This window comes from Salinisphaera sp. T31B1 (assembly GCF_040361275.1).
GTDB lineage: Bacteria > Pseudomonadota > Gammaproteobacteria > Nevskiales > Salinisphaeraceae > Salinisphaera.
In genome coordinates, this window is sequence record NZ_APNH01000002.1 from 918,540 (window position 1) to 976,210 (window position 57,671).

The 57,671-nt window shown below is 64.6% G+C and carries 47 protein-coding genes and 1 tRNA gene (2 of these 48 cut by a window edge); 23 read left to right on the forward strand and 25 right to left on the reverse strand.

Annotated elements, in window-relative coordinates; translation table 11 throughout:
* From T31B1_RS11060 to T31B1_RS11085, 6 genes are all read right to left on the reverse strand, one after another.
* Positions 1-1,696, reverse strand: partial view of an acetoacetate--CoA ligase gene (locus T31B1_RS11060; RefSeq protein WP_353249527.1) — the 5' portion only. Its footprint begins 278 nt before the window's first position; the window shows 1,696 of its 1,974 coding nt (coding positions 1-1,696); it begins with the start codon at positions 1,694-1,696; its stop codon lies off the left edge, out of view.
* Between the two features lie 37 nt (positions 1,697-1,733).
* Positions 1,734-2,936 carry an acyl-CoA dehydrogenase family protein gene (locus T31B1_RS11065; RefSeq protein ID WP_353249528.1) on the reverse strand — a complete coding sequence of 401 codons (1,203 nt, stop codon included), beginning with the start codon at positions 2,934-2,936 and terminating at the stop codon, positions 1,734-1,736.
* Positions 2,937-2,946: 10 nt separating this feature from the next.
* Complete coding sequence (locus T31B1_RS11070; protein ID WP_353249529.1) at positions 2,947-4,236, reverse strand: TRAP transporter large permease; 1,290 nt, start codon at positions 4,234-4,236, stop codon at positions 2,947-2,949.
* A complete protein-coding gene (locus tag T31B1_RS11075; RefSeq protein WP_353249530.1) occupies positions 4,233-4,784 on the reverse strand; it encodes a TRAP transporter small permease in 552 nt (183 codons plus the stop codon). The genes T31B1_RS11070 and T31B1_RS11075 overlap by 4 nt, the downstream gene beginning before the upstream one ends.
* A gap of 38 nt (positions 4,785-4,822) precedes the next feature.
* Entirely contained in the window at positions 4,823-5,860 is a 1,038-nt protein-coding gene (locus T31B1_RS11080) for a TRAP transporter substrate-binding protein (protein ID WP_353249531.1), read from the reverse strand.
* Positions 5,861-5,942: 82 nt separating this feature from the next.
* Positions 5,943-6,680, reverse strand: a complete 738-nt coding sequence (locus tag T31B1_RS11085) for an IclR family transcriptional regulator domain-containing protein (protein WP_353249532.1) — start codon at positions 6,678-6,680, stop codon at positions 5,943-5,945.
* Positions 6,681-6,846: 166 nt separating this feature from the next.
* On the opposite strand from T31B1_RS11085, the gene T31B1_RS11090 reads away from it, so the two are divergent.
* Genes T31B1_RS11090 through T31B1_RS11100 form a run of 3 tightly spaced genes read left to right on the forward strand, consistent with a single transcriptional unit; the run spans position 6,847 to position 9,433 of the window.
* A complete protein-coding gene (locus T31B1_RS11090) occupies positions 6,847-8,073 on the forward strand; it encodes a CaiB/BaiF CoA transferase family protein (protein WP_353249533.1) in 1,227 nt (408 codons plus the stop codon).
* 8 nt (positions 8,074-8,081) lie between these two features.
* Positions 8,082-8,543, forward strand: coding sequence for a MaoC family dehydratase (locus T31B1_RS11095; protein WP_353249534.1), 462 nt, complete (start codon positions 8,082-8,084; stop codon positions 8,541-8,543).
* Positions 8,540-9,433 (forward strand): HpcH/HpaI aldolase/citrate lyase family protein, encoded by an 894-nt coding sequence (locus T31B1_RS11100; protein ID WP_353249535.1) that lies wholly within the window; start codon positions 8,540-8,542, stop codon positions 9,431-9,433. Before T31B1_RS11095 ends, T31B1_RS11100 begins: the two co-directional genes overlap by 4 nt.
* 214 nt (positions 9,434-9,647) lie before the next feature.
* On the opposite strand, the gene T31B1_RS11105 is transcribed toward T31B1_RS11100, so the two are convergent.
* From T31B1_RS11105 to T31B1_RS11125, 5 genes are all read right to left on the reverse strand, one after another.
* Positions 9,648-10,124 (reverse strand): GNAT family acetyltransferase, encoded by a 477-nt coding sequence (locus T31B1_RS11105; RefSeq protein ID WP_353249536.1) that lies wholly within the window; start codon positions 10,122-10,124, stop codon positions 9,648-9,650.
* Positions 10,125-10,141: 17 nt separating this feature from the next.
* Positions 10,142-14,053, reverse strand: coding sequence for a phosphoribosylformylglycinamidine synthase (gene purL / locus T31B1_RS11110; RefSeq protein WP_353249537.1), 3,912 nt, complete (start codon positions 14,051-14,053; stop codon positions 10,142-10,144).
* A complete protein-coding gene (locus tag T31B1_RS11115; RefSeq protein ID WP_353249538.1) occupies positions 14,029-14,817 on the reverse strand; it encodes an MBL fold metallo-hydrolase in 789 nt (262 codons plus the stop codon). Before T31B1_RS11115 ends, purL begins: the two co-directional genes overlap by 25 nt.
* 22 nt (positions 14,818-14,839) lie before the next feature.
* Positions 14,840-15,202, reverse strand: coding sequence for a DUF1820 family protein (locus T31B1_RS11120; RefSeq protein ID WP_353249539.1), 363 nt, complete (start codon positions 15,200-15,202; stop codon positions 14,840-14,842).
* 30 nt (positions 15,203-15,232) lie between these two features.
* Positions 15,233-15,323, reverse strand: a tRNA-Ser gene (locus T31B1_RS11125).
* Between the two features lie 209 nt (positions 15,324-15,532).
* On the opposite strand from T31B1_RS11125, the gene mltF reads away from it, so the two are divergent.
* Positions 15,533-16,993 carry a membrane-bound lytic murein transglycosylase MltF gene (gene mltF, locus T31B1_RS11130; RefSeq protein WP_353249620.1) on the forward strand — a complete coding sequence of 487 codons (1,461 nt, stop codon included), beginning with the start codon at positions 15,533-15,535 and terminating at the stop codon, positions 16,991-16,993.
* Between the two features lie 98 nt (positions 16,994-17,091).
* Here the strand turns inward: mltF and T31B1_RS11135 are convergent, their stop codons facing one another.
* Complete coding sequence (locus tag T31B1_RS11135; RefSeq protein ID WP_502950958.1) at positions 17,092-19,158, reverse strand: TonB-dependent receptor; 2,067 nt, start codon at positions 19,156-19,158, stop codon at positions 17,092-17,094.
* Between the two features lie 450 nt (positions 19,159-19,608).
* Here T31B1_RS11135 and T31B1_RS11140 point away from each other — a divergent pair, with 450 nt between their 5' ends.
* Genes T31B1_RS11140 through T31B1_RS11160 form a run of 5 tightly spaced genes read left to right on the forward strand, consistent with a single transcriptional unit; the run spans position 19,609 to position 24,085 of the window.
* On the forward strand, positions 19,609-20,481 hold the full coding sequence (locus T31B1_RS11140; RefSeq protein ID WP_502950966.1) for an ABC transporter substrate-binding protein: 873 nt from the start codon (positions 19,609-19,611) through the stop codon (positions 20,479-20,481).
* The gene (locus tag T31B1_RS11145; RefSeq protein ID WP_353249542.1) at positions 20,478-21,467 is read left to right on the forward strand and encodes a FecCD family ABC transporter permease; all 990 of its coding nucleotides are present in this window, start codon (positions 20,478-20,480) and stop codon (positions 21,465-21,467) included. The genes T31B1_RS11140 and T31B1_RS11145 overlap by 4 nt, the downstream gene beginning before the upstream one ends.
* On the forward strand, positions 21,460-22,494 hold the full coding sequence (locus T31B1_RS11150; protein ID WP_353249543.1) for a FecCD family ABC transporter permease: 1,035 nt from the start codon (positions 21,460-21,462) through the stop codon (positions 22,492-22,494). The genes T31B1_RS11145 and T31B1_RS11150 overlap by 8 nt, the downstream gene beginning before the upstream one ends.
* On the forward strand, positions 22,491-23,282 hold the full coding sequence (locus tag T31B1_RS11155; protein WP_353249544.1) for an ABC transporter ATP-binding protein: 792 nt from the start codon (positions 22,491-22,493) through the stop codon (positions 23,280-23,282). The genes T31B1_RS11150 and T31B1_RS11155 overlap by 4 nt, the downstream gene beginning before the upstream one ends.
* Positions 23,279-24,085 (forward strand): IucA/IucC family C-terminal-domain containing protein, encoded by an 807-nt coding sequence (locus T31B1_RS11160; protein ID WP_353249545.1) that lies wholly within the window; start codon positions 23,279-23,281, stop codon positions 24,083-24,085. Before T31B1_RS11155 ends, T31B1_RS11160 begins: the two co-directional genes overlap by 4 nt.
* Before the next feature lie 111 nt (positions 24,086-24,196).
* Here the strand turns inward: T31B1_RS11160 and T31B1_RS11165 are convergent, their stop codons facing one another.
* The gene (locus tag T31B1_RS11165; RefSeq protein ID WP_353249546.1) at positions 24,197-24,826 is read right to left on the reverse strand and encodes a phosphoadenosine phosphosulfate reductase domain-containing protein; all 630 of its coding nucleotides are present in this window, start codon (positions 24,824-24,826) and stop codon (positions 24,197-24,199) included.
* 247 nt (positions 24,827-25,073) lie between these two features.
* On the opposite strand from T31B1_RS11165, the gene ettA reads away from it, so the two are divergent.
* From ettA to T31B1_RS11200, 7 genes are all read left to right on the forward strand, one after another.
* Positions 25,074-26,735: an energy-dependent translational throttle protein EttA gene (gene ettA / locus T31B1_RS11170; protein ID WP_353249547.1), complete on the forward strand. Its 1,662-nt coding sequence runs from the start codon at positions 25,074-25,076 to the stop codon at positions 26,733-26,735.
* A gap of 620 nt (positions 26,736-27,355) precedes the next feature.
* Entirely contained in the window at positions 27,356-28,708 is a 1,353-nt protein-coding gene (locus T31B1_RS11175) for a flavin-containing monooxygenase (protein ID WP_353249548.1), read from the forward strand.
* The gene (locus T31B1_RS11180) at positions 28,708-29,133 is read left to right on the forward strand and encodes a RidA family protein (RefSeq protein ID WP_353249549.1); all 426 of its coding nucleotides are present in this window, start codon (positions 28,708-28,710) and stop codon (positions 29,131-29,133) included. The genes T31B1_RS11175 and T31B1_RS11180 overlap by 1 nt, the downstream gene beginning before the upstream one ends.
* The gene (locus T31B1_RS11185) at positions 29,130-29,804 is read left to right on the forward strand and encodes a DUF1028 domain-containing protein (RefSeq protein ID WP_353249550.1); all 675 of its coding nucleotides are present in this window, start codon (positions 29,130-29,132) and stop codon (positions 29,802-29,804) included. The genes T31B1_RS11180 and T31B1_RS11185 overlap by 4 nt, the downstream gene beginning before the upstream one ends.
* Positions 29,805-29,867: 63 nt before the next feature.
* Entirely contained in the window at positions 29,868-31,079 is a 1,212-nt protein-coding gene (gene argE, locus T31B1_RS11190) for an acetylornithine deacetylase (protein ID WP_353249551.1), read from the forward strand.
* A gap of 165 nt (positions 31,080-31,244) precedes the next feature.
* Complete coding sequence (locus T31B1_RS11195; protein WP_353249552.1) at positions 31,245-32,186, forward strand: LysR family transcriptional regulator; 942 nt, start codon at positions 31,245-31,247, stop codon at positions 32,184-32,186.
* 543 nt (positions 32,187-32,729) lie between these two features.
* A complete protein-coding gene (locus tag T31B1_RS11200) occupies positions 32,730-34,163 on the forward strand; it encodes a sodium:solute symporter family protein (RefSeq protein ID WP_353249553.1) in 1,434 nt (477 codons plus the stop codon).
* 153 nt (positions 34,164-34,316) lie between these two features.
* Here T31B1_RS11200 and T31B1_RS11205 read toward each other — a convergent pair whose 3' ends face one another.
* From T31B1_RS11205 to T31B1_RS11220, 4 genes are all read right to left on the reverse strand, one after another.
* Entirely contained in the window at positions 34,317-35,681 is a 1,365-nt protein-coding gene (locus tag T31B1_RS11205) for an amidase (protein WP_353249554.1), read from the reverse strand.
* Positions 35,682-35,909 carry a hypothetical protein gene (locus T31B1_RS11210; RefSeq protein ID WP_353249555.1) on the reverse strand — a complete coding sequence of 76 codons (228 nt, stop codon included), beginning with the start codon at positions 35,907-35,909 and terminating at the stop codon, positions 35,682-35,684.
* Positions 35,906-36,910 carry a TRAP transporter substrate-binding protein DctP gene (gene dctP, locus T31B1_RS11215; protein ID WP_353249556.1) on the reverse strand — a complete coding sequence of 335 codons (1,005 nt, stop codon included), beginning with the start codon at positions 36,908-36,910 and terminating at the stop codon, positions 35,906-35,908. The genes T31B1_RS11210 and dctP overlap by 4 nt, the downstream gene beginning before the upstream one ends.
* A 395-nt stretch (positions 36,911-37,305) precedes the next feature.
* The gene (locus T31B1_RS11220) at positions 37,306-38,901 is read right to left on the reverse strand and encodes an MBL fold metallo-hydrolase (protein WP_353249557.1); all 1,596 of its coding nucleotides are present in this window, start codon (positions 38,899-38,901) and stop codon (positions 37,306-37,308) included.
* Positions 38,902-39,179: 278 nt separating this feature from the next.
* Between T31B1_RS11220 and T31B1_RS11225 the strand changes: the two genes are divergently transcribed.
* On the forward strand, positions 39,180-41,333 hold the full coding sequence (locus T31B1_RS11225) for a 5'-nucleotidase C-terminal domain-containing protein (RefSeq protein WP_353249558.1): 2,154 nt from the start codon (positions 39,180-39,182) through the stop codon (positions 41,331-41,333).
* 227 nt (positions 41,334-41,560) lie between these two features.
* Here T31B1_RS11225 and T31B1_RS11230 read toward each other — a convergent pair whose 3' ends face one another.
* A complete protein-coding gene (locus tag T31B1_RS11230) occupies positions 41,561-41,938 on the reverse strand; it encodes a hypothetical protein (RefSeq protein ID WP_353249559.1) in 378 nt (125 codons plus the stop codon).
* Positions 41,939-42,288: 350 nt separating this feature from the next.
* Here T31B1_RS11230 and T31B1_RS11235 point away from each other — a divergent pair, with 350 nt between their 5' ends.
* Both T31B1_RS11235 and T31B1_RS11240 read left to right on the forward strand, forming a co-directional pair.
* The gene (locus T31B1_RS11235) at positions 42,289-44,637 is read left to right on the forward strand and encodes an ExeM/NucH family extracellular endonuclease (RefSeq protein ID WP_353249560.1); all 2,349 of its coding nucleotides are present in this window, start codon (positions 42,289-42,291) and stop codon (positions 44,635-44,637) included.
* A gap of 56 nt (positions 44,638-44,693) precedes the next feature.
* Positions 44,694-45,263, forward strand: a complete 570-nt coding sequence (locus T31B1_RS11240; protein WP_353249561.1) for a hypothetical protein — start codon at positions 44,694-44,696, stop codon at positions 45,261-45,263.
* Positions 45,264-45,360: 97 nt separating this feature from the next.
* Here the strand turns inward: T31B1_RS11240 and T31B1_RS11245 are convergent, their stop codons facing one another.
* On the reverse strand, positions 45,361-45,570 hold the full coding sequence (locus T31B1_RS11245; RefSeq protein ID WP_353249562.1) for a hypothetical protein: 210 nt from the start codon (positions 45,568-45,570) through the stop codon (positions 45,361-45,363).
* Between the two features lie 187 nt (positions 45,571-45,757).
* Between T31B1_RS11245 and T31B1_RS11250 the strand changes: the two genes are divergently transcribed.
* The 3 genes from T31B1_RS11250 to T31B1_RS11260 all read left to right on the forward strand — a co-directional run bounded on the left by T31B1_RS11250 (position 45,758) and on the right by T31B1_RS11260 (position 49,491).
* The gene (locus tag T31B1_RS11250; protein WP_353249563.1) at positions 45,758-46,519 is read left to right on the forward strand and encodes an SRPBCC family protein; all 762 of its coding nucleotides are present in this window, start codon (positions 45,758-45,760) and stop codon (positions 46,517-46,519) included.
* Positions 46,516-47,697: a zinc-dependent alcohol dehydrogenase gene (locus T31B1_RS11255; protein WP_353249564.1), complete on the forward strand. Its 1,182-nt coding sequence runs from the start codon at positions 46,516-46,518 to the stop codon at positions 47,695-47,697. Before T31B1_RS11250 ends, T31B1_RS11255 begins: the two co-directional genes overlap by 4 nt.
* A gap of 399 nt (positions 47,698-48,096) precedes the next feature.
* Positions 48,097-49,491, forward strand: a complete 1,395-nt coding sequence (locus T31B1_RS11260; RefSeq protein ID WP_353249621.1) for a TrkH family potassium uptake protein — start codon at positions 48,097-48,099, stop codon at positions 49,489-49,491.
* 11 nt (positions 49,492-49,502) lie between these two features.
* Here T31B1_RS11260 and T31B1_RS11265 read toward each other — a convergent pair whose 3' ends face one another.
* Genes T31B1_RS11265 through T31B1_RS11290 form a run of 6 tightly spaced genes read right to left on the reverse strand, consistent with a single transcriptional unit; the run spans position 49,503 to position 57,304 of the window.
* Positions 49,503-50,186, reverse strand: a complete 684-nt coding sequence (locus T31B1_RS11265) for a response regulator transcription factor (RefSeq protein WP_353249565.1) — start codon at positions 50,184-50,186, stop codon at positions 49,503-49,505.
* The gene (locus T31B1_RS11270; RefSeq protein ID WP_353249566.1) at positions 50,183-52,855 is read right to left on the reverse strand and encodes an ATP-binding protein; all 2,673 of its coding nucleotides are present in this window, start codon (positions 52,853-52,855) and stop codon (positions 50,183-50,185) included. Before T31B1_RS11270 ends, T31B1_RS11265 begins: the two co-directional genes overlap by 4 nt.
* A 9-nt stretch (positions 52,856-52,864) precedes the next feature.
* Complete coding sequence (gene kdpC, locus T31B1_RS11275) at positions 52,865-53,419, reverse strand: potassium-transporting ATPase subunit KdpC (protein ID WP_353249567.1); 555 nt, start codon at positions 53,417-53,419, stop codon at positions 52,865-52,867.
* Between the two features lie 10 nt (positions 53,420-53,429).
* Complete coding sequence (kdpB, locus tag T31B1_RS11280) at positions 53,430-55,523, reverse strand: potassium-transporting ATPase subunit KdpB (RefSeq protein WP_353249568.1); 2,094 nt, start codon at positions 55,521-55,523, stop codon at positions 53,430-53,432.
* Between the two features lie 2 nt (positions 55,524-55,525).
* On the reverse strand, positions 55,526-57,199 hold the full coding sequence (kdpA, locus tag T31B1_RS11285; RefSeq protein WP_353249569.1) for a potassium-transporting ATPase subunit KdpA: 1,674 nt from the start codon (positions 57,197-57,199) through the stop codon (positions 55,526-55,528).
* Between the two features lie 12 nt (positions 57,200-57,211).
* Positions 57,212-57,304: a potassium-transporting ATPase subunit F gene (locus T31B1_RS11290; RefSeq protein ID WP_353249570.1), complete on the reverse strand. Its 93-nt coding sequence runs from the start codon at positions 57,302-57,304 to the stop codon at positions 57,212-57,214.
* Positions 57,305-57,666: 362 nt separating this feature from the next.
* Between T31B1_RS11290 and T31B1_RS11295 the strand changes: the two genes are divergently transcribed.
* On the forward strand, positions 57,667-57,671 hold the 5' portion of the coding sequence (locus tag T31B1_RS11295; protein WP_353249571.1) for an ATP-binding protein. Its footprint extends 886 nt past the window's final position; 5 of the gene's 891 nt are visible here — the first part of the coding sequence; the start codon lies at positions 57,667-57,669; its stop codon lies beyond the right edge, outside the window.

The window sequence follows — 57,671 nt, forward strand, 5'->3', positions numbered from 1 at the left end:
TCCGGTTGTCTTCGCCGTATGGCTGTGCCACGACCAGGGTATCGGCGATCGCGTCCATGGTCTCGACCTGACGATAGATCTCTGCCGTACCGATCCGGATTCCCCCGACATTGAGCGTGGCATCGCTGCGCCCGTAGATGATCGCCCCGCCCTGCGGTGTGAACAGCACGTAATCACCGTGCGACCAGACGCCCTCGAACGTTTCGAAATAGGCCGCCCGATAACGGCTGCCATCGCTGTCGTTCCAGAATTTAACCGGCATGGACGGCAGCGGCTGGGTACAGACCAGTTCTCCGCATTCGTCGATGACGGACCGGCCGGATTCGTCGAACGCCTCGGCGGCCACACCCAGCATGCGGCACTGAATCTCGCCGCGGCGCACCGCCAGCATCGGGTTGCCACCGATGAAACAGGACACGATATCCGTGCCACCGGCGATCGAGGCCAGCAACACGTCCGTCTTCACACGTTCGTAGACCCAGTCGAAATCGGCGTCCAGCAGCGGAGAGCCAGTCGAGAAGATCACCCGAAGCGTGCCGAGATCGTGGTTCTCCGATGGCGTTATATCGGCGTTGCGGCAACCGGCGATCCATTTGGCGCTGGTGCCGAAATGGGTGATCCGCTCGCGCTCGACCACGCCCCAGAGCATGTCCATATCCGGGTAGCCGGGATTGCCGTCGTAGAGCACGAGCGTGGCGCCGGTCAGCAATCCCGACACATGCCAGTTCCACATCATCCAGCCGCAGGTAGTGAAATAGAAGAACACGTCCTCGCGATGGATATCGCCATGCAGGATCAATTCCTTGGCATGCTGGAGCAGCGCACCGCCCGCGCCGTGGACAATACACTTGGGCACGCCCGTAGTGCCCGAGGAAAACAGGATATAAACCGGGTGATCGAATGTCTGCGGCGAGAACGACGGCGCGGCGCCGGCATGCTCGGCCAGGGCATCGGCCCAGGCGGTCACGCGGCTATCGGTCGAGACCGTACGGCCCTGGTTGGGCGTGACCAGCACGTGGCGGATCGACGGAATGGCCTCGCACAAATCTGCGATGCGCCCGGTTCGATCGAAATCCTTGCCCCCATAGCGATAGCCATCGACAGTGATCAGCACAGTCGGCTCGATCTGGGCGAACCGATCGACCAGCCCTGCGACCCCGAAATCCGGCGACGCCGAAGACCAGATTGCACCGAGACTGGCACAGGCCAGCAGCGCCACGATGGGCTCGTGGGTATGCGCCACCACACCGGCTACACGGTCGCCGGCGCGCACTCCCCGGGCGACGAGCCAAGCTTCCAGCGCACCAACCTCGGCCATCAGTTCGCCGTAGGTCAGCCGAACATCGTCACGCGATTCCGACAGGCCCACGATCGCCGTCTTGTCGGCATCGCCATGAATCGCTTCCCTCAGCAGATTCTCCGCGAAGTTCAGGCGTGCCCCGGTAAACCAGCGCGCACCGGGCATTTGTCTCGAATCCAGCACGGTGTCGCCGCGGTTGGCCGCGATCACACCGGTGTAGTCCCAGATACTGGCCCAGAACGCCTCGAGCGCGTCGATCGACCAGGCGTGCAAAGCGTCGTAGTCCGCAAGTTCGACGATATCCCGCTCGGCCAGCCACCGCATGTAGTCGTACAGCCGACTCGCCTGCACGCGCTCGGCGCTGGGCTGGTAAACGATGGGGTTGGCTTGGCTCATGCGGATCGGTCCTTGTGTCATGGCATGGGTCAGGCGTTCAGGTTACACCGACAAAGCGATTGCGCATGGTGTGCCGGGTCGCGTCCTTGATGCCCAGTGCGTCTTCGCCGATCAGTACGCGCTGAACGTTCTCCGAGCCCTCGCCGACGGTGAGCATGTCGATATACGCCTGCAGGCGCTGGACCGGGTATTCCGCGGTCAGTGCGTTGCCGCCGAACACCTCACGTGCCACGTCCACCGCCAGGCGTGCGGCCTGGGTGGCGAAATACTTTCCGCGTGAGGCGATACGCGTGGATGTGCGAGCCTGGTCCATGGTCCAGCCGATCCGGCGTGCCATCAGACGCGCGGCCTCGACGTGCACGGTGGCATCGGCGATACGCTGCTGTACGAGCTGGTGGCGTGCAATCGGCCCGCCGCCGACCACGCGCTCGTTGGCATAGGCGATACTGGCATCCAAGGCGGCCTGGGCTAGCCCGGTCAGCCGCGCCGACACCGTCAGACGCCCGAATTCCAGCGCGTTCATGGCGATACCGAACCCCTTGCCCTCTTCGCCGAGCCGGTTGGCCACCGGCACCTTGAAGTCGTCCAGGAACACCGTGCAGGAGCGCAGACTTTTGGACAGCCCCGGCATGTCGATCGGCTGCGCGCTATAGCCTTCGAACTTCTTCGGCTCGACAATGAAGGCGGTGATGCCGCGGTGCGCGGGTTCGGCCCTGGGATCGGTCTTGGCGAACAACACGCCCACGTCGGCAGCGTGCGAGAAGGTAATCCACATCTTGGAGCCGTTGAGCAGATAATAATCGCCCTCTCGTCGTGCGGTGGTACGCATCGCACCCGCCGGATCCGAGCCGCCGCCGGCCTCGGACAACGCGAACATGCCGATCGAGCGCCCGGCGATCAAATCGGGCACGAAGCGCTCGATCTGCTCTTGGCTGCCCCAGTTGTAGATTGTGTACGGACAGGTCGCACACTGCATGTTCATCGCATAACCGTAGGCCGGGGCGATACGCGAGATCTCCTCGGCGATGATTGACACGGCAAGAAAGCCGGCCTCGCTGCCACCGAGCGATTCGGGAAACGGCGCGCCGAAAAAGCCCGCTTCACCCATCTCGCGGATCAGGTCATAGGCGAATTCGCCGTTTCGTTCATAGACCTCGGCGTCCTCGGTCAGGCGACGCTGGGCGAAATCCGCCACGGCATCGCCGAGCGCGACCAGTTCTTCAGGCAGGTCGAAATCCATATCGGTCTCCTCAGTGACTCATCAGATTGGGAAGCAGCAGCGAAATCTGCGGAAACGCCAGTAACAGGGCCAGCACGGCAGCCTCGACCAGCAGAAACGGCGCGACGCCGCGGAAACAATCGGCCAGCGGTACGCGGGTCACCCCGGAGGTAACGAACACGTTCAGACCCAGTGGGGGCGTGACCAGGCCGATCTCCACGGTCTTGGTGATGATGATTCCGTACCAGATGCCGTCGAAACCGAGCTGGGTGATCAGCGCATGCGTGACCGGTACGGTCAGTACGAGGATCGCGATCTGATCCATGAACATGCCGAGCACGAGATAGACGAGCACCAGCAGACCCATCACCATCCAAGGCGACAGTCCGGCATGCTGGATCGCATCGAACAGCGACTGGGTAGCCTGGGTCAGGGTCAGGAAATAGCCGAACATCATCGCGCCGATGACGATGGTCACGATCATGACCGTGGTGCCGAGCGTGTCCTCGAGTGCGGCCACGAAGCGGGCGCGATCCATGCGCCGCATGATCAGCGTGATGACCAGTGCGGCCGCCGCGCCGACCGCGCCGATCTCGGTCGGTGTGGCCGCGCCGCCGTACAGCCCGCCGACGATGAGCAGCATCAGCAGCATTACGGGCCAGACCGGCCCGAGCGCACGGGTGGCCGCGCCCAGATCGAACGACGGCTGTGCGGGCATCTTGTCCGGATGCCGCCAGCCGATCCACATGATGGTTGCGATATAGCCGGCGGCCGTGAGTACGCCCGGCAACAGACCGGCAATCAGCAGCTTGCCCACCGACAGCTCGGTGAGAATGCCGTAAATGATGAGCACGATGCTCGGCGGAATCATGATCGCGAGCGTGCCGGAGATGGCGATGATGCCCACCGACAGCCGCCGGTCGTAGCCGACCTCGCGCATGGACGGATAGGCAGCTGCCGACATCGTCGCCGAGCTGGCCGTGCTCGAACCGATAATCGCTGCCATGAAGGCACTGGCCATCACGCAGGCCACACCCAAGCCGCCGCGCAGTCGTCCAAGCCACAGATCACTGGCACGGATGATGTCGCGCGCCATGCCCGACTGGGCCATGAACTGCGCCAGCAATACATACATCGGAATGGTCAGAAACACGTAGGAAGCCGATACGCTGTGGTAGACGTCGGCCAGATAACTGGCCACGAACGACTCTCCGCCAACCAGGTACAACCCGACGGTCGCCGCGATCATCATCGCGAACGCGATCGGCATCTCCATGAGCAGCAGGACGACGAGCACGCCCACGCCGGCCGCCACGATCACGATCGGCCTCCGTGTTCGGCGATATCGCGTGCGTCCTCGACCCGTTCGTCGTGCCCGTCGACTCTACGATCGAGGTTGAGCAGTCGCCGCAGCGCATCGACCACAAGGCGCAGCGAAAGCATGCCGCAACCGACCGGCACCCAGATCGTCGACAGCCACACGGGCCAGTCGATGACGCCGAACATGGCGTCTCCGCCCAGATACTTGTCCAGGGTTCGCACGCCCGAGAACCACGCGATCGCAGCGAGCACGAGTGCGGCCGCGATCGCGTTGAATGCATGCAGCAGGTTATGTCCACGCACGCCCAGCCAGCGGCCGATGACCGACAGCCGAATGAAAGAGCCCCGGCGCTCGCACCAGGGCAAGGCCAGCGTTGCCACCATCACCATCAGATAGTTGGTGGTCAATTCGAACTGAAACGTCAACGGGGCGTTGAACAGATAACGGGCGACGACGTCGACGCTGACCAGCACCATCATCGCAACCAGCGCGACGCCCGCCAGCCAGAACAGCGCCACATCGACGCCGTGGTGAATTCGTTCAAGCATGAGTATTCCACCGTTGAAAAACAGGCCTCGACGCTGTGCTAGTCGGCGGCGCGAACGTGCTCGAGCTCGGATTCATAGGCATCGATGACCGCCTGCCCGTCGAGCCCACGGTCGGCCATGCGTTTGACCCAGGCCTGCTGGGCCTCGGCATACTTGGGCTCGAGCGCCTGCTGCATGGCCTCGGGTATTTCGTAGATCGCCATGCCCTGATCGCGGAACTCGGCCAGATCGGTCTGGACTTCGTTTTCGACCACGTCGGCCAGATGGGCAACCGTCTCGTCGCCGGCCTGATCCACGGCTTTCTTCTCGTCGGCGCTTAGCCCGTCGTAGACTTTCTTGTCCATGACCACCGTGATGCCGAAGCTGCCGAAACGGCCGTTGGTGCTCAGGCTCTTGGTCACTTCGTTGACCTTGTACGGCGCGATACTGGTCACCGGCAGCACGGTGCCATCAAGCGTGCCGCGCTGAATGGCCAGATAGGCGTCCGGCGCGGCCATCGACACCGGATTGGCGCCCACGGCCTGTACCACCAAATTGAGGCTGCCCGTCGAACGCAGCTTGAGCCCTTTCAGATCGGCCAGCGAAGCCACCGGTCCTCGCTTGAGAACCAGCTGGTACGGCGGCAGCATCACTGCATAGACCGGCACCACGCCGTTGTCGAGAAACTCCTGGCGCAGCGGCGTATCGCTCTTGAGCAACTGCCAGTAGGCCCGACTGGCCTCGACCGTGTCGCGAACCTCGCCCGGCAGCATCAGCGCACCGTTGAGCGGCAGTTCATCACTGACATAGCCGGTGCCGACATAGCCCGCCTGGATCACGCCGTCTTCGATCTTCTGCAGGATCTCGCCGGCTTTGGCGAGCTGCTCGGCAGGGAAGTGCCGGAAGCTCAGGTCGCCGTCGGTCAGGGTTTCCACCCGATCCATCCACCAGACCGTGCCGTCGGTGGACAGCGTATGCGACAGCGGGAACGAGTCGGCGAACATCAGCGTGCGCGCCTGCGCCGGCAGGCAGGCCAGGCCGACCAGCAGACACAGCGTCGCCGCCGCCAGGTTCTTGCAAAGAGAATATTTCAACATGGGATCTCCTCCGTTGATGGAATGAACCGGTGGCCGACCTTCTGGGTGTCGGTCCTCCCGTTCGGAACAGCTTTCTGGCAAATCAGTCGTTACGCTCGAGGGCAGCCTCGATGCGTTGGCGTGCTTGCATGAGCATCGGGATATAGGTCTTTTCGAAATCGCGCATCGGTACCGCCTGCGCCAGGCCGATGACGTTGAACGAGCACATCACGCGCCCCTGGTGAAGCACCGGCACCGCAGCCGCACGAATGGTAGCCACCGATTCACGCTCGTTGATCGCATAGCCGCGCGCCCGGGTTTGCTCGAGCAGTGCATCGAGCGCCGGCCGGTCTGTTGCTGCACGGTCATCGGCATCGTCGCTTGCGATCAAAGTTTCGATGATGGCGTTGCGCTGCTCGGCATCGCAGAACGCCAGATACACGCGACCGATCGCGGTCAGCATCACCGACACACGCGTTCCGATCTTGCGGTTGACCGAGAAGCTGCCCGGCCGACGGTTCGTATCGGCGATGACCATCTTGCCGGCCTGGTAGAACGCCAGGTCCGACGGCCAGCCAGTGGCATCCCTAAGTTCCTGGAGAATCGGCGCGGCAGCCGCCAGCAATGCTTCATCGGCCTGATAGTTGTTCGACAGCGACAAGGTGCGTGCCGTGACCAGATATTCGCGGCTGTCGGCGGTGACCGTTACATAGCCGCCGTGGCGCAGCGTATCCAGTACGCGTAGCGCCGAGGCCTTGGGCAGACCGGTCTCGGCCTGGATATCGGTCAGACGCGCCGGGCCCAGACGGTTGACCGCCTCGAGGACCTTGAGTCCTCGCATTAAAGCCGTGATCGGCGCATAGGCCATAAAAGTTTCACTGGATGAACCAACGTTTCAAAAATTATTGCAGCTTGGTGGCACCCATGCAAGACTTGGCATCAATAAAGCCGCTGGCCGGCCCGCCGCCCCTCGGCGCCGGCAGGCAACCCATAGGCAAGGAGTCCGGATGTTCGAATTGTTGAAAGGCATCACCGTGCTCGACCTGAGTACGGTCGTGTTCGGGCCGTTCGCCTCCCAGATGCTGGCCGACTTCGGCGCCGATGTGATCAAGATCGAGTCGCCCGACGGCGATATCTTCCGGGCCGCCGCACCGGCACGCAGTCCCGGCATGGGCGCGGGCTTTGTCAACCTCAACCGTAACAAGCGCTCGATCTCGCTGGACCTGAAGACCGCCGACGGCCGGAACGCACTCGACCGGCTGGTTGCCGATGCCGACGTGTTTCTCCACAACATGCGTCCGGCGGCGATTGCGCGTCTGGGACTGGACTACGCCCGTCTATCGCAGATCAACGAACGGCTAATCTACTGCGCGGCGGTGGGGTTTGGCAGCGACGGCCCCTACGCCGACGACCCGGCCTACGATGATGTGATTCAGTCGATGACCGGATTTGCCTCGATGAATCTCGACCCTGATGCCGAACCGCAGCTGCTGCCCACCATCCTCACCGACAAGGTCGCGGGGTTGTATGCTCTGGCCGGCATACTTGGTGCGCTGATGGGCCGCGAGCGTTGCGGCCACGGCATGGCCGTAGAGGCAGCGATGTTCGAGAGCCTGGCGTCGTTCATGCTCGCCGAGCATCTGTCGGGCCACGTCTTCGACCCGCCCGAGGGCGGTCTGCGCTACGACCGGCTCACGTCGCCGCACCGCCGGCCGCATCGCACCGCCGACGGCTATATCGCCGCACTGCCCTATTCCTCGCGCCACTGGGAGAAATTCCTGCGCCTGATCGGTCGTCATGATCTGGCCGAGGCCGACTGGGTTCGCGATGCCACTCGACGCAGCGAACGCATCGGGGAGCTCTATGCCGTGCTGACCGAGGCCACGCCGGCGCGCACCTCCGCCGAGTGGCTGGCCGAGTTCAAGCGTCTGGATATTCCCTGCGGCCCGGTCAACCGCCTCGAGGACCTGCTCGTCGATCCGCATCTGGCCGCCGTTGGATTCTTCCAGCCGGTCGACCATCCCACCGAGGGTGCGATCACGACCGTACGTCAGCCGCTTCGGTTCATCGACACCCCCACCCAGGCGGACCGACCCGCGCCCCGGCTGGGCATCGACGGACGCCGTGTGCTCAACGAATACGGTATGGATGATGCCGCTATCGACGCCCTGGTCGCTGCCGGCGCACTGATTCTGCCCGGCGAGTCCGAACCCGATCCCAAGAACAACGCCTAGGAGCCCTCATGGCCGGTCTGTATTTCGAACAGTTTCACGAAGGACAACGCTTCGAGCACGAGCTCACCCGCACGGTTACCGAAGCCGACAACATGTGGTTCTGCGGCATGACGATGAACCCGCAGCCGCTGCATATCGATCGCGCCTTCGCCGAACAGACCGACTTCGGACAGCCGCTGGTCAACAGCCTGTTCACGCTCGGCCTGATGATCGGCATTTCGGTACAGGAGACCACGCTGGGCACGACCGTGGGCAACCTCGGCATGACCGATACCCGCTTCCCCGCGCCGCTGTTTCATGGCGACACCGTGCATGTGACCACCGAGGTCGCCAGTCTGCGCGCCAGTCGTTCACGACCCGGGGTCGGTATCGTCGAATTCGTCCACCGCGCGTTCAAGCAGGACGGTACCGAGGTAGCCAGCTGTCGCCGCCAGGCGATGATGCACCGCCAGCCCGAGAACTCCGCATGAGCGCGCGCCAGGCAGGCCCACGCTCCTATCTTTTCGTACCTGGCGATTCAGCGGCCAAGATGGCCAAGGCCGTGGCCGGAACCGCCGATGCGCTGATCCTGGACCTGGAGGATTCCGTGGCCGTTTCGCGCAAGGCCGAGGCGTTGGCGACCACGATCGAGTTTCTCGCCGCCTGCGAGCCCAGCGCCGATCGGCGTGCCCTGTGGGTCCGTGTCAACGCCAGCGAGCCGTCGGCTGCGCTCTCCGAGCTCGCCGCCCTGCCGCTGGCGCGCGTGGCCGGCATTGTCCACCCCAAGCTCGCCGAACATGCCCAGCTCGAACGCATGGGCGCCTGGCTCGATGCGCTGGAAGCCCGCGACGGACTGCACGGACAGCCGATCGGTATCGTCGGCATCATCACGGAAACCGCCAGCGCGGTGGTCGGCGAATGCGGCGCGAGCCTGGCCCGCGGCCACGCGCGATTACGCGGCTATAGCTGGGGCATGGAAGACCTGTCCGCCGTGCTAGGCCGGCCGCCGATCGCAGGCACCACCGGCGCTCAGGCCACCCTCGCCCAGGCCATGCAGCGCCATTGTCTATTGATGGCGGCCGCGGCCGGCGTGGAAGCCATCGACAGCATCAGCGCGGACTTTCGCGATCTCGACGCACTCACCGACCAATGCGACTACGCACGCGAGCTCGGCTACACCTCGAAGATGGCGATCCACCCCGCCCAACTGGCGACCATTCATGCCGCGCTGGCACCGAGTCCCGCCGCGCTCGACTGGGCGCACAGGGTGCAGGCGTTGGTAGACGAAAATCCGGACGCCGCATCGTTTGCGCTCGACGGACGCATGGTCGACCAGCCGCATTTTACCGTTGCCCGCCAGATTCTCGATCGGGAGCGTTGAATCGGCCAGGGCGGCGCCGGCTCGATACCCTGATTTCGATCGCATCGCGATACGGCTCTCAGATCAAATCCCTTCCGCTTTGCCGGTCGGCACCGACATGAAGCTCGACGTCTTCGGACGCTCGCCGGGCGGGTCGCTGGCGTTCTATAGCAGGACCGAAAGCGCCGGCCGCGGCCTGCTCGCTTGCCCGCGCAACGCCATGGGAAAGTCGCCGTTACGATCGGCCGCCGATTTGTGGGGAACCGTCTAACGCGCGGCGCGCCCAGTCATCGGCCTCGAGGCGTTTGCCCAGCGGCACGGCATCGTCCGTGGCGTAGCCCAGACGACGATAGAAGGCGAGCGCGTCGGTATTTTCGCCGCGGATCATCAGATTGATTTTGGGGCAGCCGCGCTCGCGCAGCAGGTGCTCGGCGTGCGCCATGAGCGCACGCCCGATGCCTTCGCGCTGGCATGCGGGTGCAACCGCCAGATAGTTGATCCAGCCGCGATGGCCTTCGTAGCCGATCATGATGCTGGCGACGATTTCGCCGGCCCGTTCGGCCACCCGCAAAAGCTCCGGATCGACCGCCAGTTTGCGCTCGATATCGCGATACGGGTCGTTCCACGGGCGGGTCAGGCCACAGGCCTGCCACAAGGCCACCAGCGCCTCTACGTCATCGGGCGCGAACGCCCGCAGCGTAAACGCCGCCACGCCGAAAGCCGCGACCGCTAGCCGACAAAACGCCGTGCGTTGCCGAACAACCGTGCCCAAGGACTCAACTCGCCCCAGCCTTTTGGCGCCCAGGACAGGTTCACGCTGCGGGTGACACGTTCGGGATGCGGCATGGTGATGAACACCCGGCCATCGGCATTGCACAGCCCGGTCACGCCCTGGGGCGACCCGTTCGGGTTGGCCGGATAGGTGCTCGCCGGCGCGCCGCGACCGTCGACATAGCGCATGCCGACCTGGCCGTTGGCAGCGAGCATGTCCAGATCGTTGGCATCCGCGAATTCAGCCCGGCCTTCGCCATGGGCCACCGCAATCGGCACACGGGTGCCGGCCATGCCCTCGAGCAGCACCGCCTTGGACTCGACGATTTCCACGCCGCTGGTCCGGCCTTCGAACTGGCGCGACGCATTGGCTACGAAGCGCGGCCAGTACTCGGTGCCGGGAATGATTTCGGCCAACGCCGCCAGCATCTGGCAGCCGTTGCACACACCCAGCGTGAACGTCTCGTCGCGTTCGAAGAAGTCGGCAAAAGCCGCGCGTGCACCGGCATTGAACAGGATCGATTTGGCCCAGCCCTGGCCGGCACCGAGCACGTCGCCATAGGAGAAGCCGCCACAGGCCGCCAGCCCCTGCATGTCCGACAGATCGCGACCGGCCGCAATCTCGCTCATATGCACATCGACCGCTTCGAAACCGGCACGCGAGAACGCCCAAGCCATTTCGTTATGGCCGTTGACGCCCTGCTCGCGCAGAATCGCCACGCGCGGGCGTGTGGTATTCACGAACGGCGCCGCCCGGTCTTCGCTCAGATCGAACGACGGCGCCGCCGGCAGACCCGGATCTTCGTCGTCGAGCAGCGCCTCAAACGCCTGATCGGCACTCGCCGGGTCGTCGCGCAGCGCGGCCATGGCATGGCTGGTAGCGGCCCAGGCCCGTTCCAGCGCGGCGCGCGTATTCGTATAGATCGTTTGCCCGGCATGACGCACCACCAGGCCAGGCTCGGCCGTGACCGTGCCGATCGCATGCGCGGTCAGGCCCGCGGCGCGCAGTTCGCCGACCACGACCGAGGCATCGTCCGCGCCGACCTGCAGCACGGCACCCAGTTCTTCGTTGAACAACGCGGCCAGCGCATCGTCGCCGAGGTCGTCGAGCGCGATATCCGCGCCCACACGGCCGGCGAATACCATTTCGGCCACACAGGCCAGCAGGCCGCCATCGCTGCGGTCGTGATAGGCCTTGATCCGGTTCTCACCGGCCAGGCGCTGGACGACGCCGAAGAACTGGCGCAATTGTTTGGGCTGATCCAGATCCGGTGCGACATTACCGAGCGCACCGAATGCCTGGGCGAAGGCCGAGCCGCCGAGGCGGTTCTTGCCGCTGCCCAGATCGGCCAGCACGAGTGCGGTGCGGGCTTCATTCGATGCCACCAGCTGCGGCGTGAGCGTCGCGCGCGCCGCGCTCACCGGCGCGAAGGCGGACACGATCAACGACAACGGCGCGCTCATACGGCGCTCGTTGCCATTGTCGTCGCGCCAGACGCTGCGCATGGACAAGGAATCCTTGCCCACCGGAATCGCAAGACCCAGTTCGCTGCACAGCTGTTCGCCCACCGCCTGTACGGTGTCGTAGAGCCGTGCATCCTCGCCCGGTTCGCCGCAGGCCGCCATCCAGTTGGCAGACAAACGGATATCGGTGAGCTTGTCGATACGGGCGGCCGCGATATTGGTCACGGCTTCCGCCACCGCCATGCGGCCGGAGGCCGGCGCATCGATCAAGGCCAGCGGCGTGCGTTCGCCCATGGCCATCGCTTCACCGGTATCGCCCGTATAAGCGGTCGTGGTCACGGCCACGTCGGCCACCGGCACCTGCCAGGGCCCGACCATCTGATCGCGTGCGGTCATGCCGCCCACGCTGCGATCACCGATGGTGATCAGAAACGATTTGCTGGCCACGCTGGGCACGCGCAGCACGCGTTCGACAGCATCGGCCACGTCGATCGCGCTGTGATCCCAGGCGTCCAGCTCGAGGCGCTGGTGTTCAACATCGCGCTGCATCTGCGGGGTACGCCCGAGCAATACGCCCATGGGCATATCGACCGGATAACGCGCGTCCTCGTTGTCGGCTTCGCCGTCTTCGACGGTGAGCCGCGACTCGGCCGTGGCCGTGCCGACCACGGCATAGGGGCAACGCTCGCGTGCGCACAGCGCTTCGAATGCGTCGAGCTGGTCGGCCCCGATCGCAAGCACATAGCGCTCCTGCGATTCGTTGCACCAGATTTCCATCGGCGACAGGCTCACATCGGCCGCGTCCACGTCGCGCAGGCGAATACGCCCGCCGCGATCGTCGGCATCGATGATTTCGGGCAGCGCGTTCGACAGCCCGCCCGCACCCACGTCATGGATTGAAGCAATCGGATTGTGGGCGCCGAGCGCGATACAGCCTTCCACGACTTCCTGGCAGCGGCGCTCCATTTCCGGATTGGCGCGCTGTACCGAGGCAAAATCCAGCTCGGCCGACGAGGTACCGCTGGCCATCGACGAGGCCGCGCCGCCGCCCAGGCCGATCAACATGGCCGGGCCGCCGAGCACGATCAGCGCGGCATCGACCGGCACCACGTGCTTTTCGACGTCGTCGGGGCGGACGTTGCCCATCCCGCCGGCGATCATGATCGGCTTGTGATAGCCGCGGATGCCGGTGGCGTCGGACTGATACTGGAAACTGCGGAAATAGCCGCCTAGCGCCGGTCGGCCGAATTCGTTGTTGTAGCGCGCCGCCCCGATCGGCGCATCGCGCATGATCTCCAGCGGCGTGGCGATGGCTTGCGGGCGTGCGTCGTCGGTCTCCCAGGGCTGGATATCGCCCGGCAGACGCAGGTCGGACACCGAAAAACCGGTGAGCCCGGCCTTGGGCTTGCCGCCGCGCCCGGTGGCGGCTTCGTCGCGAATCTCGCCGCCGGCGCCCGTGGCCGCACCCGGATTGGGCGCGATCGCGGTCGGGTGGTTATGCGTTTCCACCTTCATGAGCAGATGCACGGGTTCTTCGTGCAGCCGATAGACACGATCGGCGCCGACCAGCTGGCGCGTTGCGTGGTGACCCTCGATCACCGATGCGTTGTCGCGATAGGCCGAAAGCACGCCCTCGGGCGCGGCACGGTGCGAATCGCGGATCATGTCGAACAGCGACTTGGCACGGGTCTCGCCGTCGATCGTGAACGCGGCATTGAAGATCTTGTGCCGGCAGTGCTCGGAGTTGATCTGGCCGAACATCATCAGCTCGACGTCGGTGGGGTCGCGATCGAGCGCGCGATACTGCTCGGCGAGGTATTCGATTTCCTCGTCGGCCAGCGCCAGCCCCCAGTCGCGATTGGCGGCCTGAAGCGCCGCCACGCCCTGCTCGGCCAATGGCACCCGGCGCAGACCGCGCCGAGCCAGCGTATCGAACAGCCGCGGCAGGCGTTCGGCATTGGGCAGCAGCGACTGCGTCATCGGGTCGTGCAGCACACCACTCTGGGCCAGTGCTTCGAAATCCGGCGCGCTGCCGAACGAGAACACCACACCGCGTTCGAGCCGTGCCAGCGCATTGAGGCCGCTGTTATGGGCGATGTCCTCGGCCTTGGTTGACCACGGCGATACCGTGCCCAGCCGCGGGATCGCGATCACGCCTTCGGGCATGTCATCACTGGCGTCGACGCCCAGCAGCGCATGCAGGCGCGCGCGGTCGTCGTCGCTCGGCGTACGGTTGAACGCCGCAACGAACACTTCGCGGGCCACCAGGCTGGCCACGTCGATGCCCGCGCCGGCCAGACCGCCGCGCAGCCGTTCGAGTTCGAATTCCGCCAGCGCCGGCTTGCCGACGATGATGTGTACGGCGGCGATCGCGTGTTCGCCTACCGGTTGACCAGACTGCGCCACGAAAGACCCTCGCTTTGATTGGCCACATGCACCCAGTCGGCCGTGGTCGACAGCGCTTGGGCAAGCGCGGCCTGGGCCAGTTCCGGGCGATTGTTGGATTCACTGATATGCGCCACGACCAGCTGCTGCAGGCCGGTGGCATCGATTTGCGCCAGCAGCTCGGCGGCCTGCTGGTTGCTCAGATGGCCGAGTTTGCCGGCCACCCGTCGCTTGAGCGACGCGGGATACGGACCGCTGGCCAGCATCTGCGGGTCGTGATTGCATTCGAGCACCAGCGCATCGCAGGCGTCGACCATCTCGCGCACATGCGGCGTTGCATAACCGCTGTCCGAGAGAATGCCCAGACGCTTGTCGCCGTTGCCCACCACCAGCTGCGCGGGTTCGCGCGCGTCGTGGGGCACCGGGTACGGAAACAGTTCCAGATCGCCGATCGCGAACGGTTCGTGCGGGGAATACAGTTCGGTCGCAGCCAGCACATCGGTGGCCTTGGCGGCCTGGGTGCCGGGCGTGAGCCACACTGGAATCTCGTGGCGACGTGAAAACCGCGATACGCCGCGCCAGTGGTCGTCGTGTTCGTGGGTGATCACCAGCGCATCGATATCTGCCGGGGTGAGCTCCAGGCGGGCCAGCCGGCGCTCCATCTCGCGCGCGGAAAAGCCGCAGTCGATGAGCAGCCGGGTATTGGCATATTCCACCACCAGCGCATTGCCCTTGCTGCCGCTGCCCAGCAGCGCGAAACGCATGGCACGGGCGGCCTCGCTCATGCGCGACTCACGATACGTCGCACTAGCGGCTGCCCTGGCCGCCGCCCGGCCCGGGGTTGTTGCGGGTATAGACCGGAAACGGGCGCACCTTGCTGTCGCTGTCGGCCGGCGTGATCCGTGCCGTGCCGCGACGCGTGACTTCGTCGATGCGGATCACCGAATGCATGGGGATATAGGAGCGCTCGACGTCGGCGAACTCGTCGGCGAGCTTTTCCTCGGCCGGGTCGATGACCACGGACGAGCGCTCGCCGAAGACCAGCTTCTCGATCTCGATGAAACCGAACAGCGCGCCCTGGGAGACGGAGCGCGCGAATACTTCGTAGACTTCCCCCTGATTGAAGAACGCCACGCGGTAGAGACGCTGCTTTGAGTCTGCTGAAGACATGGCAGGGCCGGTTCAGGGGGTCGAAAAAGATGGCGGAGAGGGTGGGATTCGAACCCACGTGGGGCGTCAGCCCCCAACCGATTTCGAGTCGGTGCCGTTATGACCGCTTCGGTACCTCTCCTTGGAATCGTTCAGCTGCCGGTCGCCTGTCGCAGGCTTTCATGCCTCCGGGCCGACCGCGGCCGATCACGAAGTCGCGTATCTTAAAGTATTACGCCCGCTTTCCCAACATCTGCAGACCATTTTCTTCTACGCGATGCGATTTCCTGTCTCCCTCCGCCTTCCACCGCGAGCTTTCCGGGCCGTCTGCCGGTGCTGAGTGTGCGCCTGGTGATACGGTTTTTGTGCGTGCTCAGCGTCACGGCATTCACGCTGGCGCTGGCCACATGCACCGCCCGGCCCGGCCTGCTCGAACAGGTCAATACGCTTGGAACGCTCCGCGTCGCAACGGTCAACTCGGCAATGACGTATTACCTGGACGCCGACGGCCCCACCGGTTTCGAATACGATCTGGCACGCGCATTCGCCGAACAGCTCGGCGTTCGTCTGGAGATCGAAGTCTTACCGGATCGCCGCGCGGTACTCGATGCGGTGGCCAGTGGGCGCGCGCAGATCGGCGCCGGCATTGCGGTCAGCGATGCACGTCGTGAACGGGTGCGCTTCACCCCGCCCTATGCCGAAAGCAAGCTGGAAGCCGTGTACCGCGTACACCGGGACAAGCCCGAAACGCTGGCCGAGCTGTCCGGTCATCTGACGCTGCCGGCCGATACCGCACTCGCGGCATGGCTGCGCAGCCGACATCCGGATATCGAGTTCACCGTCGATCCGAGCGCCAACACCGAAGAACTGATGGACCGCGTGGCCGACGGCGAACTCGATATCACGATCGCCAACGCCGAGATCGTGGCGATGAATCAGCGCTACTACCCGAATCTGCGCGTGGCCTTCGACCTGCCCGATGTGCGCCAGAGACTGGCCTGGGCATTCCCGCCGGCCCCCACGATCGGAGGCGATCACTTTCTCTACAACAAGGCGATCGCCTTCCTTCACGATGTCCGCGCGGACGGTCGGCTGCGGATCCTGCGCGACCGCTACTTCGGCCATGTCGAGCGCCTGGGTTTCGTCGGCGGCCAGGAGTTCGCCCGACAGGTCGACGACCGACTCGGACGCTGGCGCAAATATTTCAAACGGGCCGCCCGGAAATACGATCTGGACTGGCGCCTGCTGGCCGCTATCGGTTATCAGGAATCACACTGGGACAAGGACGCGGTCAGCCCGACCACCGTGCGCGGCATCATGATGCTGACGCAGGCTGCGGCCAAGGAAGTCGATGTCGATAACCGACGTGATCCCCAGCAGAGCATCGACGGAGGGGCACAGTATTTCGTCCGCATGTTCGATCGATTACCCGACGAGATCCGGCCGCCGGATCGCACCTGGTTCGCACTGGCTGCCTACAACATCGGCTACGGGCACGTGATGGACGCTCGTCGTCTGCTGGAGGCGCGTAACCGAGATCCCAATCTGTGGGTCAACTTGCGCGATGCCCTGCCCTGGCTTACCCAGGAACGCTATATCTCGAACACCCGCTACGGCTATGCGCGCGGCCATGAGGCGGCAACTTATGTGGGCAACATTCGCGCTTATTACGACATCCTCACCTGGATGACGAACAGCCACGCGGCCGAGGAACCACCGGCACTGGAAGACGGCAAGTCACAGACCGCGCCCAAGAGCGAAACCGATATCCAGGACCCGGCCACGATCTCGATCGATTCCCCTGCCTTCTAGCCCAGGCACCAGCCACGCGTCACGATGAGGCCGCAGGTACGGCCGGACCGATGCTGCATGGCCTGGGCTGAATGTGTCGACGTGTGACGCTGCTGCGACTAGAAATCCACCTCGTAGCCAAGCTTGAACGTGCGTCCGCGCCCCTTGAAGTAGTACTCGTCGCTGATACGCGCTGCCTGCGAGTAGTAGGTGAAGTAGTCCTTGTCGAACACGTTATCGATGCCGAGCTGCAGGCTACCGACGGGCAGTGCGTGGCTGATCGAGGCATTCACGAGCGTGAAGCCGTCGAAGTCGAGCTGTTCGTTTTCAACGTCGCGATCGAAGTAGTGGACGGCCTGCACGTAGGACGAAAAGTCCGGATTCCAGGTTGCGCCCCAGGAAGCGGTCAGCGTGTCCGGTGCAATATTGATACCGGTAAGCTTGGTGTCCACCCGGCCGTTGCCGTTGGTGTCCGAGCGGCCTTCTGCCTGGGCATAGGCTAGATCGACGCGATGGCGTTCGCCGATGCGCGCGCGGCCGGTCACTTCGAGCCCATGGATCTCGGTTTTTTCGCGACTGCCCACGAACGAGCCGTTGCGCTCGGTGAGCCGTTCGCCGAGATCGGAATTCGACTCGTAATAGCTCACCTCCAGACCATAACGACCCCAATCGAGACGGGTACCGATTTCGCGGGTGTCGGTGACGATCGGCCGGAGCTCGATCAGATCATCCACGTCCTGACCCGCCGCACTGATACCGCGCAGCGCACGGCCCACGTCTGGCATACCGAAACCCTCGGAATAGCTGGCATACAGCTGCCCCCAGGCGGTCGCCTGATAGGTGATGCCGGCGTTGTAGAGTGTTTCGGAGTACGACGGCTTACCACCACCGACATCGACCGCGTCGTCGGTGACGTTATCTCGGTCGATGGTCGAATAATCGTCGACGTCGAGCCTAGCATGCTCACGACGCAGGCCACCGGTCAGGGTGACATCCTCACCCAGGTGGAGATCGGTCTGCAGAAACCCGGCATAGCTACGAAAGCGCGTTTCGGGCACATAGGTACGCCCAGTGTGTACCAGTACCTGCTGGGTTTCGTCCTGAAGCAGGTCAACGCCGGTCGCGACATCCACGAGACCGTCAAGCATGCCCTGGCGGTTGATCGTGAACTGCGCGCCGACCTTGTCGGATTCGTTGCGCGTCTGATCGAAAGACCGATCTTCGGTCGGCCCGTAGGGAAAGAACGGCGTCGTACCGAACTGGGCCCGGAAGCGCTGGGCATAGATCTGGGCATCGATTTCATTGCCGTGCCAATCGGCATGGTTGTAGGACACACGCGCGGTGGTGACGTCGTTATAACCGGGGTCGCCGAGCGGGTCGCCCTTGCGTGCGCTGGTGGCGACACCCTCGCCTCGATTGCCGACGACCGGCACGTAATCGCCGTTGCCCTCGAGCTTGAAGTGATTGAGCGACATCAGGATTTCCTGATTGTCGTCGATCCAGTAGCCGAGCTTGCCAAACAGATCGTAGCTGGTCGAATCCTGCAGTTCGCCCGGATATGCGACGCCCACGGCTTTGCCGTCGCCGGAATAGAACACACCCCGCTCCTGCCAGCTGGCGGCGGCCAGGTAATCCCATTGGCCTTTCGCGCCGCTCACGCGATAGTCGGCCTTATAGCCAAGCCCATCGGAGCGAATGTCGTCATCGGTGGTCAGGCTGATCCCGGCGTGTTGATTGACCGTGCCGCCCTCGGGACGACGGGTGACGAAATTGATGATACCGCCGGTCGCCCCCAGGCCGTGCTCCGCGCTGGCGCCGTATATGACCTCGATACGCTCGACCATGCTCAGATCGATTGTGTAGCTATCGCGGGAGCTGTCGCGCAGCGGATTGGACTGGGGCACGCCATCGATCAAAAACTGAGGATCGCGGCCGCGCAAGGTCTCGCCAGCGTTGGAGAGCTTCTGCCGGCTCGGCGAATAGGACGGAATCAGGTTCGCCAGCACTTGGCCGGGATCGCTGGTACTGCCCAGCTGCTGTTGAATCTGCTCGCGATCAATGATGGTCACGCGGCGCGGAGACTTGTCCTGTTCCGTCTTGTTGCGCGTTGCACTGACCGTGATCGGGCCGAGTGCTGTCTCGCCCGGTGGCTTGAGCGAATCCTGCGCATGAACGCTCAAAGACATCGTCGCACAGGAAACAACGATCGCACCCGCCAGTGCGGTATGTGTGACACCGCGCCGCGACGCGCCCCGAGTAATTGGCAAAACCGCCCCCTTTCCAATGATCCGCAAAAGCGCACGTTAATATAAATGATATTAATTCGCATTTGCATATTATCTTGCATACAACCTGTTCCGGGTGCCAACCGAGAGTGCCAAAGGTGGCGCTGTGCAGTCGGCTGCACGTTACGGCCGCGTTGAGGATCACAATGATTCTCATTACAGTGCACTGCTTGCCCGCTGTTCGCCGCGATCCGATTCAGTCGCCCTTTGAAAGTGCCGAGCCCCCTATTGCCGATTCGCAAACACCTTGACCATCGCGCGGTACCACCCTCGGTTCGCACGCACGCGGGCGAGCCTGTCGAGGTCGCTCGCCGGCAGTCAGCGTATCCGCTCTCGCGCACCCGACGACATCTGTTGTTCGGCCTGGCCAGCGCGGCCCTATGGCCTGCGATCGCAGCCGGCACCGAGCCGCTGCGTGTGGTCACACTCTTTCAAGGGGCGACCGACACGGCGGTCGCACTCGGCGTCACGCCGGTCGGCGTGGTCGAATCCTGGCAAGACAAACCGATCTATCCCTACCTGCGCCCGGCCCTGGCAGGTGTCGAACTGATCGGCCTGGAAACGCAGCCCAGCCTGGAACATATTGTCTTGCTCGAGCCTGACGTGATCTTCGCGTCTCGTTTTCGGCATGCGCGTATCGAGCCGCTGCTGGCACGTATCGCCCGGGTTGTGATGATCGACGACGTCTATCGCTTCCAACAGACTCTGGCCGTCATGGCGCAGGTGCTCGGTCGTGAACGACGGCGCCAGGCCCTCGACGCGCAGCTGGATCGCCGTATCCGGCATCTGCGCGCGCGTTTGTCGAGGCGGTTCGGCGCGCGTTGGCCGTTGACCGTATCGCTGCTCGATATCCGCGCCACCGAGGTTCGCAGCTATCTGCCGTCGAGCTTCGGCGGCTCGATTCTTCGGGCGCTCGGGTTTCGCTGGAACAAAACCAGTCGCGAGGCCCGCGGCGTGTCGCTGAACTTGAGCGGTGTGGAAAGCCTGCCGGTGATCGACTCCGATGTATTCTTCGTGATCCTGCATAGCCGCAGCACGACGGTCGCCGCGCATTATCGACGCCTGCAGGCCCATCCGCTCTGGCAACGTATGAAAGCACCCAGACATCAGCAGGTCTGGGAAGTCGATGCCGTGGCCTGGGTGCTATCCGGTGGCATCCTCGGCGTCATGCACATGCTCGACGATATCGAGCACTGGCTCGACCGCGAGAGCGTTCGCGTATGAGCACACCGCAGAGACTGTTCGCACTCGTTGCCCTGCTGATCGGCTGCGCGGTCGTGAGCCTCATGGCCGGTGTCCACTGGATGAGCCCGGCCGACATCGGCCATGCCTTCTGGACGCCGTCGGCGACGAACGTCGACGATCTTCTGATTCGGACCACGCGCCTGTCCCGTACCGTCCTGGCGATCGTGGTCGGCGCCAGCCTGGCCATGGCCGGCGGTATCCTGCAGACGCTCACCCACAACCCGCTCGCCTCACCGGGTATTCTCGGCATCAATGCCGGCGCACTATTCGCGGTGGTGCTGATCGCGACCACGGACAGCCTGGCGGCGCATCTCAGTCCCTATGCCGGCGCTTTTGCGGGTGCGGCGATTGCTGCGGCCATCGTCTGGTGGCTGGCGATGCGGCGCCAGACCGCCACCCCACTGCATCTGATCCTCGCCGGCGCCGCCCTCGCAGCGCTGTTCGGTGCCATGAGTCAGGCATTGCTCGTGATCGATCAACAGGGGCTGGATACGGTGCTGTTCTGGCTGGCCGGCTCGGTGTCCGGGCGCAGCCTGGGCACCGTATGGCCACTACTCGCGATAGCCGTGCTGGGACTGTTGTTCAGCGTACCGCTGCTGCGCGATCTGAATTTGCTGGCCACAGGCGACACCGTCGCGGCGGCCGCCGGCATTCACCTGCCCCGTCTTCAAGCCATGGCAATCGGAGTGATCGTATTGCTGGCCGGCGCATCGGTCGCCATGGCCGGCAATATCGTGTTCATCGGCTTGATCGTGCCGCATATCGCCCGCCGTCTGCTGGGCGCGGACCATCGCCGCTGGCTGCCCGGCGCGGCCGTCATCGGTGCCATTCTTGCTCTGGTCGCCGATATCATGGCCCGGCTGCTCATCGCGCCCGACGAAGTCCCGATCGGCGTAATGACCGCGCTGATCGGCGCGCCGGTGTTCATCGGGCTGATACGGCGTCAGGGGCCTGCACGTGCCTGAGTCCCGTGCGCTGCGCCTGGGCCGCTGGTCGCGCCGGTTCAGTCCGTCGCCCTGGCGTAACGTGCTGGGCATCATGCTGCTGTGCAGCCTTTCCGGCATGGGCGCGCTCATGCTTGGCGCGATACCGCTATCGCCGCCGGCCTTCCTGCATGCATTCATTCAGCCCGAGAGCCGCCCCGGGCTGATCGTGCTGCAGCTTCGCGCTCCGCGCGTATTGCTGGCGTTGCTGTGCGGCGGGGCGCTGGCGGTGTCCGGCTGGCTGTTCCAGCAGGTGATGCGCAACGCACTTGCCTCGCCCGATACGCTGGGCGTCACCGCAGGTGCCAGCGCGGCGGCCGTCGCCTATCTGTCGTATCTGGCCGCTGACTGGGGGACGGCAGGGCTGCCCGTGGCGGCCATGGCAGGTGCGCTGGCCGTGATCACTGTGGTTTATCGCCTGGCCTGGCATCGGGGTACAACGCCATTGCGGCTCATCCTGATGGGTATCGGCATGGCCGCACTCTGCGGCGCGATGACCACCTTCATTCTGGTATCCAGCCCGCTGAGCACCACGCTGTCGGCCTATGTATGGCTGACCGGCAGTGTTTATGGCGCCAACTGGACCGAGGTACGACGGCTGGCGCTGTGCTGTACTGGGCTGGCACTGATACTCGTACCCTTGCTGCGTCACGCCCTGCTAGCACCGCTCGACGATGCCCTGGCCACCGGGCTTGGCGTAAAGGTCCAGCGCACGCGGGCGCTACTGACGCTGGTTGCTTCAATACTGGCCGGCGTTGCGATCGCCTGGGGCGGCGCCATGGCATTCGTGGGCCTGGTTGCTCCCCATATCGCCCGCCAGATCACGCCGTCGCCCGGCGCTGCACAGCTGATCACCAGTTCGGCGCTGGGTGCGACCCTCGTCATGCTCTCCGATCTGCTCGGACGCACGCTGTTCGTGCCGCTGGATCTGCCGGCCGGCATATTCGTGGCCGCGATCGGTACGCCCTTTTTTCTTACTCTGCTCCTGCGCCAGGCGCGTTCGCTATGACGCAGCTTTCTGCAACGCGTATCACGGCCGGCTATCGGCACGAGACGATCCTGCGCGAACTGACGTTGGCCCTCCCCGAGGGGCAACTGTCGGTTCTGATCGGCAGCAACGGTTGCGGCAAGAGCACGCTCTTGAAAACGCTGGCCCGGCTGCTCGCCCCCTGGAGCGGCGAGGTGGTGCTCGATGGCGCCGATATACATCGCCAGCCCACTCAAGCTGTCGCTCGTACGTTGTCGCTGCTCCCGCAACAGCCCCTCGCACCCGAAGGCCTGAGCGTTCGTCAACTGGTCGCGCTCGGCCGTCATCCGCATCAAAGCTGGCTTTCGCAATGGTCGGAGCGCGATGAGGCCTGTGTGGCCGAGGCACTGGCGCGCACCGACCTGCTGACGCTGGCGGATCGCGCCGTGGATTCACTGTCGGGCGGCCAGCGGCAGCGCGCCTGGATTGCCATGGCCGTGGCCCAGGATACGCCGCTCATGCTGCTCGACGAGCCGACGTCGTTTCTCGATCTCACCCACCAGCTGGAGGTGCTGGATCTGTTGAAGACGCTCAATCGCGATGCAGCCAAGACGATTGTTCTGGTTCTGCACGATCTCAATCTGGCCTGCCGCTATGCCGACCATATCGTGGCACTCAAGCACGGACGTATTCATGCACAGGGCACACCCGAGGAAGTGGTTACCGAGGCCAATGTGCGCAGCGTGTTCGCGCTGGATTGTCGCGTGATCGCCGACCCGTTCTTCGGCGTGCCGCTGTGTATTCCGTTCGGCCGCGACTCGTCGTCATGACGCCGGCGGCCGGGCTTTTCAGCGCTGCGGACTGGCAATATCTGACGGGGCCGCTGCAACTGATCGAGGCCGCCGGGGTGGATCACCCCACCCTCAGCGTGGCGGATTTCACCGACCCGGCGCGTTGTCGACTGTTGCTCGACGAGCTCGGCCCGGTCATCGGCGCGCCGTCACGGCGTATCACCGCCTCGCTGCTGTCAAAAAGGCTGGCGTTTCTCATCACCGGCGCGAGCCTCTATGCCCTGTCCGCCTGCAATCGCACTCTGGATATGTCGGCCGACAACTGCCGGATCGACCCCAGCCATGACGGCAGGCGCTGGACCTCCTGCCTGCCCCTGCATCGTCTCGAAGCGCAGGCGTGGCCTGCCGATCAGCGCGATCATGCCCGAGGCGTACTGGTCGACCAGGTGTTTGCAGGGCTCATCGCACCGCTGTGGGCGGTCTTGCACCAGGTCAGCGGCGTACCCATGCGCATGCTCTGGGAGAACACGGCCGTGCGGGTCTATTCGCTGTACGAACGCCGTATGGCCGACTTCACCGAACCGGCGTCGATCGCGCGCCGCGATGCGGACTGGCATTTTCTCATCGACGCACCGGCCGCCCTGTTCGGCTGGTCCGCCAATCCGCTGGCGCGTTTCCTGTATGCGCCCACCCGCCGGGCGAATGGCGACACCGTGCGCTTTCGGCGGACCTGCTGCCTGTACTTCAAGGCCACGCAGCCGCCGGTTTATTGCCGAACCTGTCCGCTGCTGACGATCGCGGACAAACACGGTTGCGAACCGGGCACGGCGAAACAGCGCTGAGTTGTTGTCGCTGCATGCTCGGGGTGCGGGTGTCCACACGCGTTGCGCAGGCACAAAAAAAGCGCGCGACCCGGGCCGCGCGCTTTTGCAATCCAACGAGCCGAACGGTGATCAGGCCGTGAAGCGGTTATGCAGACCGCATTCGCGATTGCCCAACACCTTGGTCGGGTCGTAATAGTTGGTCTCGTTGGGCAGGTCGTGCGTTTCCAGATACGCCTTCATGTCAGCCTCGGTCCATTCGAGCACGGGAGCGACCTTGACCACCGCGCCCGGCTTGTCCTGGCTGACGATATCCATGTTCTTGCGGAACTCGGTCTGGTCACGACGCACCGCGGTCAACCATACATCGGGAGCGGTTTCGCGCATCGCCCGTCCAAACGGCTCGAGCTTGACCTGATTGGTGAACTCCTCGTGCTGGGGATCATCTACATCGGGAATACCCATGAGCGCGTCGCGGCGTGCCGCCGATATCAGCGGATTGTAGACCGTGATGTTCAGACCCAGGTCCGCAATGAGTTTTTCGGCGAACAGATACGTCTTGCGCGTGGCGTAGCCGGAGTCGATCCAGACAACTTCCATGTCCGGCTGCACACGCGTGGCCAGATGCAGGATGACCGCCTCATAGGGGCCGAAGTTGGTCGTGACAATGGTCTTGCCACCGAGCGCGACCGCCCATTCCACGATCTGCTTCGGATCTTTGCCGGCCAGTTCAGCGTTGGCCTTCGCCACATCGACTTCCATGATCGTCCATCCTCGTTTGCTGATAGTGAAGCCGGCCTGCTCGAGTTCGGCGACCGCCCGTCGGACCGCGGATTCTAAGTGCAAAAAGGTTCTTTTAAACCCAAACCGTTAGACTTTTCGGGCATGACATTATCACCACTGCTTTGAACCACCGGTTTCACCCGGCGCGGGCCGCCGCGTGCGGTAACGGTCGGCCACGGTCTTGGCTTACACTGAGGGCTTACTTCCAGCAGTCACGCACGAATCTATGGCTCAGTACATCTATACGATGAACGGCGTCGGCAAGGTCGTTCCGCCGAAGAAACATATCCTGCGGGATATTTATCTGTCGTTCTACCCGGGTGCGAAGATCGGCGTGCTCGGCTACAACGGCGCCGGCAAGTCCACCCTGCTGCGCATCATGGCCGGTATCGATACCGAGATCGAGGGCGAAGCCCGGCCGATGCCCGGCATCAATATCGGTTATCTGCCGCAGGAGCCGCAGCTCGACGAATCCAAGGATGTGCGCGGCAACGTCATGGAAGGCCTGGGCGATATCGCGGAGAAGCTGGCCCGCTTCAACGAAATCAGCGAAGCCTTTGCCGACCCGGACGCCGACTTCGATGCCCTGCTCACCGAACAGGCCGAGCTTCAGGAAGCCATCGACGCGGCCGACGGCTGGGAGATCAACAACACGCTGGATCGCGCCGGCGAAGCGTTGAACCTGCCGGCCTGGGAAGCCGACGTCTCCAAGCTGTCCGGCGGTGAGCGCCGCCGCGTGGCGCTGTGCCGTCTGCTGTTGTCCAAGCCGGACATGCTCCTGCTCGACGAGCCGACCAACCATCTGGACGCGGAATCCGTCGCCTGGCTGGAGCGCTTTCTCAAGGATTTCTCGGGTACGGTCGTGGCCGTCACCCATGATCGCTACTTCCTCGACAACGTCGCCGGCTGGATTCTGGAACTGGATCGCGGCCACGGCATTCCCTACGAAGGCAACTATTCCTCCTGGCTGGAACAGAAGGAAAAACGCCTCGAACAGGAGCAGAAATCCGAGGACGCCCACCAGAAGGCGATCAAGTCGGAGCTGGAATGGGTACGCTCGAACGCCAAGGGCCGCCAGTCCAAATCCAAGGCGCGCCTGAAGCAGTTCGAAGAGCTGCAGTCCAAGGAATACCAGAAGCGCAGCGAAACCAACGAAATCTATATCCCGCCGGGCCCGCGTCTGGGTGATCTCGTGTTCGAGATGAACGACGTCACCAAGTCCTATGGCGACCGCACGCTCTATGAAGACGTCTCGCTCAAGGTGCCGCAAGGCGCGATCGTGGGCATCATCGGCCCCAACGGCGCCGGCAAGACCACGCTGTTTCGCATGCTCAACGGCGAGGAACAGCCGGATTCCGGCGAGATCCGCGTGGGCGAAACGGTCGATCTGGCCTATGTGACCCAGTCGCGCGAGGAACTGGATTCGGCCAAGACGGTGTGGGAGGAAGTCTCCAACGGTCAGGATATTCTCCAGATCGGCAACTACGAGATTCCGTCGCGCGCCTATATCGGGCGGTTCAACTTCAAGGGCAGCGATCAGCAGAAACGCGTCTCGGAGCTGTCCGGCGGTGAACGCAACCGGCTGCAGCTGGCCAAGCTGCTGCAGAAAGGCGGCAACACCCTGCTGCTCGACGAGCCCACCAACGATCTGGACGTGGAAACCCTGCGCGCGCTCGAGGAAGCCCTGCTGGAGTTTCCCGGCGCCGTGCTGGTGATCTCGCATGACCGCTGGTTCCTCGACCGCATCGCCACCCATATCCTTGCTTTCGAGGATGACGAGGTGGTGTTCATCGAGGGCAACTACCAGGACTTCGAGGCCGACCGCAAACGCCGGCTCGGCAGCGCGGCCGAGGGCTCGGCCAAGGCCAAGCACCGCAAGCTGGCCTGATTCGCCCAGCCATATCCAATGCCTCCGGCCCGCCGGGTCGGGGGCATTTTGTTGCCTGGTCTGGCAACGTCGGCACCGTGTCAGTGGCGCTTCGGTGCTCGCTCAGGCGGTTCAAGCGCACAACCCACCCCTAGCCGCCCCGCACCCGCCACGGTTCCGGCAAGCGCTTGGACCGCGCCGCGCGACATAGCCGATTGCTCGCGCTTGACGCATCGTCGCACCCGGCCACCCTGCCCAGCGCGACCGAAGCCGACACCGCATCGACGCCGTCCGCTGTCACGGCCTAGGATCTTCGTTTTGCCTGTGAGCCGCGTATACGCCGCCGCCCCGGCCGCGACGCTGACCATTCACCTTTGCCCGGAACTAGATAGCGCACACAAGCAAATACTGGATCAGTATTTTCGAACCAAAAGTTCGAATAACAGTATTTTAACTAATCAAGCAGCAGCACTAGGCTGAGTCGGCACGTTGGAGCCGGGCTACGGTTGGATCCTGAACGCCGTGCTATCGCCCGGCGAAGAACTCATGGTCCCCGGCCGCGGCGTCCGGCGGCAACGCCGTGGCCGGTCGCGGCTCGCGCGCCACCCAGCGTCGTTGTATACCAAATCAGAGGCAGGCAAATGGCAGCAGACATAACGCAAACCGATACGCTGGTGGTCGGTGCAGGCCAGGCGGGCGTGGCGATGAGCGAACACCTGAGCCATCTCGGCGTGCCGCATGTCGTGCTCGAGCGCGACCGCATCGCCGAACGCTGGCGTACCGGACGCTGGGACTCCCTGGTCGCGAACGGGCCGGCCTGGCACGACCGCTTCCCGGGCATGTCGTTCGATGATGTCGACCCCGACGGCTTTCCCACCAAGGATCAGGTAGCCGACTATTTCGAGACCTACGCAGCGCGATTCGATGCCCCGATCCGAACCGGCGTGGAGGTTCACGAAGTGGTTCGCAACACCACCCGCCCGGGGTTTTCGATCGACACCTCGGCCGGTTCGTTCGAGGCCGCCCGTGTAGTCGCCGCCACCGGTCCGTTCCAGCGGCCGGCCATTCCGTCGATCGCCCCTGATCGGCGATCGATTCACCAGATTCATTCGTCGGAATACCGTAACCCCGGGCAATTGCCCGAGGGCGGCGTACTGGTCGTTGGCGCCGGATCGTCCGGCGTACAGATCGCCGACGAGCTGCTGCGCAGCGGCCGCCCGGTATTTCTGTCGGTCGGGCCCCATGATCGACCGCCGCGCAGCTATCGCAACCGCGACTTCGTCTGGTGGCTGGGTGTATTGGGCAAATGGGACGCCGAAGCCGCCCAGCCGGGCGCCGAACACGTCACGATCGCAGTAAGCGGCGCGCACGGCGGACAGACCGTCGACTTCCGCGCGCTGGCCCATCGAGGCATGACGCTGGTCGGCCGAACAGGCACGTTCGACAACGGCGTGGTCACCTTCGAGCCCGATCTGGCCGCCAATCTGGCCCGCGGCGACGACAATTATCATTCGCTGCTGGATGAAGCCGATGCCTACGTTCGCCGTAACAACCTCGACCTGCCGGAAGAACCCGAGGCACGACGGACTCTGGCCGACCCGCACTGCGTGACTCGGCCGATTCTGTCACTCGACCTGGTCGAGGCCGGCGTGACTTCGATCGTGTGGGCCACCGGTTTCTCGACTGATTACAGCTGGCTGGGCGTGAACGCCTTCGACGAGGCCGGCCAGCCCCGACATCAACGCGGCGTATCCAGCGAACCAGGCGTCTATTTCCTCGGCCTGCCGTGGCTGTCGCGTCGTGGCTCAAGCTTCATCTGGGGCGTCTGGCACGATGCCAAGCATATCGCCGACCATATCGCGACCCAGCGCAAGTATCTGGCCTATCACCATGACGCCCAGCGTGCGGGCATCGAGCAACACCCGACGGGCCAGGACCGCTCGACCCCTGTCGGCGATCCGGCACAAACCGCTTTCCGCATGAGGACGAACTGATGCCGACTCATACCCGAATCCGCATGTTCAACACGAAGCAGACCTATCCCAATCAATCACTGGACAACGACCTGTGCCAGGCCGTACGTGCGGGCAACACGGTCTACGTACGCGGCCAGGTCGGTACCGATTTCGAAGGGAATCTGGTGGGCCTGGGCGATCCCGGCGCCCAGGCGCGCCAGGCAATGAGCAACGTCAAGCAGCTGCTTGCCGAGGCAGGCTCGGACATGAGTCATATCGTCAAGACCACCACCTACATCACCGACGCGCGTTTCCGTGAACCGGTCTATCGCGAAGTCGGCCGCTGGCTCAGAGGGGTATTCCCGATCTCCACCGGTCTGGTCGTTGCCGGCCTGGCCCAGCCGGAGTGGCTCATGGAAATCGACGTCATCGCCGTCATTCCCGATCAGGAGAACGCATCATGACTTTTTCTATTGCAGGGTTCTGTCGCGAGACCGGCCAGTTCGGCGCGGCGATCAGTTCATCGAGCATCTGTGTCGCCAGCCGCTGTCTGTTCACAGCGCCCGGCCATGGCGTCGTGCTCACGCAGAATGTCACCAATCCGGCGCTCGGCCAGATGGGCGTGGAGCTGTTACGGGAAGGACAGGCCGCCGATCGGGTGCTCGCGCGGCTATGCGAACACGAATCCCATCCGGAATGGCGACAGCTGCTGGTACTCGACGGCCAGGGGCAAAGCGCGACTCACAGCGGCGAACAGACCCTGGGTATTCATACCACCATGCAGGGCCGTGACTGCGTGGTCGGCGGCAACATGCTCGCCGATACCGACGTGGTTAGTGCGATGTGCGCTGCGTTTGAAGCCAGCGACGGCGAGTTGGCGGTTCGACTGCTTGCGGCCATGGACGCCGGCGTGACCGCGGGCGGCGAGATGGGCCCGGTACACTCGGCCGGCCTTCAGGTTACCGATCAGGCTAGCTGGCCCGTTGTCGACCTGCGCGTCGACTGGCATGACGACCCCCTGGCCGAACTGCGCAGACTCTGGGAGCGGTATCTGCCCGAACGGGCCGCCTATGTCTGTCGCGCTGCCCAGCCGGACCAGTCACCCTCTTATGGCGTACCCGGCGACCAACGCTAGTTGCCGATCACGCGGCATACCCGACGACAGGACCGCCCGATCACCGATACTCGCGAGACCGTCATGCCTCACCCTAGTACTGTCGATATCCTGGCCGACCTGATCGCGCTGGATACTACGAGTTGCCGGTCGAACCTTGCGTTGATCGAGTATGTGGAAGGCTATCTCGCACGCTACGGGGTCGTCGGTCGTCGGGTGGCCGACGCCAGCGGCGAAAAGGCCAATCTTTATTGCACAATCGGCCCGGGCGATGCTTCGGGTGTGATGCTGTCGGGTCATACCGACACGGTACCGGTCACCGGCCAGCGGTGGCGATTCGATCCGTTCACGCTCAGCGCCGAAGGCGAGCATCTGTATGGTCGCGGCACGGCCGACATGAAAGGGTTTCTGGCGGCGGTACTGGCCGCCGTACCGGCGATGGTCGGCGCCGATCTGGCGGTGCCCATCCATCTGGCGTTCTCGCACGACGAGGAAGTCGGCTGTCTGGGTGTGCGCAGCCTCATCGACGATCTGGCCCAGTACCCACAACGGCCCGCGGCCTGTATCGTCGGCGAACCGACATCCATGCGGATCGCGACCGCGCACAAGGGAAAGCTTGGCCTGCGGGTCTGTCTGAGCGGCAAGGCCTGTCATTCCGGCATGGCCCCGGAGGGCGTCAACGCCATTCATGCAGCGGCTCGAATCATCGATTGGGTCGAACGGACGGCGACGCGCAAGGCCGCCGACGGGCCGTTCGATCCGCGATTCGCAATTGCGCACACCACCCTGCAGGTCGGTACGATCGAAGGGGGCACCGCGCTGAATATCGTGCCCCAAGACTGCCGGCTGGATCTGGAAATCCGTACCGTGCCCGCCGACGATGTCGAAGCCCTGGTGGCGGAACTCGAGGCCGTGGCCGACTCGCTTTCGGCCGAGATGCGTGGCGCGCACCCCGAGTCGTCCATTCGCTTCGAACGTCTCAGCGAGTATCCCGGCCTGTCACTGGACGACGATCATGCCCTGATCGAGTTCATCCTCCAGCTACTCGACGAACCGGCGCGCGAGCGTATCGGGTACGGCACGGAAGGTGGACTTTTCCAACGCGAGTTGGGAATTCCGACGGTGGTCTGTGGGCCGGGCAGCATGGCCCAGGGCCACCAGCCGGACGAGTTCGTCACCCGCGATCAGTTGACCCGTTGCGACCGGTTCCTGACCCGTTTGATCGGCCGCCTGGAAAGCCCGGACATGCATCGACGCCGGGCGCGCGGATCGCTGCTGACGGACGCACCGGACTGACGACACCCCTGGCCACAGTGCCGCGCCGGGTTGACGCGCCCGTCCCAGCCGCTCACAGCGACGAGCGTCATACAGACGCCTGTCGGCGGTGCTTGCTATCCTCGGCTGTCCTTGGCCGGCGCCCGCACGGGCGGCCGGCACCGGTTCAGCCGCGGTCGTCGATCGATGCGTCAATTCACTCTCAAACAGCTGCGCTATTTCGTGGTGGCCGGCGAGCTGTCCAGCGTTACCGGCGCCGCACGACGGCTGCACGTCTCCCAGCCATCGATCTCGGCGGCAATTCAGCAGATCGAGGAAGTCACTGCCGTCCAGCTGTTTGTCCGGCACCATGCACAGGGGCTGTCGCTCACGCCGAGCGGCCGCCAGATGCTGATCCGGGCCCGTCAACTCATTCGCGACGCCGAAGGGCTGCAGAAATTCGCCGTATCGCTGGGCGAAGAGGTCGGCGGCGAATTGCGGCTGGTGGCCTTTCCCACTTTCGCGCCACTGTATCTGCCCCAGCTGCTGCGCCGTTTCGCCGACCGCCATCCGGCGGTCAGCCTCTACTGCGATGAAAAAACCCAGGTCGGTATCGTACGCGGTCTCGAACGCGGGGATTACGAACTGGCTTTCACCTACGATCTGCAGATCCCGGACGATATCGACTTCACGCCGCTGTATCGTTTTCCTCCGTATGCAGTGGTCGCGACCGACCATCCGCTCGGTGACCGCGATAACGTCACACTCGCCGAACTGGCCGATTTTCCGATGGTCCTGCTCGATTGGTCCTTGAGCCGGGAGTATTTCCTGTCGATCTTCACGCATCACAACCTGTCGCCCACGATCGCCCACCGCGCCAAGTCCATGGACATGATGCGTGGCCTGGTCGCCAACGGTTTCGGATTTTCGCTGTTCAATACGCCCTTGGGCGCATTCGACCCTTCGGCCAGCCATCGACCGCCGCTGAAAGCCCTGCCCCTGGCTGATGACGCCCGGGCCCTGTCGCTGGGAATCGCCTGCCCGCGCGGGCTGCGACTGGCCCCGGCGGCCCAGGCCATGCGCGAGCTGGCCCAGGATATCGAAGGCCAGGTCGAAGCCTTCGAACGAATCGGCGCCCACTCCGACTGAGCCCGCCCGGGGGCGTTGATTGCCTGGACGCCTACCCTCACCGCCTTCGATTCCAATCGATTGAATCATTAAAAATGATTCAGTCGTTATTTTAATAATATTTTAGTTAATCAAAGCGCTCCGATACGGTGGAATCGACCTCGAATCGTGCGATCGCCGATCGACACGCCGTCGCAGTCAATTGCCGTTCCACGCCGCCCGCCGCGGCGGGCAAAGCCCGACCATATGCGGGGGAAGGTTCGGGCAGGCACTGGCCGACGCACGATTCAACGACTGGCCGGCCCGAGCGGTCCGGTCGACACGATTGAGCCAGTACAGGGGTGGTATCGGCACGTTCTACACAGCGGGCCTCGACAAGGCGAACACAACGCCGAGCTCCGCTCGGCCCACAGGCCCGCATCAGGAGATGACATGGAATCTTGGACATTCGTCGCTTTCGGGATCAGTTCTGCCGTGACGCTCGCGCTGGCCGTGGCCGCACTGTTATTCACGCGAAAGGACTGATTCGCACGCCGTCAAGGCACACAACCCAGGGGGCCCCATATGATATTGAACTGGTTGTTACTCGGCGTATCGGCGACGATCCTGATCGCCCTGTCGCTTTACTCCATGCGCATGGCTGGCGACAAGGACGAATCCGGCTTTCTCGTGGCCAACAACTCGCTCGGCCCCTTCGTGGCGGCCGCCACGCTCGTGGCCACCGGCTACAGCGGATTCGTGTTCATCGGCTCACCCGGTGTGGCCTATGAATACGGCTCACTGGAGCTGTTCTCCAACAGCTTCTATACCCCGGCGTTTCTGGTCGCGACCCTGTTCTTCGCCAACTATCTCCGCCGCAAGGCCGCGACGCTGGGCAGCCGAACCATTCCGGAGTATATCGCCCAGACCCACTCGGATGGCTCTGCCGGCCGCTGGCTGCGCGGCATCGTCGCGGTGATCATTATTCTGTTGCTGAGCGTGTTCCTGGTTTCACAGATCAAGGCGATCGGCCTGCTTGTCTCCGGCTGGCTTGGGATTTCGCCGACCGCCGGTGCACTGTTGATCACGCTGCTGGTCATTGGCTACACCATGTTCGGCGGCCTGCGAGCCGTCGCCTGGACCGATGCCGTCATGGTGCTGGGCATGGCGCTCGGATCGTGCGTGATCGGCTACGTGGTGTTCGTACAGGTCGGCGTCGGCGAACTGATCGGCCGTCTGGATGCCATCGATCCGGCGCTGGCCAATCCCACCAGCGGCGCGCCCTATGGCGACAGCCCGGCATCGGCCGTGCTGCTGTTGCCCTATGCGTTCCTGTGGGCCGCTGCCCTGCCGTTCATGTCGGTGCGCTTTCTGGCGATCAAGAAGGATGTGAGCATGGCGCGGGTCGGCATCTGGGTGACCATCCTCGGACTGCTGCTGAACTTCACCCCGCTGGCCGGTCTGTATGCCAAGGCCTACTATCCGGATCTGCCCTCGCCCGACCTGGCCATGCCGACATTCCTGGAACACGGCGTCAATCCGCTGGTATCCAGCGTGATCACGCTGTTCATCCTGTTCGCGATGAAATCGACTGCCAATTCGCTGATGCATACCGTATCGACTGCGTTGTCTTACGACCTGCGCTCGGCCCTGGGCCAGCGCACCGGCTTTACCACGACCATGACGTTCAATCGCATGATGGTGCTGGTCGTGGGCTTGTGCAGCTTCATGGGCATGGCCTATATGCCGCCGGTAATGATCCTGTGGCTGGGCATTCTGGGTAACGGCACGCTCATGGCATCGCTGTTCGGCGTCACCCTGTGCTCGACCTTCTGGCAGGGCAACAGCATCGGCGCGCTGAGCTCGATCGCGGCCGGCTTCGGGGTCAGCGCGTATCTGCTGCTGGGCAGCGATATCGGCTGGGTGCAGGGGCCGCTGTACGGGTGTGTCGCATCGGCTGTCTGCTATGTCGGTGTGAGCCTGGCCACGCGTCGCGCGGTGGCGCCCGCGGTCAATTGACCGCGCGGCCGGTCGCCGCGAACGGCGGCCGGCCCTTGGCGCTTGATCAGGCCCCGCCGATGCGCCACGGCGTGTCGTTTCGGCCGAACGTACATTGCCCCGGGGTCGACCGGGCTCTGCGCAGCCCGACGAGTGCGGGATCGCTCCGGCCGGCTAGCCGAGCGGCGGTGCCATCCGATGATGGCCTTCCTCGTCCTCGAAGGCGTGCGCAACCGCCAACAGACGTGCTTCGTCGCGGGGCCGACCGATCAGCTGGATACCAATCGGCATTCCGTGGCGATCGCAGCCGGCCGGGGTGACCAGCGCCGGCAGGCCGAGAAAGCTCACCGGTCGTGTCAGCGCCGAGATCCGCTCAAGGTTCACACGCATGCGCTCGCCCGAGGCAGCCGATACTTCGTCGGCGCGGGGTGTCATGCAGCGCATTGCTGGAGTCAGCAGCACGTCGCAGGCGGCCAGCGGGCCATCGAGTGCTGTCTGCAGCGCGTGCGTACGCAGCTTTTGCGCATACACGTAATCGGCCGCGCTGACGGTCAGACCCTGCATCAGGCGTGCGCGCAGCTGTTCGCTGAGCTGGCGGGGACCGGCTGCAAAATGATCGATATGCAAGGCCGCCGCTTCCGATTTCCATATGACGTCGGCGTAGTGCGGGTAATCGGATGGGTCCTCGATATCGACGCTGCGCACCTCGAATCCGCAGCGTGAGAAAGCAGCCAGTGCACGCTCGAACGCCTCGGCCACATCGGGATCGAGGTCGTCGGTGAAGTACCGTGACGGCACACCGAGCACACCTCTTGCGGGCGCCTCCAACACCTGTCGCTCGTGGCGGGCGCCACTCAGGATATCCATGAGCCGCGCCACATCCCGACTGCTGCGAGCGAGCGGGCCGGGACAGTCGAGACTATCGGACAGCGGCATCAACCCATCCACCGACAACAGTCCCTGTGTCGGCTTGAGCCCGACGACGCCGCACATCGCCGCTGGCAGGCGCACCGAACCGCCGGTATCGGAACCGAGCGCACCGAACACATAGCGCGATGCCACCGCGACCCCGGAACCGGAGGACGAACCGCCGCTGATACGGGCCGGGTCGAACGGATTGCAGCAGCGCCCGAAATGCGCGTTGTGGCCGGTCGGGCCCATGGCGAACTCTGCCATGTTCAGACGTGCCAGGCTCACCGCGCCCGCGTCGTCGAGACGTTCGAGCAGCACGGCCGTGCGATCGGCCCGCCGGTGGTGCTCCGGGGCGGCGCCGAAGCTCGATAATTCGCCGGCCCGGTGATACATATCCTTGTGGGCCAGCACGATCCCGTGCAACGGCAAACGCAGCTTGTCGTGGAGACCATCCAGCATCCGGGCCTGTTCCAGCGCACGCGTGCGCTGAATGTCAATCACGGCATTGAGCGGACCGTCGGCGGCCTGGATCCGTTCGAACGCTTCGGCTACCAGCGCCTGCACGGTCAGGCGCCGCGCGCCCAGTAGATCGGCCACTTCGCACAGGGTCAGGTCAAGCGCCGACATTCACCGCCCCCCAACGTCGACGAGCCGGTCGAATGCGCTCGGCGAGACGTCATCCAACGCACCGTAATGCATGCGGGCGCGGGCGATGAGCTGTTTGCTACGGGCGAATTCACTGGCGAACCAGGCCGCGGTATCGGGATCCGCTTCGAGCCCGCACGCGCTGTAGAGCAGCGCCTGCGCCGTGGCCGTGTCGGGCGACCAGCCCGCGGCGTGCCGATCATCGTTCACTCGAATGCCCCCATTTGTGTCTCGAACTGCTGCCACGCTTCGGGGTGCTGGTCAATCCAGCGATCACGCACCGACTGGGCGGCCTGGATGAACTCGTCGCGGGCCGGACCATCAAGCACCGTCAGCTTGCCGCCCCGCTCAACCAGCGCATCCAGCGTCTGGCGGTCGAGCTGCTTGGATTGCTCCCAGCTGTTGGCCACGAACTCTTCGGTGGTTTGCTGAACCACGGCCTGCAGGTCCGGCGGCAGACTCGAAAACCAGTTGTCGTCCATGAGAATGGCGTAGGTGACCAGGCTCAACCCCGGCACGAGGGTGGCGTAGGGCGCGGTGCTCAAGCCGACCATGTCCCAACCGCCGGATGAAGTGAGGATGCCATCGATGACGCCCTGCGACATGGCGGGCCCCATTTCCGATGCGGGCATCGACAGGGACTGGGCTCCGAACTGATGAAGCAGATCCAGCATGACGCGGCCCCCGGTCGCCCGTATCTTCTTGCCCTTGAGATCGCTCATGCGCTCGATCGGCTCGGATCGGGTGAGAAAGAACAGGTCGGCCGTTCGGGTGACACCGAACACCCGAATCCCCAGCGGCTCGAGATAGCTCGACAGATAATCCCCCACGGCCGCCGGCGCGCCGTCCTGCATCATCATCTGATCGTCAATCACGAAGGGCAACGTGAGAACGCCGGTCTCGGGGGCGATCGTTTCGATACGCACCGACACCGGCCAAACCATATGCACGCCGCCGGTGCCCAGCGCGGCGATCGCTTCCTGGTCGTTGTACAGGCTGGCGCTGGAAAACACCTTGGCATTGATCCGCCCGTCCGAGCGCGCGTTGATCTTGTCCGCCAGGTCTTCCATCTGGGTGACCGTCCAGTGGCTGGACACCAGCTCGTTGGTCATGACCATGTCGTAGGTCTGCTGGGCGTAGCCGGCCTGGGCAAAGACCGTCCCGACCAGCATCGTCCATATGAAAAGAATCCGCCCCTTGTATAGCCGCATGCGTCTGTTCTCCCTTTTGTCCGTACATTCGAACAATAGGAACATTACCAGAACAATCCGAAAGGAACCGCAATCGGGGCGGCGCTGTTTCTTCAAGCCGAATCTCGACAGGGTCAGTTGCGGATCATGCCAGCGGGATCGACGGCCGGGCCTGGCACTTCGGCGACAATCCCCTCAATGCGTTTAGGCATCGTCCGAGCCCGCGTGTCACGCAGCTGGGCCTGTTGCGACCGTGGGCGCCGATCAGCACGCCGTACAACCCGTATGCCCTCGTCATATCGTCCCGGAGTCCGCTCTGTTTGCGGCGCCTGCGACCGATCAAACCCTGTCGGCACCCACGCGCCCATTCAGTAAACGCCGGACACTTTTGGACAACGACCCGTTGCGGGTACCGCTCAGCGGGTGCTGGATCGACGCCGAGCCAGCAGGGTCGCAGTAGAGAGGCTGCGACGTTCGATATCGGCCGCGTCCAGCTCGTAGACCTGGCGGGTGCGGGCAGGCTCGACGCGTTCGATGGGCCGATCGCCGGGCTGTGCGGCGTTGACGCGCTCGCGCACCCGGTCGGCGAGCGCCTGCTGCATATCGCGATCGCCGTGGTTGAGCCAGACCGTGGCCGGCGATGGCCGCTCGGCGTCGGTTTCGAACACGAAGCGCAGCAGCGCATCGATATCGCCGTGGCCGGAATAATAGTCCCCGAAGTCCACGATACGCGCTCGCACGCTTGCCGGCTCGATCCGGAAACGCCCGAGTGGCAAGGGTTCGTCGGGCCAGTCGCCGGCGCCCAGCCGTCGCAGCCGCCCGGCGCCGGTATCCGGCGGCGCGTAGCCGCACAGCACGATGGTGGCCGCGGGATTGCCGATCTGGTCGGCGATGAAATCCACGATACGACCGCCTTCGCACATGCCGCTGCCCGCCAGTGCCACCACCCGGCTGAGCGTGGCGTCTCGCAGTGCCCGCAACGTGCCGCCGGGAGCCCGGTTGCTTGCGACCCGGCGCCACAACGCCGCCAGATAATCGTCGACCGCGGACTCGCTGGCCACGCCCAGGCGATCGGCCAGCTGCGGGTTGCGATATCGCGGCCGCTCACCCGTCCGGTCTGAGACCAGCAAATCGGCGAACACTTCGGTCATGCGCACGGCCAGCGGCGAATCCAGGGCCAGCCAGCGCGGCCGCCCGTGACCGTCGGGCCGCCCGACCGCGCTGTTGCGCAATACGTAATCCAGATCGAACCACAACTCCTGGGCTCGGTGGATGGCAAAGCATGGTGCGACGACCGGGCCACCGCCACGAGCGTCGCTGTCGGCCAGGACGTCGGTCCACGCGGCCATCCGCTGCTCGAACGACTTGTACGCCGGCGCACGCGCCGGCTCCGCACCGCGAGTGGACTCGACCACCATGTAGTCGGCCTCGCCCGGCACCGCCTGGCCGGCGAGCAGCGATTGAAACGGGTTGGCCGGCGTATTGCCGCCGACATCGCCGCTAAATACGATCGCGCGCTGACGGCCGACCAGATTGCGCCAGCCCAGCGTCACCGCTACCGCGCCGAGGATATGCGCGCTGCGATGGAAGGTCAGCGTGATCCCGTGTCGGCGTATCGGCCGGTCGAAGACGAAGTCGGGGTGGCGGTCGAGGGGCTGGAAATCGATCAGTTCGACATCGTCGGCGTCGTATTCACGCGAGAATTTGGCGGCGTCCAGCAGCGCCAGACGGGTGAGCCAGGCCGTGGCCTCCGTGCAGTAGACCGGGCCGCGGAATCCGGCGCGGTGTAGTTGCGGCAGACGGCCGGAGTGATCGCGATGTGCATGAGTGAGCACGACAAAATCCAGCCGGCGGGCATCGAAGCCCAGGCGCGGCGCCCCGTCTGCGAAGCCTGCGCCTCGCTCGGCGTGCGCGCCGCAGTCCACCAGGCATCGCAGCCGCAGACGCTCGTCGACGAGCAGACAGCAGGAACCGGTCACCGCTTCGGCGCCGCCGATGAAGCTCAGCTGCATGACACCGGGCGCGCGATTCCTGTCGTAAACGGATGATGTAGACAGCGGTACATGACACCAGAGTACCGCTGTAACGAACAACAGGATGCAATCCGCTGTATCGCACCCGCATCCCAGCGCATTCGGGCATGCCCGATATAGCCTGCGAGTCCGGGCCGTGGGCACGCCCGCGTCGATGCCCGCCCGTGGTTGTCATGCGCTTGTCATGCCCCGGTCAAGGAACTGTCGCCTCGCGTGGATAGATTGCCCCGGACCAATTACTGCGTCGGGGGACATTCATGCGCTCGCTATTTTCATCCGCCATGGTCAGACACGGCGTTGTCGTCGTCTGCCTGTCACTGGGGCTTTCGGCCTGCTCGGACGACGATCACAACGACTCGGTACAGACAGACACGCCGGCACCCGCACAGGAGCCCGCCTACCGACTGCAACTGCTGCATTTCGCCGATATGGACGGATCGACGGCGGCACTGGACAACGTGGCCAACTTCTCGTCGCTGATCCACGCGTTCGCCGGTGAGCCGGCGCTGGCCGATCACACCCTGGTTCTCAGCTCGGGCGACAATTTCATCCCGGGCCCGCGTTTCTTCGCGGCCGGCGTGGCGACGGACGACACCACCGATGCACTGGGCGTGCCCGGAAACGGCCGCGGCGATATCCTGTTCCTCAACCGGTTCCATACCGTGGCCTCGGCGGTGGGCAATCACGACCTCGATCCCGGGACCGAAGCGTTTGCAGCAATCATCGACGCCGACGGCGATTACCCGGGCGCCGCCTTTCCTTATCTGTCGACCAATCTGGATTTCTCTACCGACAGCGCGCTGGCCGATCTGGTCGTCGCCGACGGCGGCCCGGCCTCCGACGGCGCCGGGCGCGTCACCGGTTCGGCCACCGTCGTGGTCGGCGGCCAGACGATCGGGCTGGTCGGCGCCAGCACGCCGGCGCTGGCGAGCATTACCTCCACCGGCGGCATCTCGATTTCGCCCGACGGCTTCAGCATGGACGAGGCCGGCTACGACGCGCTGGCCGCCGAAATCCAGCCGGCAATCGACGCGCTCGTGGACTCGGGCATCGACAAGATCGTCGTCATGGCGCACATGCAGCAGATCGCCATCGAGAAAGCCCTGGCCAGCCGGCTCAAAGATGTCGATATCATCATTGCGGGCGGTTCGAACACGCTGCTGGCCGATAGTGACGACGTGCTCCGCGACGGCGATCGCGCGGTCGACGATTACCCGCTGGTCTTTGCAGGCCCGGACGGTTCCGCCACGCTGGTGGTCAACGTCGACGGCGACTACAAATATCTGGGCCGTCTGGTCATCGACTTCGACGCCGACGGCCACCTGCTGACCGATACGCTGGACACGACCGAAAACGGCGCCTGGGCATCGACCGACGCCGTGGTGGAGATGCTCGCCAACCGTGGGCTGGACACCGCGGCCGACACGCAGGTGCTGGCCGTGCAGAGCGCACTTCAGGACGTACTCGCCGACCAGGACGGCAACGTACAGGGCGTGACCGACGTCTTTCTCGACGGGCGTCGTACCCAGGTTCGTACCGAACAGACCAACCTCGGCAATCTGACCGCCGACGCCAATCTGTTCTATGCACGTCGCGTCGAGCCGGACGTACAGGTGTCGCTGAAGAACGGCGGCGGCATCCGGGATGCCATCGGCCAGGTCGTCGTACCGCCGGGCAGCACCGGCGAGACCGAGTTCCGCCCGCCGCAGGCGAACGATTCGATCGGCAAGCCCGCTGGCGGGATCTCCCAGTTCGATATCGGCGGCGCGCTGCGCTTCAACAACAGCCTCACGCTGATCACCGTGACCGCCGCCGAGCTGCGCGACATCATGGAATACGCCGTGGCGGCCACCGAGCCGGGCGCTACCCCCGGACAGTTCCCGCAGATCGGCGGGCTGCGTATCGCCTTCGATCCGGACATGACCGCCCGCAGCGGCGGCCAGATGAACCTGGGCATGGCCACCACCGGCAATCGCATTCGCGAAATGGCGCTCATAGACGCCGACGGCGAGGACAGCCAGACCCTGGTGGCCGGCGGCTCGCTGGCGGTCGCCGCCGACACACCGATACGCATGGTGCTGCTGGCTTTCACCGCGGCCTGCATACCGGGCGACAACTACGAGGCCGGCCAGCAGGAATGCGGCGATGCATATCCGCTCGTGAATCTGTCCAATCCCCAGCGTGTGGATCTGGACCCGGCCACCGTGATCGACCCCGACGCCGTCGATACCGGCTACGACCCGGGGCTGTCCGGCTTCGCGGCCACGGGCACCGAGCAGGATGCGTTCGCCGAATATCTGCAGGCCCGCTACAACCCGGACAATGGCGGCAACGCGTTCGACGTGGCCGAAACGCCGGTCGCCGAGGACACACGTATCGTCAACCTCGCCGCCCGTCGCGACACGCGATAGGCGATCACCCCTATCCACCGGCTGCCGGCAGCGTGTGCTGCCGGCGGCTTTCCTGTGGTCGGGGCCGGCAAGCAGCCGCGGTCCGCGGGTACTGGGCCGGTTTGGCGCACCGGCTGGGCTCGACCTCGGCCAGGCGCTCTATAAAATACGGCGACAAGACTCAGCGGCCGGCAAACCGCTCGGCTTGCAAAGCCAGGCTTGACCTGTTCGTCGCCCGGCGCGACGTGCTAGCGGGTAACGCTTGGCTGCCGGTTGCGGTGGCCGCCGATCATCGACCGGTGTGTGTCCCGCGGCCTGGCGACAGCCGGAGACCGGCGCCCGACATCCGCCGGCACGAGTTCCAGATGACGCATCCAGTACTGTCTCGCCGCGGCCGTGAACCAGGCTCTCGGTACGCTGGTGAAAACATACACGAGATAGTCGCGCCCCGACAGATCGATCAATTCGCAGACGTCGCGATAGGTGCCGGAAACCATCACGCGAGTGGTGATCCATTCGCGGCGCATCGAGCCTGCGGCCGGCGTGCCGGCACAGTATTTCGTGCCCATCTGGCGCAAGAATGCCGCCAGCGCCTGGGGATGAAGCTCGTTGTTGGAAATCATCATTCACCTCGCATAACCGCAAAGACTCGGGCCGTTCATACAACGTGGCGGCCCCCGCTGGACGCGCTACCCGCAGCCGGGCGGCCCGTCGAAGTGCGCACAGTCTGCGCGTGATCTGTGAAGCCTCTGCGACAGTCCGGGGCGGGCCACCGTCCGACCCGCTCGCAAGACCGGACGGCGAGAGTCGAATGCGCTCGACGGGCGTGGCGAACGGCCCCGGTGACGGCAACACCACAAAGCTGTGCAGGTCCGGCCGACGGCCACCGGCTCGTTCACCGCATCGTCCGTAGCAAGTCCGCAACAATCGTCAGTCACGCTGCATCGACCCAATCCAAATTGTCAGGGAGACAATCGTGACCACGTTCGGACGATCCGGGCTCGTCGTCGCATGCACACTGGGCGTATTCGCGCCGGTCGTGCATGCCGCGCCCAGCCTTTTCTTCAGCGAGTACGTCGAGGGCAGCAGCTATAACAAGTCGCTGGAGATCTACAACCCCACCGACAGCGACGTCGAGCTGAGTGACTATTCGATTGCCGTGTATTTCAACGGCTCACGTGATGCCGGTGCCACGATTGCTCTGGCCGGCACGTTGGCGGCCAAGGACACCTTCGTGTTCGCCGACGCGCAAGCCGATGCGCGCGTCGTCGCGGCGGCCAACCAGACCTACGGCGGCTCGCTCTACAACGGCGACGATGCCGTGGTGCTGGCCAAGGACGGCGTGCCGGTCGACGTCATCGGCCAGATCGGCGTCGATCCGGGCTCGGCGTGGGGCTCGGGCAGCGTCACCACGCAGAATCATACGCTGCGCCGCGACCCCACGACGACCACCGGACGTGCCAACGGAGACAGCCCGTTCGATCCGGCCGATGAGTGGACAAGCTACCCGGCCGACAGCTTTGCCGATCTCGGCTCGTTCGGCGACACTACGCCCCCGGCGATGGTCGCCTTCGGCAGCTGTGGCGAGGCGGCCACGCCGATTCACGATATTCAGGGCGACACGACCGACTCACCGCTGATCAACGAGATGCAGGTCGTCGAGGCGATCGTCACCGCGGTATACGCGGGATCGAATGGCCTGGAGGGCTTGTTCGTTCAGGCCGGGGACAGCGAACGCGACAGCGATCCGAACACATCCGAAGGCCTGTTCGTGTATACCGGCGACGCGAACGATATCGCCGCCGGCGACTTCGTGCGCGGCCAACGTGTACGGCTGCGCGGACAGATCACCGAGTTCAACGGCCTGACCGAACTGCGACGTACCGATCGCGCGGCGATCTGCGGCAGCGGCTATACCGTCTCGCCGTCGCTCGTTACCCTGCCGTTTGCCAATCTGAACGCGCCCGAAGCGCTCGAAGGCATGCGTGTGACTCTGCGCCAGCGTCTGACCGTTTCTGGCAACTACACGCTCGGGCGCTTCGGCGAAGTCGTGCTCTCCGCCGGCGGGCGTCTGCAGACACCGACCAATATCGTACCGCCCGGCGCGCCGGCGCGTGCACTGGCCGCGCAGAACGCCCGCAACCATGTGGTCCTGGACGACGGCCTGTCCAGCGAGAACCCGGATCCGGTGATCTATCCGGCGCCCGGGCTGTCGGCGTTCAATACGTTGCGTACCGGCGATGCCGTCAGCCGTATCGAGGGCGTGCTCAGCTACGGCTTCGGGGAATGGCGTATCCAGCCGATCGCCATGCCGATCTTCGACCCGGTCAATCCACGGCCGAGTGCGGCCGATCTGCCCCAAGGCGGGAATCTGCGCGTGGCCAGCGCCAACGTGCTCAATTATTTCAACGGCGACGGCCAGGGCGGCGGCTTTCCCACCGCGCGTGGCGCAGACACGCCCGACGAACTGGCCCGACAGCAGGCCAAGCTGGTGGCCGCCATCGACACCATCGCGGCGGACATCGTTGGCCTCATGGAGATCGAGAACGACGGCTACGGCCGCGACAGCGCGATCCAGACGCTCGTCGACAGCCTGAACGCGACCGCGCCCGACGGCACCACCTATGCGTTCGTCGACCCCGGCAGCGCGCGCCTGGGCACCGATGCCATCGCCGTCGGGATGCTCTACAACAGCCAGCGCGTGAGTCCGGTCGGCGAGCCGGCCACGCTCACCACCACGCCCTATGTGACCGGCAATCGCCAGCCGCTGGCCCAGACCTTCGCGACGGCCAACGGCGGCCGTATCACGATCGCGGTCAATCATCTGAAGTCCAAGGGCAGCTGCCCGGCCGCCAGCGATCCGAACGCCGCTCAGGGCGACGGCCAGGGCTGCTGGAATGCGTTGCGCACCCAGGCGGCACGGGATCAGATCGACTGGCTGGCGGGTGATCCGACCGGCGGCGATACCGACAACGTGCTCGTCATCGGCGATCTGAACGCCTATGCACAAGAGGACCCGATCACCGCGTTCGAACAGGCCGGCTATCGCGCCCTGCTCAAGCGGGCCGACGGTTCGCTCTACACGACCTATGTCTTCGATGCCCAGAGCGGCGCACTGGATCACGCCCTGGCCAGCCGCGCGCTGCAGGCCCGTGTGCTGGCCGCGGAGCCGTTCCGAATCAACGCCGACGAGCCGCCGGCACTCGACTACAACGTCGAATACAAATCGCCGGGCCAGGTATCGAATTTTTACAACCCGGGTCCCTATCGCGCCTCCGATCACGACCCCGTCGTGATCCAGCTCGATCTGGCGGCCGCCCCGTGAGGCGGCCGCACCAATCCAACGTTTTTCAACCACCCCACAATCAGGGAGTCCTGCTCATGCCCCGTATCGTTCATATCACCTGTCTGCTCGGCCTGGTCCTTTTCGCCTCAGCCAGCGCCCACGCCGGCATGATCCGCTTTTCCGGTTCGGTCACCGGCTTTGAGGATCTGTCCGGCAACGCCATCGCCGCCCCCGTATCCCCCTTCGCCATCGGCGATACCTTCCAAGGGTTGCTGAGCGTAGTCGACCGGGCGCTGGCGCCCGGCGCCAGTTTCGGCAACGCCGATATCCTCGATTACCGGTTCAGCGTGGGCTGCACATCGCTGACCAATGCCCAAACCTCGATCGGCGGCACGCTCAATGCCGACGGCACGGGACTGGCGGATTTTCTGGCCTTCACTGGCGTGTCGCCGCTCGGCCCGAATTGCAGCCTGTGCTCCGCCGAAATCGACGAAAACGGCTTTTCGGTTCAGAACTTTTTGGCGGGCGGACGTATCGTCGGCGAACTGACGGCATCAATCGGTACGCCGAGCGCGGATGTGCCGGCACCCGGCGGGCTGCTGAGCCTGCTCAGTCTGGCCATGATCGGCGGTCTGAGCTGGATCCGTCGGCCGCGCATGCGCTAGGGCCGATCGGCCGGGCGATATATGCCCGGCTGCATCATATCGAGCCGGTCGGCCTAATACGGGTCGACCGGCTTTTTCACAAGCTGCGGTCGGGCGCTCAGTCGAACAATGAACGCAGCGAGTGGCGAATCCGCTCGTACAGCGAACGGCGGCCGCGTGTCGGCGGGCCGTAGTGGAACAGCGCACCGAGGGTGAGCGCCACCCCGACGACGGCCACGCCGGTGATCAACGGATGTCGACAGACCTCGTCGAGCGCTCGCTGCGCGGTCAAAGGCCGATCGGTCCGGTGATCGAGTCTGGTATTCATCGACAACTCTCCTTGAATGGCGCCTTGACCGGCACCGCGGCTTCCGGGGCGTCGCGACGACGACCGCCGAGATGGTTCGTGGGTTCAGTGTATCCATGAACGACACCGCCCGCGTCAGGGTTTCCACCGAGGGGCGCCGCCGCCGGCGCGCGCTACATTGAGCGCTACGTCCCTACCGAGACCGCGTATGTCTTCACGCCGACCCGACGACTCTGATACCCACGAGATGGCCTATCTGGACAGCGACCGGGAGCGAGAGCGCCAGCGCAGTTTGGCGCTCATGGCCAGCGTCGGCACGCTGATGGTGGCGCTGCGCCGCGGCGGGTTCAGCGGCGCGCTGCTGGGCGCTTTCAGTGGGCTGCTGGCCTATCGTGCATCCACCGGCCGCGGGCTCAAGGGCACGGGAACGGATCTGGCACGACGTGTCGAGCGCACGCTCACCGGTCACCGCGCGGGCCCACTGGAGCTCTCCGCGAGCGTGATGGTCCGGGCCGAGCCCGACAAACTGTATGCGTTCTGGCGCGACTTCTCACGGCTGCCGGAGATCATGCAATCGATCACCGCCGTCGAGACCACGGCCGACGGGCATACCCGCTGGCATGCGATCACACCGACCGGCCAGACCCTGCAATGGGACACCGAGATCATCGAGGACGTACCCGACCAGCGTATCGCCTGGCAGAGCCTGGAGGGCGCCGACGTGCCCCAGCGCGGAGAAATCCGCTTCGTGCCCGGCCCGCCGGAGCGCGGCACCCGGGTTGAACTGGACTTGCGCTATACCCTGCCGCACGGTTTGCTTAGCGCGGCACCGCTGAGCTTTGTCAACGCGCTGTCGCGTGAAACGGTGCGAGAGGATCTGCGCCGGTTCAAGCAGGCCATGGAAACCGGCGAAGTACCTACCGCCGCAGTGCACGCCGAGCACCACGACGCCAGCGAGCGACCGTCGTGAGGGCCGTCTGCTGGCACGGCGCGCACGACATGCGTGTGGACACAGTGGCCGATCCGCGGATTCTCAATCCGCGCGATGCCATCATCAAGGTCACCGCCACGGCGATCTGCGGTTCCGATCTGCATCTGTACGGCGGTTTCCTGCCCGGTATGCAGGCCGGCGATATCGTCGGCCACGAATTCATGGGCGAAGTCGTCGAACTCGGCTCGGCGGTCGCCAATCTGTCCCTTGGCGACCGGGTGGTGGTGCCGTTTACCATCGCCTGTGGACAGTGCTATTTCTGCGACAGCGGCTACCATTCGCTGTGCGACAACTCCAACCCCAATGCAGGCGTGGCCGAGAAGATGTGGGGTCAATCGCCCGCGGGGCTGTTCGGCTATACCCATATTCTGGGTGGCTATGCCGGCGGACAGGCGGAATACGTTCGTGTGCCCTACGCCGACGTCGGCCCGATGAAGGTACCGGAATCGGTATCCGACGAGCAGGCATTGTTCTTGACCGATATCTTCCCCACCGGCTACCAGGCGATTGCCCAGTGCGATCCGAAGCCGGACGACACCGTGGCCATCTGGGGTTGTGGGCCAGTCGGCCAGTTCGCGATTGCCAGCGCGAAGATGCTGGGCGCGGCTCGCGTGATCGCGATCGACACCGTGCCGGAACGCCTGGATATGGCAGCCCGGCAACACGGCGCGGAAACGCTGGATGCACGCGAAGTGGGCAACACGCTACGGCTGGTCGAGCGGCTGCGCGACATGACCGCGGGTCGAGGGCCCGATATCTGTGTCGATGCGGTAGGCCTGGAGGCGCATGGCGTGGGCCTCGAGTACTGGTACGACAATATCAAGCAGACCCTGCAGATGGAGACAGCGCGTCCGATCGTGCTCCGTCAGGCGATCATGGCCTGTCGCAAGGCCGGTACGGTATCGATCCCCGGCGTCTACGGTGGCATTGCCGATAAGATCCCCGTAGGCGCATTGATGAACAAGGCGCTGACCGTCAAGACCGGCCAGACTCATGTCCAGCATTATCTCAAGCCGCTGATGGACCACGTCGAACGCGGCGATATCGATCCCAGTTTCGTGATCACTCATCGCATGAGGCTCGACCAGGCCCCGGAAGCCTACCGGATGTTTCAGGCGCGTCAGGACAATTGCATCAAGGTGATGATGCGTCCCTGAGCCGCGACTCGATCGTCACCCGTACGCGGACCGGCTCGCCCACAGCCGTCGAGATCTTGACGGCGTGCGGCGGCGCGGCCCGGCAAGCCGCGATCGTTGCGGTCGCGGCATGTGCCGCAAGCCGTTTCGATTCGGCCGCCGGTGCATATCCTTTGCGTGCCGAGCCTTACGGGAACCGCCGGGGTTGCGCACGGGCCGATGCCAGTCCGTTTACGGCCTGTTAACGCAGCGATCGGTCACTGGCTATCGAATTTAAACAGCGGCTACATCGACACTGGCTGGCCCACACGCAACGCCACGTATCGAGTGAAACCGGCACGCCTGAAACTGGGTTTCGACCACTACTGGGCCGCGGTGCAGCGCGTGATCGGCGTGCTGCTGATCTTCTTTTCGGCGGCCATGCTCATACCGGCGATGATCGCTCTGGCTTACGGCGACGGCGGATTCGAAGCGTTCGTGCAGAGCTTCGGCATCGGTCTGGCCGCGGGCCTGTTGCTATGGGTGCCGGTGCGTCACGTGCATCGCGACCTGAGAATCCGCGAAGGCTTTCTCATCGTCACGCTGTTCTGGCTCGTGCTCGGCCTGTTCGGGGCCTTGCCGTTCGTGCTCGCCGCCCGACCGGAGATGACGTTCACCAACGCGGCCTTCGAGTCCGTCTCCGGGCTGACCACCACGGGCGCCACTGTTCTGACCGGGCTCGATACCCTGCCGCACGCGATCTTGTTCTGGCGCCAGCTGCTGCACTGGATCGGCGGCATGGGCATCATCGTACTGGCCGTGGCCATTCTGCCGATGCTGGGCGCCGGCGGCATGCAACTGGTCAAGGCTGAAACACCCGGCCCGATCAAAGACGACAAGCTCACACCGCGTATCAAAAAGACTGCCGCTTCGCTGTGGTGGACCTACACCACGATCACCCTCGCCTGTGCCGCCACCTACTGGGCACTGGGCATGGAGCCCTTCGATGCCATCACGCATGCGTTCGCCACCCTGGCAACCGGCGGGTTTGCCAACTATGACACCAGTCTGGCGTATTTCCAGAGCGATGCGATTCTCGTCGCCGCCATCGTGTTCATGGTCATCTCGGGGGCCAGCTTCTCGCTGCACTTTCTGAGTTGGCGCACCGGCAGCCTCCGGCCGTACCTGCGCAACCTCGAATGCCATACCTATCTGGCGATCCTCGGCACCACCAGCTGTCTTGTCGCCGTCGTGCTCTATGTTCAAGGCATCTTCGAGATGCCCGGCGAGGCCATGCTGCAGGCTACTTTTCAGGTGGTATCGATCATGACCGACACCGGCTTTGCCAGCACCGATTTTTCCGTCTGGCCGAGCTTCGTGCCCGTACTGCTGATGCTCATTGCGTGCATTGGCGGCTGTGCGGGCTCGACGTCGGGCGGCATCAAGATCGTGCGGCTGGTACTGCTGATCAAACAGACGCGACGCGAGCTGCTCGGGCTGATCCACCCAAGTGCGACCTTCTCGATCAAGCTCGACGATCGCGTGCTCTCCGATCGAGTCGTGAAGGGCGTCTGGGCCTTCTTCTTTCTATATGTCGCCGGCTTCGCGGCCATGGTGCTGCTGCTGATGGCGCTCGGGCTGTCTGGGCTGACCGCGTTTTCGGCTGTGGCTGCGTGTATCAACAACATGGGCCCAGCGCTGGGTGCGGCCGCATCCAACTTCCTGCCGATCGATGCGCCAGCGAAGTGGCTGCTGATCGTGGCCATGATCGGCGGCCGCCTGGAGATATTCACGCTACTGGTGATCTTTACGCCAGAGTTCTGGCGGCGCTGGTAAATTCGAGCGGATCAGCCCTGCGGCTGGCTTGCCAGGCGATAGCCGACGCCAGGCTGACTGACGATACGCCCGGGATGGTCGCCGGCATCGGTCAGCTTCTTGCGCAGCCGTTGAATATAGACCCGCAGATAGGCCGTATCATGCGCATGCCCCGGCCCCCATATCTGGTCGAGACACTCGCGATGGGCCACCAGCTTGTCGCGATGCTGCATCAGCAGGCGCAGCAGCTCGAACTCCTTGGGCGTGAGCTCGAGCCTGCTTTCACCGAGCCGCACCCCGTGATCGGCCGGATCCAGCGTCAGCTGACCGGCCACCAGTCGACCCCGTTCGTCGCTGCGCCAGGCCTTGCGCCGGAACGCACGGATACGGGCCGCCAGCTCGCCGAAGTCGAACGGCTTGGTCAGGTAATCGTCCGCACCGTTGTCCAGCGCACGGATCTTTTCCGCCTGCGAGTCGCGTACCGAGAGCACGATCAGCAGCGCCTGGCTCACCCCGCGTATGGCGGGCACCAGTTCCTGGCCATCAAGATCCGGAAGGCCCAGATCCAGAATCACCAGTTCCGGACGCCGGGCGCCCAGCAGGCGAAGCCCTTCGGCCGCGTCGACCGCCTCGACGACGTCATAACCTTCGATCTTGAGGCCGATGCGCAAAAAACGGCGGATACCATCGTCATCGTCGATCACCAGTGCTTTCATACCGCCGGCCACATCATTTCGATGACCGTGCCCCGTTGGTCGGACGGAGCGACGGCCCGGATCGAGCCATTCATGAGCTCGACGAGTTCCTTGCAGATCGAAAGACCCAATCCCGAACCGCGAGCGTCCTGATCGGCATTTCGCACCCGGTAGAACAGATCGAATATACGGTCGCGTTCGACCGCCGCCACGCCGGGCCCGTTATCGATGACGCGCAGCATCAACTGCGCGCCGCATGCCCGGCTGGTCACGGTGATCTCGCAGTCCGGACCGGCATATTTGATCGCATTCTCGATCAGGTTGGCCAGAACCCGTCTGAACAGCAGCGGGTCGGCGCGCAGCGCGCGCGCATCGGTCGCCAGGGCGTAGTTTATCGGCCGCCGCGCCACGCCGAGCGAGGCATGGGCGGCTTCGACCTCTTCACGGATATCGCAGACCCTGATTTCCGGACGTAGCGCGCCATAGCCCAAACGCGTCATGTCGAGCAGATTCTGCACGAAGCGGTCGAGTCGACCGGTCTGCTCGACCACACCGTCGAGCAACTCCTGACGGTCGAGCGCCGACAGTTCGTCGTGGCGATCGCGCACCAGCGCGGCGCTGCCGAGAATCGAGGCCAACGGCGTACGCAGGTCGTGGGAAACCGCCGACAACAGCGTCGCCCGGAGGCGCGCGGTCTCCTGGGCGAACTGGGCGGACTCGATCTCGGCGCCGAGGGTGATTCGGCTCAGGGCTACCGCGCTCTGATCGCGTACCGCATGCAGCAGGCGCTGCTCTTCAACGCCCAGCCGGCGGTTGCGGTCGGCGAAGGTGATACCGATTACCCCCAGCACGGAGTCGGAGCCGCGCATCGGAAGAAAGTACCAGCGACAGTTCGGCAACGTGCCGGTGCCACGTCCGGCTGCTTCGTTGTGATCGCGCGCCCAGCGTGCCGTGGTGTAGTCCAAATCGATCAGCCCTTCGCTGCCGGCATGGCCGGCCACATGTGCCAGCCGATCCTCGGCGCTCGGATACAGCACGACACTATCGCCGTCGAAAGCCGCATCCAGATATTCGGTGATCGCCCAGGCCAGGTCATCCACGCCCACCGCGCCAGCGATACGTCGGGAAAAATCGTAGAGACGCGCGTTGCGCTCCTCGGAGCCGCGGATCAGGGCCATCTGATCGCGTACCCGCGCGGCCTGATTGCCGGCCAGCAGGGATACGATCAGGAACGACAGCAGGGTCAGAACATCGCGACGCTGGTAGACCGTGAACGTGTATTCGGGCGCGGTGAACAGAAAATTGAACATCAAGAAGCTGGTCAAGCTCGTCACTATCGCCGCCGCGATGCCGCGTCGTACCGCAACCACCAGCACGGCACACATGAACACCATGGACAGCGCACCGGTCTCCAGTACGAACGACAGCGGCCAGGCGACCGTGCCGGCAACCGCCGATGCGATCGCGACATACAGCAGGTCGATGCGCGACGGCCAAAGCGTCGGTGCGGTCAGCCGAGGCAGGATACGTCCGGCCTTGGTCGCTGTTCTGTCCGCAGCCGCCAGCGTGACGACGAACTCATCGGCTTCGCGCATGAGCGCACTGCCGAGCGACCGACGGAACGCCAGCCAGCGCAGCCGGCGCGTGGACCGGCCGACCAGTATCTCGGTGACGTTGTGGGCCCGGGCATAGGCCTTGATTTCGTCGACGAGATCGAAACCGGTGATCGTGGCGATCTGGGCGCCCAGCGTCTCGGCCAGGCGCAGCGCCTCCCGCGTGGCACGGCTTTCACCGCTGATCGCTGTACCGCGTTTGACGTGTGCCACGATCCACGAAGCCAGACGGCGCTCGGCCAGGCGCTTGCCCAGACGTACCAGCACATCGGCTTCGCGGCCATCGCCCACGACGACGAGCAAACGCTCGTGCGCGGACCAAACATGGCCTTCGGCACGGGTGCGCAGATGCGTACGGACGTCAGCATCCACGCGCTCGGCGGCGGCGCGCAGTGCGATTTCCCGCAAGGCAGCGAGGTTGCCCGGCGAGAAGAAATGCTCGACCGCGCGCGCGGCCTGCTCGGGCACGTAGACCTTACCGGCATGCAGGCGCTGGATCAGCTCATCCGGCGGCAGGTCGACGACCTCGATCTGGTCGGCCTGTTCGAGAACCCGGTCGGGCACGGTCTCACGTACGCGTATGCGGCTGATCCGGGCCACAACATCGTTGAGCGATGCCAGGTGCTGAACATTGAGCGTGGTGAACACGTCAATGCCGGCTTCGCGCAGCTCCTCGATATCCTGCCAGCGCTTGTCGTGCCGGCTACCGGGGATATTGCTGTGGGCCAGCTCGTCGATCAGCGCCAGGTCCGGGCCCGCAGCCAGGATGCCGTCAAGATCGAGCTCCTCGAACTGACGGCCGCGATAGCGGATCCGGGTCAGCCCCAGCGCGGGAATGCCTCGCACGAGCCGGGCGGTCTCCTCGCGGCCGTGGGTCTCGACAACGCCGATCAGTACATTCGTGCCGGCATCGGCCAGCGCACGCGCCTCGGCCAGCATCTCGTAGGTCTTGCCCACCCCGGGCGCGGCGCCGAGAAAGATCTTGAGCTGACCGCGCCGGCGCGAAGCGCTTACCCGGTCGGCCTGCTCGAGCAGCGCATCGGGATCAGGACGGGCGTCGGCGTGATCGGCGTTCATGCACGTAGTCTATTGAATCCTATCCAGGGCGAGATTGAGTTCCAGCACGTTGACCACCGGCGCCCCGCCGATGGCCCGGGTCCAGCCCTGCTCGGTATGCTCGTCGATGAGTGCATACAGCGCTGCCCGGTCCAGGCCGCGTGCGCCGGCCACCCGCCCAACCTGGTATCTGGCCGCAGCGGTGGTGATATGCGGGTCCAGCCCGGAGCCTGAAGCCGCCACCAGGTCGGCCGGCACCGGGCGCTTGGCGGTCGCGCCGACACGGACAGCGATCTGCTGTGCGCGTTCGGTGAGCCTGGCGCTGACAGGCGACAGGTTCGAGCCGCCGGCCGCATCGGCGGCGTAGTCCACTGCCGAAGGGCGCGGCCAGAAATAGCTGTCCTCGACGAATGCCTGAGCGATGCGCGACGAACCCACGATACGCCCGTCGCGCTCGATCAGACTGCCCTGGGCGCTGGCCGGGACGCCGATTCGTGCAAAAGCCAGGATCACGGCCGGATACGCGATACAGCAGATCAGCAACGTCACGCCCATCAGCCGCAGCGTGGTGACGATATCTTTCATGACACAGCTCCTAGGCCAGTCCGGCCATGGTCAATACGACATCGATGAGCTTGATCCCCACAAACGGGGCCACGAGTCCGCCCAATCCGTAGATCAACAGGTTGCGGGACAGTAGTTCGTCGGCGGATACGGCACGATAGGCCACGCCGCGCAGCGCGATCGGCACCAGCGCCGGGATCACCAGCGCGTTGAAGATCACCGCCGAGAGAATCGCCGAACGCGGGCTGGTCAGGTCCATGACGTTGAGCGCGCCGAGCTGGGGCAGAGCGACCACGAAGATTGCCGGCAGGATCGCGAAATACTTGGCCACATCGTTGGCCACGGAAAAAGTGGTCAGCGATCCTCGGGTCATGAGCATCTGCTTGCCGACCTCGACCACGCTGATCAGCTTGGTCGGACTGGAGTCGAGATCCACCATGTTGCCCGCCTCCTTGGCCGCCTGCGTGCCGGTATTCATGGCCACTGCCACGTCGGCCTGGGCCAGCGCCGGCGCATCGTTGGTACCGTCGCCGGTCATCGCCACCAGGTGCCCCTTGGCCTGATAGTCTCGGATGAGTTCGAGCTTGGCTTCCGGCGTGGCTTCGGCGAGAAAGTCGTCGACTCCGGCCTCTGCGGCAATGGCGGCGGCGGTGGTCGCGTTGTCGCCGGTGATCATCACTGTTTTCACGCCCATTCGACGCAGCTCGGCGAAACGTTCCTTGATCTGCGGTTTGACGATGTCCTTGAGGTGGATGACGCCGAGCACGCGCTCGTGGTCGGCCACGACCAACGGCGTGCCGCCGGCTTCCGAGACGCGGCGGACCGTGCGATCCAGCGCGCCGGGCACCTGCCCACCCTGGTTGTTCACCCAAGCGGTGATCTGCGAGGCAGCGCCCTTGCGAATCGGCCGGCCATCGAGATCGACACCGCTCATCCGCGTGGCCGCCGAAAACGCGATCGCTCGACCACCGATCGATTCGATCGTACGCTCCTCCAGGCCATACCGTTGGCGCGCGAAGCTCACGATACTGCGCCCCTCGGGTGTTTCGTCGGCCAGCGATGCCAGCTCGGCGGCCTCGGCCAGGTCGCGTTCGACGACCCCGGGCATGGCAACGAACGCATCGGCCTGACGATTGCCGAAGGTGATCGTGCCGGTCTTGTCCAGCAACAGGATATCGGCATCGCCGGCCGCCTCGACCGCGCGACCGCTCATGGCGACGACGTTGCGTGCGCCCAGCCGGGCCATGCCGGCAATGCCGATCGCTGCGAGCAGCGCACCGATGGTGGTCGGGATCAGACACACCAGCAACGCCACCAGTGTAGGCACATCGATGACCGCGTCGAAATAGCCGGCCAGCGGATACAGGCCGATACAGACCATCAGGAACATCAGGGTGAAGCCGGCGAGCACGATCGTCAGCGCGATCTCGTTGGGCGTTTTCTGCCGGTTCGCGCCTTCGACCATGCCGATCATTCGATCGAGAAATGACTGACCGGGCTCGGTCGTGACCTCCACGACGATCGCGTCCGACAGCACGCGTGTGCCGCCGGTGACCGCCGAGCGGTCGCCGCCGGATTCGCGAATCACCGGAGCCGATTCGCCCGTGATTGCGGACTCGTCCACCGAGGCGATGCCTTCGACCACGTCACCGTCGGCTGCGATGGTCTCACCGGCCTCGACGAGAATGCGATCGCCCTTTCTGAGTTCGGGCGCCGCCACCTGTTCGGCGAGTCCGGCATCGCACAGACGCCCATCGGCGGGCAAACGGCGGGCGGTGAGATTGCGACGAGCACCGCGCAGACTTGCCGCCTGGGCCTTGCCGCGCGCCTCGGCGAGCGCCTCGGCGACATTGGCCAGATAGACCGTACCCCACAGCGCGATCGTCAGTGCCGCGAAATAGCCCGCGGAGCCGGCGGCCGCGCCGCTGCCCAGCAAAGCCACGATCAGATATAGGGTGGTGAGCACCGCCCCGATTTCTGTCACGAACATCACCGGATTGTTGATCATGCGACGTGGGTCGAGCATTCCTAGGGCAGCGACCAGCGCCGACGGCACGGCCCGGGTATCGAGAACGGGGCCGCGCGGTTTGTCCGGCGCGTCGATGGTCTGGTTGTCCTCACTCATGATCAGGCACTCCCGGCCAGATGCTCGGCCATCGGGCCGAGTACACCCAAAGGCATGAACAACAACGCGCCGACGATGAGCACGGTGCCCAGAAGGATCGCGGCAAACAGCGGCGTGTCGACCCGAAACGTGCCGGCACTTTCCGGCGCGCTGCGTTTGGCCGCCAGCGAGGCAACGATGGCCAGCGGCGCAATGATGGGAATGAAACGTGCCAGCAGCATCACCACGCCGGTCGCGATGTTCCAGGCCACGGTGTTGTCGCCTAGGCCTTCAAAGCCCGAGCCGTTGTTGGCAGCTGCCGACGAGAACTCGTAGACGATCTCGGACAGACCGTGGCTGCCGGGATTGGCGGTCGTGGCCGCGCCCCAGCCGGTGACCACGAACAGCGCCGTGCCGCCGACAATGAACAGTGGATGCGCCAGCAGCGCGAGCGTGGCGAGTTTCATCTCCCTGGCCTCGACCTTGCGGGTCAGGTATTCGGGTGTGCGCCCGACCATCAGCCCGGCCAGGAACACGGCTACGATGATGAATATGAACAGGTTGATGAAACCCACACCGACCCCACCGAAGGTCACGTTCAGCCACATGCCGATCATCGGCATCAGCCCCGTCAACGGATTGAGCGAATCGTGCATGGCGTTGACCGAGCCGTTTGATGTGGCGGTCGTCGACACCGCCCACAGCGGGCCGGCGGCGCCGCCAAAGCGCAGTTCCTTGCCCTCCAGGTTCGGGGCCTCGGCCACTGGCAGATCTGCGAACGCTCGAGTCGGGGCCTGTTCCGTGACCACCGCCGCCGCGCCCAGGCCGATGAACAGCGTCAGCATGACGGCAAAGATCACCGTCGCGTGACGCCTGCGCCCGGTCATACGGCCGAACATCCACACCGTGGCCATCGGGATGAGCAGGATCGCCACATTCTCGACGATGTTGGATACAAAGCCCGGGTTTTCGAACGGATGGGTGGAATTAGGACCAAAGAAGCCGCCGCCGTTCGTGCCCAGCTGTTTGATCGCAACCACCGCTGCGACCGGCCCCCGGGCAATGATCTGGGTGAGGCCTTCCAGCGTGTGCGCCACAGCTGCACCCTGCAGCGTCATCGGCACGCCGGTCATCACCAGCAGCGGCGCCACGATCATCGCCAGGGGCAACAGGAGCAACACCGTTGCTCGCCATACGTCGCGATAGAAGTTGCCAAGCGTGGCGCTGCCGGCCAGGCCACGGCAGAGCGCGACCACCGCCGCGATGCCGGTGGCCGCGGACACGAACTGCAACCACATGATCGAAAAGAGCTGCGTGAAATAAGACAGCGACTGCTCGCCTGAATAGTGCTGCAGATTCGTGTTGGCCGTGAAGCTCGCCGCGGTGTTGAAGGCCAGCGAGGGCTCGAGTCCGGCCTTGCCGTCCGGGTTGAGCGGTAACACGCCCTGGCTGACGAAGATCAGATAGGCCAACGTGAACATGGCCAGATTGAACAAGAGCATCGACAACGCATAGCCCTGCCAGCTCTGTTCCGTGTCGGCGGCCGAACCGAACAACTTGCCTGCCGCCCGTTCGAACCCCTGACGTGCGCGCCACATTCGGCCGGGCTGCATCGCCCAGGCCATATAGCGACCCAAGGGCACCGACAGCGCGATGGCCGCGCTCAGAACCCCCAGCGGGAGTAACCACTCATTCATGGCCCGGCTCTCCTAGAATCGTTCAGGACGAACGATCACGTAGACCAGATAGGCCAGACAGCCCACCGTGGCCGCGATCACCACCCAACCCAGTAGGGCGTCCATCAGATGCGCCCGCAGATATGAACGAACACGGCGAGTGCGGCAAAACACACAGGCCCCAGACCAAACATCAGTAGCGACATCGCCGTGTCTCCTGGACATGGATTCCGATGCCTGAATGTTGGAGCGTGCAGGCGTATCAATGCGATACGCATTCACGGTCCCCCATATAAACAAGCGATAAACGACCGGTCGGAGGGGCTGGCCGGCCGCGTCATCCCTGAGCGAGGCCCGGCGGCCTGCAGTGACTGACCCGCCGGGCTGCGTATGACGGGCCACGACCGACAGCGGCGCGCCTCGGCCGAGAATGTGTCGGTCACGCGCTACGCCTTCTCGGCGGCTCGTGCATTGGCTACACTGGCCGGATGCA

Bases quoted from the DNA above. Each gene is read 5' to 3' on its own strand.
- T31B1_RS11205 (WP_353249554.1), bottom strand. From the start codon at position 35,681: ATGTCGGCGCTTGACCTGACCCTGTGCGAAGTGGCCGATCTACTGGGC.
- argE (WP_353249551.1), top strand. From the start codon at position 29,868: ATGCCTCACCCTAGTACTGTCGATATCCTGGCCGACCTGATCGCGCTG.
- T31B1_RS11200 (WP_353249553.1), top strand. From the start codon at position 32,730: ATGATATTGAACTGGTTGTTACTCGGCGTATCGGCGACGATCCTGATC.
- T31B1_RS11145 (WP_353249542.1), top strand. From the start codon at position 20,478: ATGAGCACACCGCAGAGACTGTTCGCACTCGTTGCCCTGCTGATCGGC.
- T31B1_RS11115 (WP_353249538.1), bottom strand. From the start codon at position 14,817: ATGAGCGAGGCCGCCCGTGCCATGCGTTTCGCGCTGCTGGGCAGCGGC.
- T31B1_RS11195 (WP_353249552.1), top strand. From the start codon at position 31,245: ATGCGTCAATTCACTCTCAAACAGCTGCGCTATTTCGTGGTGGCCGGC.
- T31B1_RS11095 (WP_353249534.1), top strand. From the start codon at position 8,082: ATGGCCGGTCTGTATTTCGAACAGTTTCACGAAGGACAACGCTTCGAG.
- ettA (WP_353249547.1), top strand. From the start codon at position 25,074: ATGGCTCAGTACATCTATACGATGAACGGCGTCGGCAAGGTCGTTCCG.
- kdpC (WP_353249567.1), bottom strand. From the start codon at position 53,419: ATGAAAGATATCGTCACCACGCTGCGGCTGATGGGCGTGACGTTGCTG.
- T31B1_RS11225 (WP_353249558.1), top strand. From the start codon at position 39,180: ATGCGCTCGCTATTTTCATCCGCCATGGTCAGACACGGCGTTGTCGTC.
- T31B1_RS11080 (WP_353249531.1), bottom strand. From the start codon at position 5,860: ATGTTGAAATATTCTCTTTGCAAGAACCTGGCGGCGGCGACGCTGTGT.
- T31B1_RS11240 (WP_353249561.1), top strand. From the start codon at position 44,694: ATGCCCCGTATCGTTCATATCACCTGTCTGCTCGGCCTGGTCCTTTTC.
- T31B1_RS11155 (WP_353249544.1), top strand. From the start codon at position 22,491: ATGACGCAGCTTTCTGCAACGCGTATCACGGCCGGCTATCGGCACGAG.
- T31B1_RS11180 (WP_353249549.1), top strand. From the start codon at position 28,708: ATGCCGACTCATACCCGAATCCGCATGTTCAACACGAAGCAGACCTAT.
- T31B1_RS11245 (WP_353249562.1), bottom strand. From the start codon at position 45,570: ATGAATACCAGACTCGATCACCGGACCGATCGGCCTTTGACCGCGCAG.
- T31B1_RS11160 (WP_353249545.1), top strand. From the start codon at position 23,279: ATGACGCCGGCGGCCGGGCTTTTCAGCGCTGCGGACTGGCAATATCTG.
- T31B1_RS11100 (WP_353249535.1), top strand. From the start codon at position 8,540: ATGAGCGCGCGCCAGGCAGGCCCACGCTCCTATCTTTTCGTACCTGGC.
- T31B1_RS11260 (WP_353249621.1), top strand. From the start codon at position 48,097: ATGCTCATACCGGCGATGATCGCTCTGGCTTACGGCGACGGCGGATTC.
- T31B1_RS11085 (WP_353249532.1), bottom strand. From the start codon at position 6,680: ATGCGAGGACTCAAGGTCCTCGAGGCGGTCAACCGTCTGGGCCCGGCG.
- T31B1_RS11230 (WP_353249559.1), bottom strand. From the start codon at position 41,938: ATGATGATTTCCAACAACGAGCTTCATCCCCAGGCGCTGGCGGCATTC.
- T31B1_RS11290 (WP_353249570.1), bottom strand. From the start codon at position 57,304: ATGGACGCCCTACTGGGTTGGGTGGTGATCGCGGCCACGGTGGGCTGT.
- T31B1_RS11135 (WP_502950958.1), bottom strand. From the start codon at position 19,158: ATGTCTTTGAGCGTTCATGCGCAGGATTCGCTCAAGCCACCGGGCGAG.
- T31B1_RS11185 (WP_353249550.1), top strand. From the start codon at position 29,130: ATGACTTTTTCTATTGCAGGGTTCTGTCGCGAGACCGGCCAGTTCGGC.
- kdpB (WP_353249568.1), bottom strand. From the start codon at position 55,523: ATGAGTGAGGACAACCAGACCATCGACGCGCCGGACAAACCGCGCGGC.
- T31B1_RS11270 (WP_353249566.1), bottom strand. From the start codon at position 52,855: ATGAACGCCGATCACGCCGACGCCCGTCCTGATCCCGATGCGCTGCTC.
- T31B1_RS11075 (WP_353249530.1), bottom strand. From the start codon at position 4,784: ATGCTTGAACGAATTCACCACGGCGTCGATGTGGCGCTGTTCTGGCTG.
- T31B1_RS11250 (WP_353249563.1), top strand. From the start codon at position 45,758: ATGTCTTCACGCCGACCCGACGACTCTGATACCCACGAGATGGCCTAT.
- T31B1_RS11065 (WP_353249528.1), bottom strand. From the start codon at position 2,936: ATGGATTTCGACCTGCCTGAAGAACTGGTCGCGCTCGGCGATGCCGTG.
- T31B1_RS11165 (WP_353249546.1), bottom strand. From the start codon at position 24,826: ATGGAAGTCGATGTGGCGAAGGCCAACGCTGAACTGGCCGGCAAAGAT.
- T31B1_RS11220 (WP_353249557.1), bottom strand. From the start codon at position 38,901: ATGCAGCTGAGCTTCATCGGCGGCGCCGAAGCGGTGACCGGTTCCTGC.
- T31B1_RS11120 (WP_353249539.1), bottom strand. From the start codon at position 15,202: ATGTCTTCAGCAGACTCAAAGCAGCGTCTCTACCGCGTGGCGTTCTTC.
- dctP (WP_353249556.1), bottom strand. From the start codon at position 36,910: ATGCGGCTATACAAGGGGCGGATTCTTTTCATATGGACGATGCTGGTC.
- T31B1_RS11090 (WP_353249533.1), top strand. From the start codon at position 6,847: ATGTTCGAATTGTTGAAAGGCATCACCGTGCTCGACCTGAGTACGGTC.
- T31B1_RS11175 (WP_353249548.1), top strand. From the start codon at position 27,356: ATGGCAGCAGACATAACGCAAACCGATACGCTGGTGGTCGGTGCAGGC.
- kdpA (WP_353249569.1), bottom strand. From the start codon at position 57,199: ATGAATGAGTGGTTACTCCCGCTGGGGGTTCTGAGCGCGGCCATCGCG.
- T31B1_RS11265 (WP_353249565.1), bottom strand. From the start codon at position 50,186: ATGAAAGCACTGGTGATCGACGATGACGATGGTATCCGCCGTTTTTTG.